This window comes from Dysgonomonas sp. (assembly GCF_035323175.1).
Classification (GTDB): Bacteria; Bacteroidota; Bacteroidia; order Bacteroidales; family Dysgonomonadaceae; genus Dysgonomonas.
Genome location: NZ_DAOKYH010000003.1, coordinates 128,711 through 186,381, shown reverse-complemented (window position 1 = coordinate 186,381; position 57,671 = coordinate 128,711). Strand labels below are relative to the sequence as shown.

General features: G+C 38.4%; 43 protein-coding genes and 1 tRNA gene (2 of these 44 running past the window's edge). 16 read left to right on the top strand and 28 right to left on the bottom strand.

Features of this window, described 5'->3' with window-relative positions; genetic code table 11:
• The 4 genes from PKC55_RS06480 to PKC55_RS06465 all read left to right on the top strand — a co-directional run.
• Positions 1-112 carry the 3' end of a Crp/Fnr family transcriptional regulator gene (locus tag PKC55_RS06480; RefSeq protein ID WP_291127785.1) on the top strand. It extends 371 nt beyond the left edge of the window, so the window shows 112 of its 483 coding nt (coding positions 372-483); the start codon falls outside the window, past its left edge; its stop codon occupies positions 110-112.
• Between the two features lie 65 nt (positions 113-177).
• On the top strand, positions 178-1,197 hold the full coding sequence (locus PKC55_RS06475) for an NAD-dependent epimerase/dehydratase family protein (protein WP_291127787.1): 1,020 nt from the start codon (positions 178-180) through the stop codon (positions 1,195-1,197).
• A 72-nt stretch (positions 1,198-1,269) separates the two neighbouring features.
• Positions 1,270-1,749, top strand: coding sequence for a glutathione peroxidase (locus tag PKC55_RS06470; protein ID WP_291127790.1), 480 nt, complete (start codon positions 1,270-1,272; stop codon positions 1,747-1,749).
• Positions 1,750-1,752: 3 nt separating this feature from the next.
• Positions 1,753-2,184 (top strand): pyrimidine dimer DNA glycosylase/endonuclease V, encoded by a 432-nt coding sequence (locus tag PKC55_RS06465; RefSeq protein WP_291127792.1) that lies wholly within the window; start codon positions 1,753-1,755, stop codon positions 2,182-2,184.
• A 119-nt stretch (positions 2,185-2,303) separates the two neighbouring features.
• Here the strand turns inward: PKC55_RS06465 and rsgA are convergent, their stop codons facing one another.
• From rsgA to PKC55_RS06430, 7 genes are all read right to left on the bottom strand, one after another.
• Positions 2,304-3,359, bottom strand: a complete 1,056-nt coding sequence (gene rsgA / locus PKC55_RS06460) for a ribosome small subunit-dependent GTPase A (protein ID WP_291127794.1) — start codon at positions 3,357-3,359, stop codon at positions 2,304-2,306.
• Positions 3,356-4,135: a class I SAM-dependent methyltransferase gene (locus PKC55_RS06455; protein ID WP_291030100.1), complete on the bottom strand. Its 780-nt coding sequence runs from the start codon at positions 4,133-4,135 to the stop codon at positions 3,356-3,358. Before PKC55_RS06455 ends, rsgA begins: the two co-directional genes overlap by 4 nt.
• A gap of 311 nt (positions 4,136-4,446) precedes the next feature.
• Positions 4,447-5,022: a polymer-forming cytoskeletal protein gene (locus tag PKC55_RS06450; protein WP_291127797.1), complete on the bottom strand. Its 576-nt coding sequence runs from the start codon at positions 5,020-5,022 to the stop codon at positions 4,447-4,449.
• Positions 5,023-5,042: 20 nt separating this feature from the next.
• A complete protein-coding gene (locus tag PKC55_RS06445) occupies positions 5,043-6,059 on the bottom strand; it encodes a ParM/StbA family protein (RefSeq protein WP_291030096.1) in 1,017 nt (338 codons plus the stop codon).
• 69 nt (positions 6,060-6,128) lie between these two features.
• Positions 6,129-6,503, bottom strand: coding sequence for a bactofilin family protein (locus PKC55_RS06440; RefSeq protein WP_291127799.1), 375 nt, complete (start codon positions 6,501-6,503; stop codon positions 6,129-6,131).
• 316 nt (positions 6,504-6,819) lie between these two features.
• Positions 6,820-8,799, bottom strand: a complete 1,980-nt coding sequence (locus PKC55_RS06435) for a tetratricopeptide repeat protein (RefSeq protein ID WP_324372343.1) — start codon at positions 8,797-8,799, stop codon at positions 6,820-6,822.
• A gap of 568 nt (positions 8,800-9,367) precedes the next feature.
• Positions 9,368-11,698, bottom strand: a complete 2,331-nt coding sequence (locus tag PKC55_RS06430) for a TonB-dependent receptor (RefSeq protein ID WP_324372341.1) — start codon at positions 11,696-11,698, stop codon at positions 9,368-9,370.
• A gap of 81 nt (positions 11,699-11,779) precedes the next feature.
• Here PKC55_RS06430 and PKC55_RS06425 point away from each other — a divergent pair, with 81 nt between their 5' ends.
• Complete coding sequence (locus tag PKC55_RS06425) at positions 11,780-12,517, top strand: response regulator transcription factor (protein ID WP_283686655.1); 738 nt, start codon at positions 11,780-11,782, stop codon at positions 12,515-12,517.
• Between the two features lie 68 nt (positions 12,518-12,585).
• Positions 12,586-13,281 (top strand): class I SAM-dependent methyltransferase, encoded by a 696-nt coding sequence (locus PKC55_RS06420; protein WP_291129645.1) that lies wholly within the window; start codon positions 12,586-12,588, stop codon positions 13,279-13,281.
• Positions 13,282-13,523: 242 nt separating this feature from the next.
• On the opposite strand, the gene PKC55_RS06410 is transcribed toward PKC55_RS06420, so the two are convergent.
• The 3 genes from PKC55_RS06410 to PKC55_RS06400 form a co-directional block, all read right to left on the bottom strand.
• Positions 13,524-13,601 (bottom strand) — tRNA-Val (locus PKC55_RS06410).
• A gap of 172 nt (positions 13,602-13,773) precedes the next feature.
• A complete protein-coding gene (locus tag PKC55_RS06405) occupies positions 13,774-14,961 on the bottom strand; it encodes a DUF5009 domain-containing protein (protein ID WP_291129642.1) in 1,188 nt (395 codons plus the stop codon).
• Between the two features lie 115 nt (positions 14,962-15,076).
• The gene (locus PKC55_RS06400) at positions 15,077-17,359 is read right to left on the bottom strand and encodes a GH92 family glycosyl hydrolase (protein ID WP_291129639.1); all 2,283 of its coding nucleotides are present in this window, start codon (positions 17,357-17,359) and stop codon (positions 15,077-15,079) included.
• 487 nt (positions 17,360-17,846) lie between these two features.
• Between PKC55_RS06400 and PKC55_RS06395 the strand changes: the two genes are divergently transcribed.
• From PKC55_RS06395 to PKC55_RS06385, 3 genes are read left to right on the top strand one after another with little or no spacing between them, the layout of a single operon-like run.
• Positions 17,847-20,165, top strand: a complete 2,319-nt coding sequence (locus tag PKC55_RS06395; protein WP_291129636.1) for a TonB-dependent receptor — start codon at positions 17,847-17,849, stop codon at positions 20,163-20,165.
• A 5-nt stretch (positions 20,166-20,170) separates the two neighbouring features.
• Complete coding sequence (locus tag PKC55_RS06390; RefSeq protein WP_291129633.1) at positions 20,171-20,980, top strand: DUF4249 domain-containing protein; 810 nt, start codon at positions 20,171-20,173, stop codon at positions 20,978-20,980.
• 47 nt (positions 20,981-21,027) lie between these two features.
• Complete coding sequence (locus PKC55_RS06385) at positions 21,028-21,258, top strand: DUF4834 family protein (RefSeq protein WP_252638408.1); 231 nt, start codon at positions 21,028-21,030, stop codon at positions 21,256-21,258.
• A gap of 8 nt (positions 21,259-21,266) precedes the next feature.
• Here the strand turns inward: PKC55_RS06385 and PKC55_RS06380 are convergent, their stop codons facing one another.
• Both PKC55_RS06380 and PKC55_RS06375 read right to left on the bottom strand, forming a co-directional pair.
• Positions 21,267-22,208 (bottom strand): glycosyltransferase family 2 protein, encoded by a 942-nt coding sequence (locus tag PKC55_RS06380; protein ID WP_135104561.1) that lies wholly within the window; start codon positions 22,206-22,208, stop codon positions 21,267-21,269.
• A gap of 7 nt (positions 22,209-22,215) precedes the next feature.
• A complete protein-coding gene (locus tag PKC55_RS06375) occupies positions 22,216-23,568 on the bottom strand; it encodes a DUF4026 domain-containing protein (protein WP_291129630.1) in 1,353 nt (450 codons plus the stop codon).
• Between the two features lie 177 nt (positions 23,569-23,745).
• Between PKC55_RS06375 and PKC55_RS06370 the strand changes: the two genes are divergently transcribed.
• Complete coding sequence (locus tag PKC55_RS06370) at positions 23,746-24,684, top strand: DUF6794 domain-containing protein (RefSeq protein ID WP_283686690.1); 939 nt, start codon at positions 23,746-23,748, stop codon at positions 24,682-24,684.
• 63 nt (positions 24,685-24,747) lie between these two features.
• Here the strand turns inward: PKC55_RS06370 and trpS are convergent, their stop codons facing one another.
• Positions 24,748-25,737 (bottom strand): tryptophan--tRNA ligase, encoded by a 990-nt coding sequence (gene trpS / locus PKC55_RS06365; protein WP_135104563.1) that lies wholly within the window; start codon positions 25,735-25,737, stop codon positions 24,748-24,750.
• Between the two features lie 276 nt (positions 25,738-26,013).
• Here trpS and PKC55_RS06360 point away from each other — a divergent pair, with 276 nt between their 5' ends.
• The 5 genes from PKC55_RS06360 (at position 26,014) to PKC55_RS06340 (ending at position 31,137) form a co-directional block, all read left to right on the top strand.
• The gene (locus tag PKC55_RS06360) at positions 26,014-26,898 is read left to right on the top strand and encodes an alpha/beta hydrolase (protein ID WP_324372333.1); all 885 of its coding nucleotides are present in this window, start codon (positions 26,014-26,016) and stop codon (positions 26,896-26,898) included.
• A 29-nt stretch (positions 26,899-26,927) separates the two neighbouring features.
• Positions 26,928-28,154: an isocitrate dehydrogenase (NADP(+)) gene (locus PKC55_RS06355; RefSeq protein ID WP_291129622.1), complete on the top strand. Its 1,227-nt coding sequence runs from the start codon at positions 26,928-26,930 to the stop codon at positions 28,152-28,154.
• A gap of 149 nt (positions 28,155-28,303) precedes the next feature.
• Positions 28,304-28,825: a hypothetical protein gene (locus PKC55_RS06350; RefSeq protein ID WP_291129618.1), complete on the top strand. Its 522-nt coding sequence runs from the start codon at positions 28,304-28,306 to the stop codon at positions 28,823-28,825.
• A 324-nt stretch (positions 28,826-29,149) separates the two neighbouring features.
• A complete protein-coding gene (dnaN, locus tag PKC55_RS06345) occupies positions 29,150-30,274 on the top strand; it encodes a DNA polymerase III subunit beta (RefSeq protein ID WP_135104566.1) in 1,125 nt (374 codons plus the stop codon).
• Between the two features lie 92 nt (positions 30,275-30,366).
• The gene (locus PKC55_RS06340) at positions 30,367-31,137 is read left to right on the top strand and encodes a 3'-5' exonuclease (RefSeq protein ID WP_135104567.1); all 771 of its coding nucleotides are present in this window, start codon (positions 30,367-30,369) and stop codon (positions 31,135-31,137) included.
• Between the two features lie 146 nt (positions 31,138-31,283).
• Here PKC55_RS06340 and PKC55_RS06335 read toward each other — a convergent pair whose 3' ends face one another.
• From PKC55_RS06335 to PKC55_RS06300, 8 genes are all read right to left on the bottom strand, one after another.
• Entirely contained in the window at positions 31,284-33,227 is a 1,944-nt protein-coding gene (locus PKC55_RS06335) for a glycoside hydrolase family 97 protein (RefSeq protein ID WP_291127807.1), read from the bottom strand.
• An 80-nt stretch (positions 33,228-33,307) separates the two neighbouring features.
• Positions 33,308-35,956: an alpha-L-rhamnosidase gene (locus PKC55_RS06330; protein ID WP_283686693.1), complete on the bottom strand. Its 2,649-nt coding sequence runs from the start codon at positions 35,954-35,956 to the stop codon at positions 33,308-33,310.
• 7 nt (positions 35,957-35,963) lie between these two features.
• Positions 35,964-37,442, bottom strand: a complete 1,479-nt coding sequence (locus PKC55_RS06325) for a glycoside hydrolase family 125 protein (protein WP_283686694.1) — start codon at positions 37,440-37,442, stop codon at positions 35,964-35,966.
• 21 nt (positions 37,443-37,463) lie between these two features.
• On the bottom strand, positions 37,464-38,651 hold the full coding sequence (locus PKC55_RS06320; RefSeq protein WP_324372326.1) for a glycoside hydrolase family 76 protein: 1,188 nt from the start codon (positions 38,649-38,651) through the stop codon (positions 37,464-37,466).
• A gap of 6 nt (positions 38,652-38,657) precedes the next feature.
• The gene (locus tag PKC55_RS06315; protein WP_291128839.1) at positions 38,658-39,809 is read right to left on the bottom strand and encodes a glycoside hydrolase family 76 protein; all 1,152 of its coding nucleotides are present in this window, start codon (positions 39,807-39,809) and stop codon (positions 38,658-38,660) included.
• 86 nt (positions 39,810-39,895) lie between these two features.
• Positions 39,896-41,023, bottom strand: coding sequence for a SusE domain-containing protein (locus tag PKC55_RS06310; protein WP_291128841.1), 1,128 nt, complete (start codon positions 41,021-41,023; stop codon positions 39,896-39,898).
• 41 nt (positions 41,024-41,064) lie between these two features.
• Complete coding sequence (locus PKC55_RS06305) at positions 41,065-42,693, bottom strand: RagB/SusD family nutrient uptake outer membrane protein (RefSeq protein WP_291128842.1); 1,629 nt, start codon at positions 42,691-42,693, stop codon at positions 41,065-41,067.
• Between the two features lie 19 nt (positions 42,694-42,712).
• Complete coding sequence (locus PKC55_RS06300; RefSeq protein ID WP_291128845.1) at positions 42,713-45,838, bottom strand: SusC/RagA family TonB-linked outer membrane protein; 3,126 nt, start codon at positions 45,836-45,838, stop codon at positions 42,713-42,715.
• A 373-nt stretch (positions 45,839-46,211) separates the two neighbouring features.
• On the opposite strand from PKC55_RS06300, the gene PKC55_RS06295 reads away from it, so the two are divergent.
• The gene (locus tag PKC55_RS06295) at positions 46,212-50,258 is read left to right on the top strand and encodes a two-component regulator propeller domain-containing protein (protein WP_291128847.1); all 4,047 of its coding nucleotides are present in this window, start codon (positions 46,212-46,214) and stop codon (positions 50,256-50,258) included.
• Between the two features lie 84 nt (positions 50,259-50,342).
• Here the strand turns inward: PKC55_RS06295 and PKC55_RS06290 are convergent, their stop codons facing one another.
• The 7 genes from PKC55_RS06290 to ribD all read right to left on the bottom strand — a co-directional run.
• Complete coding sequence (locus PKC55_RS06290) at positions 50,343-50,846, bottom strand: OmpH/Skp family outer membrane protein (protein ID WP_006843850.1); 504 nt, start codon at positions 50,844-50,846, stop codon at positions 50,343-50,345.
• Positions 50,847-50,901: 55 nt separating this feature from the next.
• Positions 50,902-51,417 (bottom strand): OmpH/Skp family outer membrane protein, encoded by a 516-nt coding sequence (locus PKC55_RS06285; protein WP_006843849.1) that lies wholly within the window; start codon positions 51,415-51,417, stop codon positions 50,902-50,904.
• 89 nt (positions 51,418-51,506) lie between these two features.
• Positions 51,507-54,182, bottom strand: a complete 2,676-nt coding sequence (locus PKC55_RS06280) for a BamA/OMP85 family outer membrane protein (protein ID WP_135104578.1) — start codon at positions 54,180-54,182, stop codon at positions 51,507-51,509.
• A gap of 67 nt (positions 54,183-54,249) precedes the next feature.
• A complete protein-coding gene (gene uppS / locus PKC55_RS06275) occupies positions 54,250-54,999 on the bottom strand; it encodes an undecaprenyl pyrophosphate synthase (protein ID WP_252638393.1) in 750 nt (249 codons plus the stop codon).
• 17 nt (positions 55,000-55,016) lie between these two features.
• Positions 55,017-55,721: a type IX secretion system protein PorG gene (gene porG, locus PKC55_RS06270; protein WP_006843846.1), complete on the bottom strand. Its 705-nt coding sequence runs from the start codon at positions 55,719-55,721 to the stop codon at positions 55,017-55,019.
• 88 nt (positions 55,722-55,809) lie between these two features.
• Positions 55,810-57,192 (bottom strand): beta-barrel-assembly machine lipoprotein BamI, encoded by a 1,383-nt coding sequence (gene bamI / locus PKC55_RS06265; RefSeq protein ID WP_291128856.1) that lies wholly within the window; start codon positions 57,190-57,192, stop codon positions 55,810-55,812.
• 93 nt (positions 57,193-57,285) lie between these two features.
• Positions 57,286-57,671, bottom strand: partial view of a bifunctional diaminohydroxyphosphoribosylaminopyrimidine deaminase/5-amino-6-(5-phosphoribosylamino)uracil reductase RibD gene (gene ribD, locus PKC55_RS06260; RefSeq protein ID WP_291128859.1) — the 3' end only. The gene runs 661 nt beyond the window's last position; only the last 386 of its 1,047 coding nucleotides appear in the window; the start codon falls outside the window, past its right edge — the gene reads right to left on this strand; it ends in the stop codon at positions 57,286-57,288.

Genomic DNA, 57,671 nt, shown 5'->3' with positions numbered 1-57,671 from the left:
AATGAAATCTTATCCGAACATTATTCAGAATGTTCCATTGCAATATATCGCCTCCTTCCTTGGTATAAAACCGGAAAGTCTTAGCCGTATAAGACGAAATCTGATTAACTAACAAAAGTCAAGTGTAATTGATTTTACGATTCTGAATTTTGTGTCATAATTATTAAATATAAAACAATGACACAGAAGAATATCGTTTTAGTTACCGGAGCAAACGGACATTTAGGAAATAACTTAGTAAGACTTTTAATCGCCAAAGGATATCAAGTAAGAGCATCTGTCCGCAATATCAAGAATACAAAACCATTTGAGGGGCTTGATTGCGAAGTGTTACAGGCAGATATAACCGATAAGAACTCAATGCTTCAGGCTTTGCGTGGTGTTGATACTTTTTATGCGGTAGGAGCCGTCTTTAAGCTGTGGGCAAAAGATCCGCAAAAAGAGATTTACGATGTGAATATGAATGGCTGCAAAGTCATGATAGAAGCAGCAGTCCAAGCCGGAGTAAAGCGGATTGTGTATGTCAGTTCCATTGCCGCATTGCATTATACAAAAGGAATACCAATCAATGAAGAATCAGGCTACAATCCCGACCGTAGGGATATGTATTATAACTCAAAAAATGATGCGGAAAAACTCGCTTTCGAATTAGCAAAGAAGCATGATATAGAATTAGTTGCCGTATTACCTTCAGCCATGATAGGGGGCGTGATAGCAGACCGCTTGAGTAATTCGAATGAAATATTAAAGGCGATATTGAACAATAAATTGCCTATCGAAACCAAGATAACCCTCAACTGGATAGATGTAAATGACGTGGCAGAAGGTTGTGTTTTGGCTGCAACGAAGGGGCAGTCGGGAGAACGATATATCTTGGCTAATGAAAAATGTATGACTATTACTGAGTCAATCAAATTGGCTGATGAATTGTTTCCGCAACTGAGGCTTAAAAAGCCGATACCTGTTCCTCGGTTTGTCCTTTATTTATTCGGTGCTCTGTTAGGATTTGGTGCTAAAATATCTGGGAAAGCTCCTGCCATGACTACCAAAGAAGTGAATATGTTTTATGGGTTGGTACAGGATTTTGATATATCTAAATCCCGAAGAGAGCTCGGTTTTAGTCCGAAGTCTTCTAAGCAAGCTTTGAAATCGGCTTTGTTGTATATGTGGGAAGAAAGAGAAAGACTATTAAAGTAATTATATAATAAAACTTGTTATAATTTAATCTAAAATCGGTCGAGATTGTTGTATATGGTAAAAGCAATAAATATGAGTATATACAATTTTACCGTAAAGGATAGTAAAGGTAATGATGTTCCTTTATCCAACTATAAAGAGAAGGTGCTGCTAATAGTTAATACTGCAACAGCATGTGGTTTCACCCCACAGTATAAAGATTTGCAGGACTTATACCTTAAGTATAAAGATCAGGGGTTCGAAATATTGGACTTTCCCTGCAATCAGTTCGGGAAACAGGCTCCGGGAACAAATGAAGAGATTACCTCGTTTTGTGAGATGAAGTATAAAACGACATTTACCACTTTTGGAAAGATTGACGTAAATGGAGAGAATACCGATCCTCTGTATAAATATCTGAAAGAAAATAGTAAAGGATTTTTAGGCGATTCTATAAAATGGAATTTTACTAAATTCCTGATTGATAGGGAAGGGAATATCGTTGATCGTTATGCTCCAATAACCAATCCATCAAAAATCTCAGGCACGATCGAAAAACTATTAGAAAAATAATATATGCGACTATGGTCTTTACATCCGATGTATCTTGATTCGGCAGGGCTTAATGCCTCTTGGCGTGAAGGGCTATTAGCTAAGAATGTGCTTTTAGGGAATACTAAAGGTTATACGAATCATCCTCAGTTAATTCGTTTTAAGAATAGCCCCGATCCCAATCTTTATATCGACGCCTTTCTTACTGAAATATATAAAGAGGCTGTAAGACGAAACTATAATTACAGTAAGGAAAAGATCCGTCTCATTGAAAATATACTACCAATCTTTGTAACAAAAGGGCAGTTGGAATATGAGTTTGAACATCTGAGAAGAAAACTTCAAAAACGAAGTCCTGAGCTATTCGATAAATTACCCACATTGGCTAACTTAAATCCACATCCTTTGTTTAAAACGATAGATGGAGACGTTGAGGAATGGGAGGTTATAATGTAATATGAGTATAGTGTAACAATTCCATTGTTTGATTTATACGATATAGAGTCTTGCAATGGTTCAATAAATCATAAAATAATGCAGGTATTGTAAAATGCCTGCATTTTTTAAATTGAATATTAGAAATTTTCTTTATGCTTCTTAACTTCGTCTACTAGTTTCGAAAAAGATTTATCCCTTTTACGTCTTTCATATTCCGAAGTAGAAAAATGCCAAGCCTCTCTCCTTAGTTTCAGATAGCTTTCATAAACTTTACGGTCTAATGTCCCATTATTTACTGCTTCTAAAACTGCACAGCCGGGTTCGTTTGTATGCTCACAGTCTTTAAAACGACACAGCCCTTCATAGTCAGATATTTCAAGCATTCCCGAAAGTGAGTCCGGATTTTCAATAGCCAATCCAAATTCTCGAACACCCGGAGTGTCAATTAGTACTCCTGATCCTTTCATCAATATCATTTCCCGACGTGTTGATGTGTGCCTTCCTTTTCCTGTGGACGAACTTATATCGGATGTTAGCAATATTGATTCTTCGCAAAGTGCATTCACCAGAGAACTTTTACCCACACCGGAAGAGCCAACGAATACAACCGTTTCTCCGGGTGCTATGACCTCACGTAGCTGAATAATTGTTTGAGGTTGGTGGATACTTGTAAACAATACAGGCATCTGATCGGCAATGTGCTTGATTACGTTGCTTATATTCTCTTTCTCAAACTCCAAATCAGATTTGTTGAGTACCAATACCGGGCTAATGTTTCCTTCCAATATCTGAGCCATAAAACGTTCAGCCCGACGGACATTGAAATTATCATCCAAACTTTGTACAATAAAAGCTTTGTCAATGTACGACGCAATGGCTTGTTTGTCAGATACTGTTCCACTTTTCTTTCGAAACAAAGTACGTTCACGTGGTAGCATATCAACTATAATCCCTTTCTGGTCATCGAATGGTTGAAAAATTACCCAATCGCCCACGCAAGGCAAATCGAAAGTTGATTTACCGAACATCATATTCCCGGTCAGTTCACATTGGAACATTCCATTTTCACAGATAATCTCATAGCATGTCCTGTGGACTATAGATACCCGTCCGTGAGGCAACGCTTTATGGACTGATTCTTGTTTTAGTTGGCTTAATTTATCGCTCCAGCCATAAATATTTAGATCAATCATAGCTTTGTCTTTTTTGCGATGAAAAATGTATAGCCATAGAATTCTTTATACTTGTTGTATAATTCCGCTTCGTAGCGTTGAGATGCAACCAGGTCTTCAGCAGCTTTATTTCCTGCATATTTATTCAGGAAAACTTCTTCAGCAGTAGCTTTAGGAGCAAAGTAATACTTTGTCCAACACGTTTCGGGTAAAATAAATGTAGCCACAGGGAGATATCCTGCCCGGTGTATTTTGGCTACCTGATTGGGTATCGTATCTATTTCAGCATATGAATTCATCCAGAAATCATTTATTTCTGCCGGACGTTCGTCTGTAAACCATGAACTCTCGGAGATAGCCAAATATCCACCTGTTTTCAAATATTTACGCCATTCGTTCAACCCTCGTTCAAAGCCAATATTATAAATGGCTCCTTCTGACCAAATCAGGTCTAACTCCTCATTCTGAAAAGGAAGATTATCCATTGAGCCTACAATTCCTTTCACTCTGTCTTGCATGCCTAGCTGCTTTGCATTACGATTCAGAATATTGATAAAGTCGGGAAATAAATCCAGTGCAGTAATCTTTCCCTCAATATGCTTGGCAAGTGTCATTGTCTGCCCTCCTGTACCGCAGCCAATGTCGGCAATAAGGGATTTGTCGGTTAGGTTATCAACAAAGCGAAGGGCAGTGAGCGTTGCATCGGTACTACCGGGTCCCTGTCGTTCCATGCTAGAGAAAAATTCGCAGATTAAATTAAAATCGAAATCGTGAATTGTTTTATTTTCGTTATTCATTTCGTTATTTGTATTAGCGCACATATGCAAGCATGACAATGCTATAGCACTATTGTACGCAGATTAAAATTAAATTATAATAATATGAATATTCCTCTCAAAAAGGTTTATTTGAGAGTAAACGAAAGGACAATCTGTTTTGAAAGTACAGATTGTTTACAATACCAAATCCGATTTATGTAAAATCTTAGTCATCCGGCAAAGATATATAAATATTTAATTATAAATAAAAAAACTGTTCCGGAAGTGATGATTTGATATAAAATCACTTCGGAACAAAGTTTTTCGTCTAATGTTTACTAAAAATTCACTTACCACCAATTATTACCGTTATCTACGGATTGAGCTATTGCTGATTCAGGTTTTTGTGCATTTATTTTTTTCTGTTCTTTGCCTACTGTCTTTGCTTCAGGTATAGGAGAGCTTTTTTGGGGTATATTCGTCTCTTCAGTAAGAAGCTCTCGGGTTTTAGAAATCTTTTTGTTTCCTATAATTTTTTCAGCTTCTATAAGCTTTATAGCTAACATTGAAACTTCTACTTTTGGAGTGAATGATACCGACCCATTAATTCTGCATCCTGTTTCCATAATAGCCTTTTTTGCCATAATTGAGCCTTCTATAACAGCCGAACTACTAATTTGTATGGTGTTCGTGCAAAACACATTCCCTTTAACTAAACCCCCAATTGTACAATCGGTAGCAGTTATGCTTCCATCAATAGTTGCAGTAGGATCTACTATGGCCCTATCTTTTACAAAAAAGTTTCCTTTTTGCATTCCTGTAAAGCAAAATCCACCTAAAACAACTTTGTCCTGATTTGATACAGCTATTTCTTCTACTGTTTCTTTTTCTATAGGTTTGGCTTTTTTTCGTTTGATGAAAAACATTCTTTTATTCTCTATTTATACTATTCACCTGCGAAATTTGTCACTACAGTTGTTGCATTGCCTATATCAATACCAAGTGCCGATTTTGGTCTGCCGCTTACACGTAAAGAGTTAAGAGCATATCCTTTGCTTGCGAGTGTTTCCGGATTATCCAATACCGTTATCTCTGTGAAATGTCCAAATTCTGCAATAAAACAGTCTACTAGCTCCTGATAATACATTGCGCCTCCACATAAGTATATCCGATTTGTTTTCACAAGGTTGGAGTCATTGATAATGCTCCGTAGATTGGGCGATATCACTTCCTGATAGTAGGTCTGGATAACATTTTTACGGATCTCTCTTAAATCAACATTCTGACGATTTAAGAAGATATATCCTCGCTGAAAAGCATCGTCCAGCTGATTTACATTTCTCAATTCGAGATAATATTTACTCTTCAGTTCGTTAATCATTAGATTTACAGCATAGCGGATTCCGTGTGTACTTACCATTGCCTGTTCTACGATTCCCGAATCGGTGCTTAAGATAGACTCGAAAGTGCCAAAGCCGCAACTAAATACAAAAAAACTACCCGAAACATTGGGCTCTCCTTTTCGTATTGCAATTGTGCATCCGACAATTTCGGGAATGACTTCAACTTTTTGCACATCCAGCACTACTTTCTTTTTGTTTCCTGCATTATGGGTTGATGCATCATAGTCGAGTAGGTGCGTTTTTTTGAAGAATTCAACGGCTTTATCTCTATAAATATAATAGGTTGAGTAGGGGAAGCCTGTTGTAATTGTTAGCGGTTGTTCTATCTTATCCTGTGCCAGCAGGATTGATGCTTTGGCAAGAAGCTGATAATCGATATCATCAGGAGAGGAGTTTATCAGTTTATGAGGTAACTGTCCTTCGTTCAAGGCTAGATCACCACAGATATACCATTTGTCATTGTGCTGAATCTTCAGACCATGAAGCAAATCTTTAGAGGTTTGGGACAAAACTGTGTTGTTGATCTCAATTAAACTCGGAAAGGATTGAATTTCATACATAGGTTTTTTTCAAAAAAGTGTTTAACAATTAAAAATTAGAATAATAGCATTATATGTTTTATATATTTCTTATAGTGAGGATGGCTTCATTATTATTTCGCCTTCATATATACCCCCCTCGTCCATACTCAGATTTTCTGTATTGAGCCTCCCTGTTATTTGTCCCGAACACTTTATTAGTACAGATTCGGAAGCTGATATGTCTCCTTCGATATGCCCAAAGACAATGAGTTTTTTTGTATTCACATTCCCTCTTATTGTCCCTGTCATTCCTATCACCACCGTTTCAGCTTGCTCAATGTTTCCTATTATAGTACCTTCGAAACGAATCGCTCGGGTTTGCTTGATATTACCTCGAAGAGTAAAGCTTTCACAAATTACTGTCGGCATTAAAGAGGCTAGATCATCCGGTTGATCGTCTCTTTGAGTTTGTTTTTTTATCATGATATACTATTCACTTATCTTCGTATATATAAAGAATAGGGATGTTCCCCGGACAAAGAATTGCTAGCACTAAATTAGAGTATAATCATGTAGTGGATCTAAAAAAGGGAGTGGGACAAAAAGGGGACAATTAAAAATATTATTGTATAATCGCTGTATGTGTCTGATTAATATATGTATATGAAAAGAGGTGAAGAGAGGCGGATGAATAAGGATGCTCTATCTAATAATACGTTTTTAATAAAAGAACAGGGTTGCCCAATGTTTGGATAACCCCGCTCTTTCGTTTTTTTATTCTATTCTTCGTCCAGTTAATCTATATATTTTGAATAAATGATACTAGGTTCGTATCTCGTTCAATCTCGAGTTTCTTTCGTAAACGTTGCCGTGCTTTTTTGAGAGCTTCCTCCGATTGGAATGTTATTTGTGCTATTTGTTTGTTCGTCATATTCAGTTTGAGAAATACGCATAGCTTACGTTCGTTCTGAGTCAGCATTGGAAAATGGTCATTAAGATTTTTATAAAATGAAGGATGCACCTTTTGAAATAAAATCTCAAACTCTTCCCAGTTGGAGTTATATGTCTGTGACCTATAATCGAAAATCAAAGATTTTATATCGTCTCTTACTTCAGGGGGCGTGTTCTTCTCAATATTCTCTAGCATCTTTATGCTGCGCACGTCACGCTCGGCAGTTTGTACAAGTTTAAGGGTTGCTGAGGTCATTTCCTTTTGATTTTTCTCCAGTTCGGCATTGATCTCTTCCAACTCTAACCGAAGAAGCTGCTTTTTCAGCCTATACGAACGGGTAGTCATTATAACGAGTAACAATAAAAGAACGAAGGCTACAATCAAGAAGAGAATCACAGCCCGTTGGCTTTTTATTTTTAATCCTTTATTCTGCGCTTCTATTTCGTAGACTTGTTTTGCCTTATCGTATTTATAAGCACTCTCTAGGTCTGCAAGTTTCTTTATATTATTTTCGTTGAATATACTGTCGTTGTATAATTTATATAGCATATGATTCTGATATGCTGCCTGATAATTATTTGTTGCGGCATAAATCTCCGATAGCTGTCCATAAATCTCTTTTTGAAGATTCAGTAATTTCAACTCATTGGCTATCTTCAGCCCTTTTTGGGAATAGTCTAATGCTTCGGCATAACGTTTTTCTTGAATATAGATCAATCCCATTTTTACCCATATCTCAGCTTTTGCTCGCTTTAAATTTATTTTTTCGGCAAGATGAAATGCTTCATTGAGATGATCAAGTGCTTTAGTAAATTCTTTCTCCCGGGTATATATAGTACCCATGTTGACTAAAATGTTAATAATCAAGCTTAGCTTACTATTACCTCCAATTTTTAAAGCTTTTTCGTAGTATTCCAGCGCGCGAGGATCGTTCATATTCATATATATATGACCTATGTTGGCCAAACATGAGGATATCTTAAAATTATCTTTTATTTCTTCGGAAATCTTTAATGCTTTTTGAAGATAATTGAGGGCGTCTTTATATTCTCTTTGGTCTGATTGGATTCCGGCAATATTAACAAAATTGGCTACCATTGCTGATTTATCACGGAGCTGCTCGTTGATCTTCAGAGCCTTCAAATGACATTCGAGTGCTACCGCATAGTTACTTTGAGTGCCATAGATCCATGCTAAATTGTTTAATGCTTTTGACAGAACGGGATAATCCTTTAGTTCTTCGGCCAAAAGGATGGCTCTTTCGAGTATTTCGATAGCTTTTATATATTCTCCTTTTGTACTATGGCTTCGTGCTGCATTTACGAGGCATTTCAGTAAAAGGCTCTTATCATTTATTTCATTCGCTATTTTAAGAGCACGTTCGTATGATTCATCACTTTTGGGGATGTCACCAAGTTCTTTGTATACGTTTCCTATTGCAATCAGACAATTGCATATTACCGTTTGTTCTTTGATGACTTCTGCCATCACAAGGCTTTGTCGAAAATAATTGAGAGAGGATTGTTTGTCGCTTTTAATATAAGCCAATCCGGTTATCCACAGGCTGACGGCCTTCCCCTTAGTGTAATTCAAACGATCTGATAGCCGGGCTGATTCAGAGGCGTATTTCATCGCTTTTTGGGTATCTTTCGAATATATAATGTAACCTATTTCATTCATTATATCTACCTTCTCCCGATTATTTGAAGAGTACTGTCTCAATACATTCTCAAGGCTATCCACCTTTTGCATTTGAGCAGAAAGAGTTTGAAAAAAGGTTAATACAAAGAATAGAAATAGAGAGGGAAAACTCAATCTGTTTCTCATATGGCTAAACAAGGTTAGAATTTAAATTATACATCAACGATACGATAATTGATACTGATAAAACCGACTCCTGATATATTTTTAAGAGTGTAAATACACAACAGGCTTTTCTGATTTTTTCCGATAGATAATTCATAATGTGAATGCAGAGTGAAGCACATTTATAGAACTGTTGTTGTGAATTTGTTGTAAAGTTAAGCTTTTGTATAATTTTAGACAATGTTTCTCATTGAAATAGGTATATGTAAAAACAAAAAAGCTTACGGTTTTATTTTCCTTCTTTCACTTGATTTTGAAAGTCAATTTTAGAGGACTAATTAATCAGGGCTTATCACTTCGGCACATACAGTCAAAGGATTAGGCTTTGACGAAGTAATTGCCCCTGTTGTAAACAAATCGAAATAGATCGCAGCACGTTTTATGTTGCTCTTACACGAACTATGCACCGGTTAAGGCTGATATGTGAGGAAGATATGTCGGGGTTTTCTCGTATAATTTACATAGTTTGTTTTATTTAACAATTCTACATCGCTCAATAAAACAAACTATGCTCAATGAAAGGAATAGCCTAAAATTCAATCTTATAACTAATGTTTGGGATAATAACAGCCTCTCTTTCGGGATCTACCAAATGCGTCTTAAAGTTATAGCGATGACCTTGATAGTCTTTGTAACTAGTTGCATTTAGCACTTTAATAGCAAACTCATGAGATAAACTCTTCTTGTTAATTTTGTAGCTTACATTAAAGTGTAACAGAAATGCCGGGGATAATTGTTTCGAGAAAGCTTTGCTCTCATCATAAATAGCATCTTCCTCCTTCTGAGATGCATCCAGATTAATAGGCGAGTATCTGTCTCCTCCTTGATAAGATAATCGAATATTAGCATTGAACATATTTTGTTTACTGCGTCCTACCATCCACTCTTTTCCTGCTAATGCGTTGAATACAAGGTTCCTATTGTATCTTGTGTTTCTCCATTTATTATCTCCTGCTTTGTAACGAGAATCGAAGAGAGATCCCGTGAACATATAGTAATAACCATCTGACATATACCGTTCAAAGGTTATATCAATACCATAATTGACTCCTTTTCCCTTATTCGTAAGCTTATTGGTTATGAACCAATCATTTTGAAGGTTTATAAACGAAAATTTACTATCACTTATAATAGGAACACTATATAGTTGTTGAAAATAAGGTTCGATTTTTAGATGATAATCATTTCCAATATTAAGATCATAAGACAGGACTATATGATGAGCTTCTGTAAAATCCATGTTTTTGTTAATAAGTTCACCCTCTTTCGATCTGGTAAAGTAATAATTCAACATTTCGAGCCTGCTATGTAGCCCATATGAAAGAGCTAAAGATTGATTTGGTCTAAATTTCCATGATAATGCTGCTCTGGGCTCTATCGTATAGTTATTATTGAGTGTGAATAATTGCGTATTGATACCAAGATTAAGCGTCCATTGATCCGAAAATTGTAAGGACGAGTTCGTATATGCAGATAATAGAGAGCTGAAACCGGACTCATCGGTTATGGTGTTTATCGGTTGTTGATGTGTCGCTTCTTTTAAGAGTAGATTATATTTAAGCCCTGTAACCCTTATTCCCGTTTTATTGGTATGTATCTTACTATATTTCTTATTTAGCGATGAAGCGAATACAAAGTTCCAATTGGTAGACTTGATTAAGTTTTGTGGAATAGGTTTTACATTCGCATCCATTCTTTCAGTATGCATATCAAGCCCACTCACTGTAGTAGCCAAAGATGTTTTAAGGGTTGCATTGTTCCACACTCTTAGTTTGTGATTCAGACCAAAAGCACCCATATATTGTTTTACATCCTGATCTTCTTTATCCTGCATATATTCCCATTTACTAGGATCGGTTTCTGCCTTTTGCCCCGAGCGATCAATCAAGCCTACTCCCCAGATGGAAAATACACCGGTACTTTTGGTTGGGAAGTTAAGCTTGAAAGATAAGTCCTGATATTTTGTGTTCTCTGCATCTTCGGGTAGCATAGAAGAAAGCAGTCCGAGTGTTGAATACCGGTAATTGAATATATAAGAAGAATTGCTTCCCTTCTTGAATGGGCCTTCGGAAGCAACATCTATTCCTACTAAACCGAGTTGTACTGTATTTTCTCGTTTCTGGTTGTTTCCTGTACGTAAATTCATATCCAATACCCCTGATAAAGCATTTGAGTATTCGGCAGGGAATGCACCTGTCATAAAATCAGAATTACCTAGCACAAAACTGCTTAATGCCGATAGCCCTCCACCTCCGAATGTCGTTACTTCTGCAAAGTGGTTCGGATTGGGGATTTCAACATCTTCCATTCTCCATTGTAGAAATTTAGGTGCATTTCCTCTGACAACAATACCATTATTCCCTACACTGCTTGTTACACCTGCAAAAGATGTTGCTAATCTTGCAGGGTCATCAAACCCTCCTGCATACCGGCTTGCTTCTTCTACACTCAACATACGGGCACTGCCTAATGCCATATTATTTAAGGGTTGTGACTTATTTATCTGAGGAGTGACAACAATCTCATCAAGTTGTTTCGAGTTTTCGACCATTGCAATTTCCAGATACAATTCTTTGGACGAAGACAGTAGTTGCTCTTTTATTATAATAGGATTATAGCCTATTAATGTCACTTGAATATCATAGCGTCCTATCGGAACATTTTGTATTTTAAATTGTCCTAAGCTATCTGTACTTACACCTAAAGGGATTTTGCTATTTAGTACAGCTACAGTTGCATATTGAATAGGGTTATTCGATTCTTTGTCATATACCACACCTCGTATATTCTGAGATGATTGTGCATATAATATACCTAACGAAAGGACGTTTAATAAAAGAAATAGTAACGTTTTGTTCATGATTTTACCTACTTTTGTTTTGTACAAAGTAAGAAACTGTCCCTTAGGAGATCAATACTGATTTATCATTATATTGCCCGTATGGAAGATTTACAGAAGGAACATGCACGGCTTTTATCATTGCAGAGTTTTAATGAAGCTGATCTTGACTACTCTCTACTCGAATATCATAAGCAAATGCTCTCTCATTTGGCTAAAGTGTCGAATAGCGGGATAACGGTTTTTGATATGTATAAGAGGAAGCATGTATATACATCGTTCAATTTTGGAGGAATATTTGGCGATTGTAAAGAAGGTATAGATGAGCGTGTGCATCCTGACGATTTACGTTCTTTAATTAGAAACGGTATTGCAGCTCTCAAATTTTTACATGCGAATAAAGAAAACTTACAGGATTATAAAATGATATCGGAGTTTCGTATTTGCAACGCTATCGGTCAATATGTGAGAGTGGTGGAACAATACACCTTATTGGAAAAAGATAAATCGGGAAATGCATGGTTATCGTTAAGTGTTTTGGATTTATCTCCAGACCAGAGCGCATTTAAAACGGTAAGAGGACATATCTTAAATGTAAAAGAAAATACGTTTTTCCCTATTGAAAACCTATTGTCTCCAAAAGCATCGGATCTTACCACAAGAGAGATCGCTGTTCTACAGCTAATAAAAGAAGGCTTACTTAGCAAGGAAATTTCAGAACAGCTATTTATTAGCGTCCACACCGTTAATACACATAGACAAAGGATATTGGAAAAGTTAGATGTAAATAATTCTATGGAAGCTGTTAAATATGCTTCAGCATTGGGATTGATCAGCTAAGAAAATTGTAGTGTAGCCTTTTGATATTGAACCTGCACTTATCATGAAAAATAAAGTATAAAGAGATAATGAAGAAAGATAAAGTAAAAGAGATTTTCGATACTACAGCTGATTCTTACGATAAAACATGGGAGAAGCTTAGCGCCATTAGTAACTCTCTACATCTGTTGATGGGGGCGATACTTTCTGAGTTGCCTGAAAAAGCGAAAATACTTTGTGTCGGAGCAGGTACGGGAGCTGAAATAATCTATCTGGCTAAAAGGTTTTCAACTTGGAACTTTATTGCTGTTGATCCCTCTTCTGCTATGCTTGATGTTTGCCGTACACGTTTATCTGAGTTAGGAATGGAAGATCGATGTGAATTTTATGCCGATTATTTAGAGAATCTATCATTACCCGATACTTATGATGCAGCAACCTCTATTCTTGTTTCACAATTTATAGATGAAAAAGATTCTCGTATTGACTTTTTTAGAAATATTCAAAGACATCTTAAAAGTAAAGGAATTCTCATAAATGCCGACCTGTCGAATGAAATAGGTTCTTATGAATATGAGCATATATTGGATGTCTGGTCAAAAATGATGTCGGAGGGAGGTGTTCCGCAAAGCATTGAAAAAATTCGCCAAAGTCATAAGGAAGGAGTTTCATTATTGGCTCAGGAAGAAGTTGCAAAAATTATACAATCAGCAGGCTTTGAAAGACCTGTACAGTTTTATCAGATGGCATTTATACATGGTTGGTTTTGCCAGAAAAGGGATTGATGTTAGAAATTAGGCTTTTTCCCTTTTTAAGAATATTCCTTTCCTTGCTTGCAAATACGTAACATAATAGGATATTCACCATTTTTTAATGTCTTAGACTTGTAACAAACTCCATTAACAGCAGTATTCATAATGTTTTTTCGGTTTAAGTCTTGGTTTAAGTCTGACTTTAAAAACCATCGAGGAATAGAGACGAATAAAAACAAAAAAGACTTACAATTTCTCGTAAGTCTTTTTTGTTTTGGTGGGCGTTGACGGATTCGAACCGCCGACCCTCTGCTTGTAAGGCAGATGCTCTGAACCAGCTGAGCTAAACGCCCTTGTTGGGGTTACATTTTCTCTCAAATGCGTGGCAAAGGTATGCAATTTTTTTATTCTACAAAACAATTTCCATACATTTTTTAGAAAAAGTATCTAAATTTTGATGCGCTATTCAGAGGCTGCTTTTTATTGCTCTATTTTCCAATTATTTACTAGAAATACAACGAATGACTATATTTTTAATTTTATATGTATTTTCCCCAATAGAGCTGTAATCCCGATAGTCAAAAATGAAAAAATGATACATTTTACTAATCCGATAGGAGAGGTTGTCAGCGATTCGGGAAGAGAAAATGACGTTAATACGAAAATAGCATATAAAAAATAAGGGATCAGATAACAGGTAAGCGTGGCTGTCCCTGCCGGTTTTATAATGCCAAACCAAGATGCTTTGTTCTGAATGTCGGTCAACCAATACATCAATACGTATAAAAGGATGGAAATTCCTGTGCACAAGAATAGCCATGTAGGTGTCGCTTGTATTTTGGAGATAAGCCAAAAGTTGTGAGCTGCAAATCCGCCTAGAATGAATATAATACCTATAAAGGTCGATGTTAGCATTTTTTTCTTTATGCCGATACCCAGTTCAGATTCATTGAAAAGCAGAGATATGAGCATCCCACTCATCGTAAAAGCATGAAAGCATCCATTGCCTGGGATAATTCCATCAAAGATACCTAGCCAATGATTCGACCCGCCAATGCATAGTAGTATAAAAGCAAAGAGGGCAACAATGAGGTAACCTTTATTTTTGTTTAGGAATAGATACAAAATAGCACACAGCAGGTATGTCCATCCGATAAGTCCCAGTATGCCCCACCAACGAGGTTGAAAAACTCCTCCTTCTGCATCTCTAAACATAAAAGCTAATATAGCCAGAATGACTATACCTATAATTTTCAATCCGGAATATAAATTCTGCCTTGTTTTATTCTCTGTTTTGGGGTATACATTCCAGATAAGGAAAAAAGCCAGAAGCATGATCAATGTAAATATAGGTTTGCTCATGCCTATGCTCGCCGCTACGCCCGATTCAAGGTTTACGGTAAACAAACCCATCACCAAAAGAGCGATAGAACGAATTATGATGTGCTTCAAAATTCCACTGTTCGAATCACCTTTCTTCTTCCTTATCTCAATAGCCAAAGGAATAGACATCCCTAGAATAAAGAGAAACGAAGGAAAAACAATGTCCGAAAAGCCGAGCATGTCTTCATTCGCTGCCGCATGTTCGAGCCAATGGGGTACATTGCTTACACTCCATAGGTCGTTCACAAAAATCATAAAAAACATTGTCAAAGCTCTGTATACATCTATCGATGCTATACGTTTGGGTTTTTCTGTGAGCGCAGAAGTCATAAAGTGGTCAGATTAGATTATTAAGATTCTATTTTGCTAAAAAACAAAGATATAAAAAAAGAAAAGCGAAAGTTTATACTTTCGCTTTTCTGATATAAATAATTATTGTATTTGCTTATTTCGCACTTGCTTGTATAACATCTACGGTTGTACCCCAAGTTTCGGAAGGTTTGTCACCCATTGTAAACTCTAGTGTACCGCCATTGATAATATCATTGAAGTTGATATAATATTTGTCGTAAGGCTGTCCGTTAAGAGTTACGCTCTGGATGTACTTGTTTGCAGCACTGTTGTTTTTTGCGACAATGTTCAATACCTTGCCATCTTTAACCTTCACAGTTGCTTTGTCTACAATCGGACTACCGAAGATATATTTTCCTCCGGCAGGCTCAACCTGATAGAATCCAAGAGCAGACAATACATACCATGCCGACATTTGTCCTACGTCTTCATTTCCTGAAAGACCTGCAGGCTGATCATGATACATTACAGACATCACTTCACGAGCTCTTTCTGCTGTTTTCCATGGTTGACCTACGTATGGATACATATAGATTACGTGGTGGCTCGGTTCGTTTCCGTGAGCGTATTGACCGATCAATCCACTGATGTCAGGGGAAGCATCTTTCCCTAACGATCCTTCTACTATGAATAAAGAATCCAGTTTTTGTACAAATTTTTCCTTGCTTCCAAACAGGTCTACAAGTCCTTGTACATCATGAGGGACTAGCCATGTATATTGCCAAGCATTTCCTTCTGTATAGTCGTTTTCGCGATGAACAGATTCGAACGGATTGAATGGTGTTCTGAATTTTCCATCAGAAGAAAGACCTCTCATAAAGCCTGTTGACTTGTCAAAAAAGTGAGTGTATGCTTTACTGCGTTTCAAGAAATATTCATAATCTTCAGTTTTTCCCATTTTTTGAGCTACCTGAGCAATAGTCCAGTCTGCAATAGCATATTCCATTGTTTTAGCAACACTTTCGTTTCCTTTATCGTAAGGGATATAGCCGTACTGTTTTAGATAGTTCAAGCCTCTTTCGTCTAGCATAGCCGACTTTTTCATAGCTTCATACGCCAGGTCTTTATCAAACCCGTCATAACCTTTCAAGATCGCATCTGCCACAACAGATATACCCGGGTTACCAACCATACAGTCTGTTTCGCAACCCATCAGGTGCCATACAGGAAGCTTGCCTTGTTGCTGATATATTGTAAGCATTGTATTGATGATATCGCTCATCTTTTCAGGATGGATAATAGTCATCAATGGGTGAGCAGCTCTGTAAGTATCCCACAAAGAGAATGTAGTGTAATTTTTGAAAGTTCCCTTCTGGTGCATTTGCCCGTCAGAACCTCTATAATCGTTATTTACATCGCAAAATTCGGATGGAGCAATCATTGTGTGATAAAGAGCTGTATAGAACACACGTTTAGCGGCAGCATCGTTTGTTTCTATCTGTATCTTGCTCAATTCTTCGTTCCATGCTTTGTCTGCATCTGCAATTGTTTGCTCAAAGTTCCATCCCGGTAGTTCGGCTTGCATGTTTAATTTTGCATTTTCGATGCTTACCGGAGAAATAGCTACCTTAACATATACATTTTCTTTATCCTTTGTCTCGAACAATACCTGTCCGTATGCTTTTCTCGCATTGATGCTATTTCCTGCTTTCACCTCTGTAGAATCTGATACTATAAATTGCTTCATTGGTTTAGAGAATACAGCTGTGAAGAATATGCGTTGGTCTACAGCCCATCCTTTCGAATAGCGGTATCCTGATATTACAGAGTCGTTTTCTTGAACAAGGTATCCTTCCATTGGGCTGTCCCAACCGATACCATGTTGTAGGTCGATGATTACCTTTGCTGAGTCTGATTGAGGGAATGTATATTTGTGGAACCCAACTCTTTTGGTTGCGGTTAATTCCACATCAACATTAAATCTGTCGAGATGAACAGCATAGTATCCAGCTTTTACCTTTTCGGTCTCACGTCTGAATAAAGAATATATTCCTGATTTAGGGTCTTTAAGATCTCCTCTTTTTAGAACTACGTTACCTGTTGCAGGCATAAATGAAATATCGCCCAAGTCGCCGATACCGGTTCCACTAAGGTGCATATGTCCAAAACCGATAATGGTAGAATCTGAAATATGATATCCCGAGCACCAATCCCATCCTTGCGAATAGTTTGTTGGTCCTAACTGAACCAATCCGAAAGGTACATTCGCTCCTACAAATACGTGTCCATGGTCGCCGGTTCCGATATATGGATCGACAAATTGAGTAAGATTAGGTGTCGCATCCAATTGTTTCGTCCCCTCGCAAGAACTTAAAAATCCACACAAAATAAGCCATATTGAGATGGCCTTCGTCATTCTGATTAAATTAAATGTCATTGTTCTATTAGATTACTATATTAAATTATTTAATTATTAACATATTGTTTGCCTGTAAATACAGACAGAATCATTAGGCAATTTATTTGAGATTGTAAAGTTATTTATTTTAATTAAAAAATATTCGAATAATCGATTTATTGCTTTTTTTTAACCAGTTCTTAGGCTTATTGAGCCGAATTAACTATTTGAAATAAATCAGAATTGTATTTAGAACATGTTATTTTCGATCTTCGATTGCTTATGAAGTAAAGATGAAAAGTATTTCATTTTTGATACATATTTCTTAAATGTTAAAAAGGGGCAAGGGGTGAGAGAAAATTTTGATAATTTTAGAAAAAATAAAAGTTTGTTCGAAATGAAATAAACAGGTTCTTAATAATTTAATTTTATCTTTGTGTTATTCCGGCCTCAAAATATGTCATTGGAAAATAAGACAGTTTCTGTTCCGTTTGATATATAAATTCCACGGATGAAGTAAGCTAATATGAAGCATCTCTTTACTGTCATTATATTGTTTACTAGCATTGCCGCTTTTTCTCAGAAAAAATATGTGTTTAGTGGCAAAATATATAGTGAAGGAGATAATATTCCGCTCGCCGGAGTTGCCATCGCTGCAAAAGAGCATACTCAATCTGCTGGTTTTAGTGATGCTGCCGGCAGCTTCTCTCTGCAATTGCCTTCGGGCGAATACAGTATTATATTCAAGCTATTGGGTTATGATACCAAACACCTTAAGATCAGAATAGATAAGGATCTCTCTCAGGATATTGTTTTGACAAAAGACATTGTTTCCCTCAAGGAAATAGAGGTACTGGCTGTAAAATCGGACGATAACGTGAAGCGGGTGCAGTCAGGGGTCGAAAAATTGGAAATAGAATCGATGAATAAAATTCCTGTGTTATTTGGCGAAAGAGATATCTTGAAAACAATTCAGTTGTTGCCCGGCGTACAAACTGCGGGAGAGGGTAATATCGGATTTTATGTGCGGGGAGGGAGCAGCGACCAAAATCTGATACTGCTCGATAATGCAACAGTGTATAACCCTTCTCACCTTTTTGGGTTTTTCTCAACATTCAATTCCGATGCTGTAGATAATATGACTATCTATAAAGGTTCTATGCCTGCCCAATACGGAGGACGGCTGTCTTCGACACTTGATGTGAGCATGCGTGATGGTGATTTGAAAAACTATCACATGAATGGAGGCATTGGGTTAATCTCCTCCCGGCTTACATTAGAAGGCCCCATACAGAAGGAAAAATCATCTTTTATTGTTTCTGCCAGACGTACTTATGCTGATGCCTTGGCTCGTACGGTGGGCGTAGAGCAGGTAAAAGGGTCGACATTATACTTTTACGACCTGAATGCAAAGCTTACTTACGCTTTGTCGAATAAAGACAAACTGACACTGACAGCTTATCATGGAAAGGACAAGCTAGGTCTTGATCAGATAGCAACAATGGATTGGGGGAATACAATCGCCGCTCTGAAATGGAACCATATCTTTGATTCGAAAAAAGTTTCGACCACCACTCTTTCGTATACCGACTATAAATACAATGTAAGTGTAGATCTCACGACAGGGCTTAATGTTATGTCGCGGATAAGGGATATCAATTTCAATCAGGATTTTGTGTTCTATCCCAACGAAAAGAATTTGATACGCTTCGGCTTCAACTCTATCTATCACCAGATTGTACCTGGAGAATTGGTAAGCAAAGACCCTTCTCAACTAAAGGTGTCGCCGTACGCCCATCGTTATTCGTGGGAGAATACACTGTATGCCTCTAACGATATGAAGCTTAGCGATAAACTGGAATTTAGTTATGGTGCTAGACTTTCTTCTTTCAGCGTGCTGGGCGGAAGCGATTATTATACTTTCAATGAAGAAGACCAGTCTATAAAGGATACAATTGCCACTAAAAGGGGAGAGTTCCTTAAAACATATTGGAGTATAGAGCCACGACTTTCGCTGGCATATCAGCTAAACGAGTCGTCGTCTATTAAGGCTGCTTATGCGCTTACAAGGCAGAACCTGCATCTGCTCACTACATCGAATATGTCTAGTCCGATTGATCGCTGGATATCGAATACCGATTATATAAAACCCGAAGTGGCGAATCAAGTTTCGTTGGGTTATTTTCGCAACTTCCAGAATAATATTTTTGAGTTTAGTGCAGAGGTGTATTACAAAGACCTGAAAAATCAGATAGATTATAAAGATGGGGCAGATGTAAGGGCTAAAGAAGTTATAGAAACCGAACTCTTGTTTGGTAAAGGGAGAGCCTATGGATTGGAGCTTTTCCTGAAAAAGAAATACGGTCGTTTTAATGGTTGGGTAGGTTATACCCTGTCTCGCAGCGAACGCAAAATAGATAAGATAAATGACGGTAAATGGTATGCAGCCAATCAGGATAGGACGCACGATATTTCTGCTGTCGGTATTTATGAACTGAGCAAAAAGTGGACATTGTCGGCTACGTGGGTTTTTGCTACAGGCAGCCCCATGACATTTCCTTCGGGGAAGTATGTTATTGATGGGCATGCTATATATTATTACGAAGGCAGGAATCATTATAGAGCCCCTTCTTATCATCGGCTCGATTTGGGGGCTATGTGTGTCTTGAAGAAGACAAAGAAATATACATCCGAGCTTTCGTTCGGCTTGTATAATGCATACGCCCGTAAAAATCCTTATATGTTTGGCTTTAGACAAAACGAAGATGACAGGTCAGCGTCAGAGTCTTATATGATTTATTTATTTAGTGTTGTACCCTCAATTTCGTGGAACTTTAAGTTCTGAAAATTATGGTTATTGTAAATAAATGTCTTTATATAATTTTTCTTCTCACATTGCTCACGGCATGTGAAGAGGTTGTTCAGCTAGACCTTGCTCAGGCTCCGCCCAGAGATGTAATTGATGCTTCTATAAAAGAAGGGGCACCGTGTTTTGTGCTGTTGACTCAAACAAAAGGTTTTTATGATAAAGAATCTTACAATCGTTTGTCGGGGGCTAAGGTTGAATTGACAGACGATAAAGATAATGCTGATATACTAATAGAAAGCCAGCAGGAAGCGGGTTTTTATGTTTCTTCAATTGTAGGCAGGGTAGGACGTACATATAAATTGAAGGTTACCATAGGAGATAATATTTATACATCAGAGGCTAAAATTCCCAATATCGTACCCATCGATAGTGTTTATATTTATAAGGTTACGGTAGCCAACGAGGCTATTTATTCGCCATGTGTGGTTTTTTATGATCCTGTAGATGTAGAGAATTATTACTATACAACACTCTATGTAAACGAAAAGGCGATGAAATCCTTATACTTAGATAGCGATAAATACCGCAATGGGCTGAAAGTCGAAAATATTCTACTGTTTGATAAGGAAGATAATAATGACGAAGCTCTCAAGGCAGGAGATAAGTTAAGAATTGAGATGCAAACATTGGATAAGGGAATGTATACTTTCTACAGATCATTGAGCAGTGTTGCCGCCGGAGGGGGGACCAATCCTCTTACCAATATTGTTGGCGGTGCATTGGGTTGCTTTAAGGCTTACAATTCCGTTTTTGTTAATTATACAGTTACCGAAGACGATATGAATAAATAATAATTTCCGTATCTTTGTTCTCATAGTCTATAAATATTGGTAACTATATGTTTAAATTTCTTGGATTCTTATTACTTATCGGACTTTTCGGTTTCCTTATTTTAGGAATATTTTTGGGCAGGGTTATTCGCTTCTTTGGTCCATCTTCGGATAGGGCTAAGAGTAATCGTCGTCAGACCAATAACAATTCACGGTCGACAGCTGAGGATACCACTCAAAAGAAATTCTCTAAAAATGAAGGCGAATATGTCAATTACGAAGAAATAAAAGAAGAATAACCAATCGGTTATTCTTCAAAGTTTATTTTTTCATCTATAATATACTCCGGTCTGCTTTTTACTTCATCAAAGAGTACCCCGATATACTGTCCCAGCACTCCGATTGTTATTAGTTGTACACCACCAAAGAATATAATTATAATTATCGTAGAAGTCCATCCTGTAATCACATTCGTGAAGCCCAAAAGATGCCCGAGCCACACCCACAATCCATAAATAATTCCGATAAAGAAAGCGATGGAACCCAGACTGATGGATAACATCAAAGGCTTTTTGGAAAAATAAAGAAGAGCTTTTTTTGCGAAAGAGAGCATTTTCTTGAGCGGATATTTTGTTTCTCCGGCAAAGCGTGCGTCTCTGTTGTAATAGAATGGAACTTGCTTGAACCCTATCCAGCTGATAAGTCCACGAATATACTTTCCTTTCTCTTTTAGTCCGTTGAAGGCATTTATTGCCTTTCTGTCTACGAGTCGGAAATCGCCTGTGTCTTCGGGGAATTCTACTTCCGATAGATTATTCATTGTTCTGTAAAAGAGTTTGGCTGTCGCTTTCTTAAAAGCAGTTTCACCCTCTCGTTTTTTCCTTACACAGTAAACAACGCTGGCTTCTTCCTTACGTTGCGTTTCAATGAGATCAGGAATCAATTCGGGAGGGTCTTGCAAATCCGCATCAATAATTACTGCCAAGTCGGTCTTACAGAGATTCATTCCGGCTGTTACAGCGGGTTGATGCCCAAAGTTGCGAGAGAAATGAATAACTCTTGCTTTATCATCTTGCGATGCTATATGATCGAGTATATATCTCGTATTATCTTTGCTACCGTCATTTATAAAAATTATATATCCCACTACATCGTCGAGTGAGTTTAGAACCTCTTTTGTTCTCCTGTAAAACTCCTGTATAACTGCCTCTTCGTTATAACAGGGGACAATAACGGATAGTGTTTGCATCTTTTATCTAATCTATTAATAAATATATTGAATCTGGGGTATATGTATTATCCGGAGAATAGATAACCCAATCGGTGAGAAGATCCAATGGGTATGTTTTTATGTCGCCTTCTTTCAGGGCTGCAATCCAATAAGGCTGATTCAGTAGCTTTCCTTCTATCTGATTACCTGCTATAGATATGACTTCGTACCACAGATGCTCTTTATCCGTTTCCGAGTCTGAATTATCTACAATGAGTCCCAGCTTAACAAGGAATGTCCAACCCGCTTCATCCTCTTCTTTTTTCGAGTTGAACAGGCTCTTTAAGAATGATTTCTTTTCAGGCTGCTTATGTTCTTTACTGAACACGTTGGCAAATACTCCGAAACGCTCTTTAGCCAAAGCGCTCATCCTGTTTGTTTCTTCTGTGGTTATATAGTAAATTGGATTCTCGGCAAGAGTAGAGGTATATATCTCGGGTGAAATCATATTGCCGTCTTCTACTGCAAACAGTATGCCCGAAGGTTCAGCATGTACATTGTCCACCTCATCGCGGTCGCCCGCACCTCCAAGTATATTTTGAGGAAGATCTTTCAATGCCTCTTCCCATCTTAGCCAGCAGAGGTTTATGCCCATGCCGTCGTAGCCAATGGTAAATCTCTCTTTTTCTTTTGCCGGGTCGGTCAGGAATTTCTTTACCGTCATATTTATCAGCGTATTCATTTGCTCAGCACCCTGACTGAAGTTGAGCATTTCCAACTCTACCGACCCACAACGGTGCAGGCCATGTGTATGGAACCAATAACGTCTGTTTCCGTTTTCGCCGTCTTCGTCATACACACAGTGCAGCGTGTATAGATAGTCGGGTGAAGGGGGAATGGATGATTTTGCTGTCATGCTTAACCATTTAGCCGATAATAATCTGTAAGACATGAAGTCAAGAACCAGACTGGCATCAGGAACAATGGCATTCATTATTTTTAATTGCAGATGAAACGAATCCAGTGGGTTTAGTTCGAAGTATAGAGAAGTCTCCAAGAAGTATTCCTGCTCCATTGCGACCTGTAGTGATTCTTCGTCTATTGCATTGGCGAAACCGTAATCGTTTAGATTTATATTTTTTGTGTCGCTGATATATAGATCGACATTAAAAATAGCTTCTTTGTATTCTATTTCGGCATGAAAACTCATTATTGAGTATTCAATATCTACTTCTACCTTGTTGAAAGATTTTAAATTGAAATCTGAGTTTTGTGCTAAGGATTTTTCTATCTGCGCAGCATCGAACTTGAAGTCTTTGCTTCTGGGGTATATACCCATTGCCGAGGCTAACCCCGTTTCGCCTTCTGCCAGCAGATTATATTTTTCACTATTATCCATGTTAGTAAGTTCTGTTGAGTATTCTTTTCGTATTCTATTTATATAATATACAAACTTAATGAAAAAAATAGTAGGTATTTGAAAGAAGGCTATTATATATTGTGGAAATAGTAACAGAAAATATTTAATAAAGAATAGTTTTTAGTAATTTTATATGGTTATCTCTTAACTTATAATATGAAGAAACTGATCCTCTTGTTTTCCATTTTGTACATCTCATCTGTGTGCTCTTCTCAATCCGAAGAAATGTTATTTCATGATGAGAACTATTGTATTGGTATTTTGAATGATAGCTTGTCTGGGCAGGGCTTCTATATTCCTGCTAATATAGATGAATGTAATAGAGAATTGGATAAAGTTCTGAAGAAACAGCCCAAACGTATACTAATTGATGCGAAAGATGTTGAATTGAAGAGGATAAATGGAATGTTTATTTTTAGAGAGTGGACAGAACAAGAGTCGACTCGTTTGTATTGTTATTTCAGAAAAAAAGGAATAGAGCATTTGGAAGATATTTACTATCTGATTCTACTATCCTATAAAAGGTATCTCAATAAGCAACCGTTTGATATAGATACTGAATGCAATAGACTAGTTCAGGAGTACGACTCTATTGCAAAAGAACAAAAAGCAGAATATGAAAGGAACATTATTGCTAGTTCAATAGACGGAGTGTATATTCCCGAGAATTTAGATGATTGCCTGTTGGCTCTTGATAAACTGCTCGATGATACCGTGAAAAATGAAATAAAAACTACAGATATAGCCGACTTACATTTTGGTCTGGGAAGATGGATGCGTAATAGTTGGAAGCTTTGGAAAGACTCACGTTTACAATTATGGTTCACTCAGCATGGTATTCATGAGGCTGATGATATGTCGGGACTTATTTTGTTTGTTTATCAAGAACACCTTCAAAAAGGAGTGGTTGATACATCGCTTAGATTGGAGCAAAAGAAAAACGAATATGAAGAGTTTGCTCGAATGTTTGAAGAGCAAAAAAACTCTGTTGTTCCATTCGCTGAACCAGAAGAAGATGGGGAAAAATACTATACTGATGAGTACAAAGAATTTCTCAGGAAAAGATGTATTGAAGGTATCTTTATTGTTAGATAAAAAAAGAGATTGCACCGTTTTTTTTCAGGCAATCTCCTTTCATTTTTTTATTTCGCAGAAATCTTAGAATTTCTTAAATCCCATTATTTCACGGACTTCTCTAACTGTTTTGCGTGCGCTTTCACGTGCTTTTTCCGCCCCTTCGGTTACTACTTTGTGCAGATAGGCATCATCATTTTGAATATCCTGTATGCGCTCACGTATCGGTGTTGTTACCTTGATAATATCTTCGGCTAATTGTTTCTTAAGATCACCGTAACGAATTTCGCATGTATTCCATTTGTCTTCGAAATGTTGCACTACTTCGTCAGTAGAAACCACCTTTAGTATGGTGAACAGGTTTTCTATATAGTCCGGTTTTACCGAGTTCGGTTCTTTTGGTCCCTCGTCGGTAAGTGCACGCTTCACCTTTTTCTCGATGCTTTTAGCGTCTTCGTCCAGATAGATGCAATTTCCTTCCGATTTTCCCATCTTGCCGCTACCGTCCAGTCCCGGTATTTTTATCAGCTCTTCACCAAAGTTGTAAGCTACAGGCTCTTTGAAGTACTCTACACCATACATGTTGTTGAAGCGACGGGCAAATTTGCGTGTCATTTCCAAGTGTTGTTCCTGATCTTTTCCTACAGGTACTTTGTCTGCATTGTGCATCAGGATATCGGCAGCCATCAAGGTCGGGTATGTCAATAGTCCGGCGTTTACATTATCGGGATGTTTGCGGGCTTTTTCTTTAAACGAAACGGTCTTCGAAAGTTCGCCCATATAGGCGTGCATGTTCAGTAGCAAATATAGTTCGCATACTTCGGTCACATCGCTTTGTACGTATATCGTCGATACTTCGGGGTCGATACCTGCCGCAAGATATTCTGTCAATACGTTCTTTACGTTTCCGTGTAATATTTTCGGATCGGGATGAGTTGTCAGCGAATGATAGTCGGCTATGAAGAAGAAGCATTTGTTTTCATGTTGCATTCTTGTGAAATTCCTCAAAGCACCGAAGTAGTTTCCTAGATGCAGTTTTCCGGTAGAACGGATACCGCTTAGTACTGTTTCCATGTTTTAAATATTTTTTTAAGGCACAAATATAGTCAAAATCTATAAATGGGTTGGTATATATTCATAACTTGTGTAATACAAATGGATGAAATATTCCACGGTGAAATTTTCGTTCTTCTTACCTCGGAATGGCAAAAGAGCGCTGAAAGGAGAAGTTTTGGAAAGAATTCTCAAAAATTCCTTCCGTAAAAAATCTAAACAGGCAGTCATGTGTATTTGATTTAAAACCTAATTTCTTTATCTTTGAACAATGTCATGTCATTAATCAAAAGATATATGTTGAAGAGCAAGAGAATATTCGTGTTTGGGGGCATCCTGTCTCTGTTTTTATCTGTGTCTGTGAGTGCACAAAAAGTAGTGAAATTATGGGAAGGGAATCCGCCAACAGTTAACGGTATCACCGAACCTGAGAAGTATGACAAAGGTAGTGGGTGGCTTACCAATGTTTCTGTTCCCGAGCTTCATATCTACTTGCCTGATGGTGCGAATAAGACAGGTGCTGCAGTCGTTATCTGCCCCGGAGGAGGATATGCAGGGCTGGCTTTCGATCACGAAGGGGTACAATTTGCTCAATGGCTCAATAAACAGGGTATTGCAGGTATCATACTCAAGTATCGGATGCCGAACAAGCATAAAGAAATTCCCTTAGATGATGCATGGCAAGCTATGCGCTACGTAAGATCGCATGCTGCTGAATTGGGAATAAAATCAGATAAAATCGGTATTGCGGGTTTCTCGGCCGGAGGACATCTTGCGGCAACGGCTTCTACCCATTTTGCCACATCGGGAGTAAGTACACGCCCCGACTTTTCGATTCTTTTTTATCCCGTTATTACCATGCAGGTAGCTACACATGGCGGATCTAAATATAATCTATTGGGAGAGAATACTTCACAAGCAGATACTTATACTTTTTCGAATGAGAAGCAAGTGAATGTAAATACGCCTCCTGCAATATTGTTGCTTAGCGACGATGACGATAGTGTGCAACCCGCCAATAGCATCGGCTATTACGATGCTCTGAAAATGAATAATATTGCGGCCACAATGTACATATTTCCCGAAGGAGGACATGGCTGGGGAATGAGAGAGAATTTTAAATATCATACACAGATGCTCACCTTACTGCAAATGTGGCTGAAAGATATACAAGCAAAATAAATAATAATATCACTTAAATAAATATCAATATGCAAAAGATAAAAGTGACGAATCCCGTTGTGGAGATGGATGGGGACGAAATGACCCGTATTATATGGAAATACATAAAAGATAAGTTGATACTCCCGTATGTGGATGTAGATCTCAAATATTTTGACCTGGGTATAGAAAACCGTGATGCTACAAACGATCAGGTGACAATAGACAGTGCTGAGGCAACTAAGAAATATAATGTAGCTATCAAGTGTGCTACAATCACTCCGGATGAGGCTCGTGTAGAGGAGTTCGGTTTGAAAAAAATGTGGAAGTCTCCGAACGGAACAATCCGTAATATCTTGGGCGGAACAGTATTTCGTGAACCTATTATTATGAGTAACATTCCTCGTTTGGTAAATACATGGGATAAGCCCATCATTATAGGGCGTCATGCGCATGCCGATCAGTATAAAGCGACTGACTTTGTTACAAAAGGAAAAGGTAAGCTTACTATTACTTACACACCCGAAGGGGGAGAGCCTCAAACCCATACCGTGTACGATTATAATGGGGATGGTGTAGCCTTGGCAATGTACAACACCGATGAGTCTATCTATGGGTTTGCTCATTCGTGTTTCAAACTCGCGTTGCAAAAGAAATATCCATTGTACCTGTCTACCAAAAATACAATACTGAAAGCTTACGACGGACGCTTCAAAGATATTTTTCAGGAAGTATACGAAAAAGACTATAAGGAAGCATACCAAAAAGCAGGTATTACCTACGAGCATCGTCTGATAGACGATATGGTTGCTGCTGCCTTGAAGTGGAATGGCGGTTTTGTTTGGGCATGTAAGAATTACGACGGAGATGTTCAGTCCGATACCGTAGCGCAGGGCTTTGGGTCGTTAGGCTTAATGACTTCCGTATTGCTTACCCCTGACGGCAAGACAATGGAGGCTGAGGCTGCTCACGGAACGGTGACACGTCACTATCGCCAACATCAACAAGGGAAAGAAACATCAACAAACCCTATAGCCTCAATCTTTGCTTGGACAAGGGGATTGTCTCACAGAGGAAAACTGGATGAAAATTGGGCGCTCGTTGATTTTACCAGAAAGCTGGAAGAGGTCTGTATAGAAACGGTAGAGAAAGGGAAGATGACCAAAGACCTTGCTTTGCTAGTATATGGTGATACCATGCACAGAGGCGATTATCTGAATACAGAAGATTTCTTGGATGCAATAGCCGAAGGCTTGAAAGCAAAGTTGGGGGTGTAATCCTATTAATAAATAGGAAGTAAATTATCTTAATGTAGATTAAGTGGTATAAAATGTTTACACTCGTCCCTGTGAATTTGCAATCCGAAGGGCAATTGAAAATAAAGTGTATAGGGATTGCAAATCCTCTAAGACGAGGATCTTAGTATATGAAAAAATATCTACTGTGTCTTGTTTATTTACTGTTTGTTTCCTCTTCTTTTTCTTTTGAAATAAAACAAAAAGAAGATGTCTCTATTTTTATGGATATTGATTATAAAGGAAGCAAGCTTTTGTATGATGAGCCGGGTGGGCATGTGGTGAAAAAATTAAAGCATGATTTTGTCAATGAAGATTTCATCGTTTTTAATATAATAAATAAGAATGATTCAATGTTTCAGGTTGAAGCTTATTATAGTATTAAAGGCTATATTGGTAAGGGCTGGATAAAAAAAGATAAACATTTGGGTATTTATTCTCGGGCGTATGGAAGTCAACCTTTACGGCTATATAGTAAGCCTTCAATGAAAAGTAGAGTTGTATACACTGAAGGAGTTAGTACTAGTATGTATGTTGTTACTGATTATCACGGACAATGGCTAAAAGTAAAAATATCTGTAGGAGGAAAAATACATGAGGGTTGGATGCCATGGGAGATGCAATGTTCAAATGTTTATTCCACTTGCTGTTAACACTCGTCCCTTTGGATTTGCAATCCGAAGGTTAATGATAAATAAATAATGGGGATTGCAAATCCCCTATGACGATGAAAAAACACGACAACTATTTTATTTATAACTTAGTTGTACTAAATAAAATAAAAGTGACAGTAGAAAATATATAAAATACCTGTCACTTTTGTCACCTTTTGATAAAGGAAGGAAAATAGGCCGGTAGTTTTATAAGTTCATTTTTATGGTGATTATAACAAAATAAAGGTGACAGAAGTAATAAAAAATAACTATATTTGCTCTATTAATATTATTTGAAAATAAAACTTTAAACATACTGAAAATATGAGATTTGTTGTTTCCAGTACAGCATTATTAAGTCACTTGCAGGCAATAAGCAAGGTGATCAATTCAAAGAATACATTACCTATTTTAGATTGTTTCTTGCTCGAGCTCGAAGGTTCGACCCTTTCTCTTACAGCAGCAGACTCTGAAACACGTTTGGTTACTTCTCTTGAAGTGAACGAGGCTGATGGTAATGGAAAGTTCGCAGTGAATGCAAAGAATCTGTTGGATCCATTGAAGGAGTTGCCTGACCAACCGCTTACATTTGAGATCAATAGCGACAATCTGGAGACATTTATTTTCTTTCATAACGGTAAATATAACTTTATCGGACAAAACGGTGAAGACTATCCTCAACCTAAACAGTTGAAGGAAACAGCCGTTAGCCTGACTATCGAGCCTCAGGTTTTATTTTCGGGTATCAACCGCACACTGTTTGCCAGTGCAGACGACGAACTTCGTCCGGTGATGAACGGAGTTTACTTCGATATCAGCACTGAAGACCTTACTTTCGTGGCATCTGACGGACACAAGTTGGTACGTTGCAAAACATTGTCGGCAAAGGGAGCGGAACGCGCTTCGTTTATTCTGCCAAAGAAGCCGGCAAACTTACTTCGTGCTATTCTGCCAAAAGAATCTGAAACAGTAGAAATCAAATTCGATGAGAATAATGCCTATATAAAAATGTCGAGCTATACAATGACTTGCCGTTTTATAGAAGGTCGTTATCCAAATTATAATTCGGTAATTCCACAAAATAACCCGAACAAAGTGATTCTAGATCGTTTGTCATTCCTCAATGCATTGAAACGTGTTTCGGTATTCTCTAATCAGGCAAGTAACCTCATCAGATTGCAACTGTCTGACAAGAATATTATTGTTTCGGCTCAGGATATAGATTTCTCTACAGCCGCCGAAGAAACTATTCCATGCGATTATACAGGAACTCCGATGAGCATAGGTTTCAAATCAAGTTTCCTTATCGATATTCTGAACAATATCCCATCGTCTGATATCTCACTCGAACTGTCAGACCCTTCACGTGCAGGGCTTATTATTCCTGCCGAAAATGAAGAGAACGAAGATTTGTTGATGCTGCTTATGCCAATGATGCTCAACGATTAAGGAAAGTAATAGATAACTAAAATAGATATATGACAACTTTATCATTCTTCTGTAAAAGAGAGGGATGATAAAGTTTTTTAATAAAAAAGCTTATGGAACTAAATCTGAGGAATCCGCTCATATTCTTTGACTTGGAAACTACCGGAACAGATACGGTGAAAGACCGTATTGTAGAACTATCCTACCTGAAGGTATATCCCAATGGGAAAGAAGAGATGAAGACCAGACGTATCAACCCGGAAATGCCAATTCCGGCAGGAGCAACTGCTATACATGGTATATCCGACGAAGATGTGAAAGACTGCCCGACGTTCAAGCAGATTGCCAGATCTTTGGCCGATCAGATGGAAGGTTGTGATTTGGCAGGGTTCAACTCCAGCCGTTTCGATATTCCTCTCCTTGCGGAAGAATTTCTTCGTGCTGATGTGGATATCGACTTCTCAAAACGTAAAATGATAGATGTGCAGATCATTTTCCATAAGAAAGAACAACGTACGCTCGAAGCCGCATATAAGTTCTATTGCGACAAGAATTTGGATAATGCTCACTCGGCTGAAGCAGACACTCTTGCTACTTACGAAGTATTGAAAGCTCAGCTCGACAAATATCCTGATCTGGAAAACGATATGGAAAAGCTGGCTGCGGAATTCTCTTTCTTCAACAACAATGTAGACCTTGCGGGGCGTATTATCAGAGATGAAAATGGTATAGAGGTGTTCAATTTTGGCAAACATAAAGGAAAGCCCGTGGCAGAAGTACTCAAAAGAGAGCCAAGTTTCTATGCATGGATGATGGATGCCGATTTTCCATTGAATACCAAACAGGTATTAACGAAGATCAAGTTGAGGGAAATACAAAAGTAATCGCCTCATTCGATGATATTAAAAAGGCTGTCTCTTCTAACAGGGACAGCCTTTTTGATCGTTTAAGCATGGAGCTATCCTTTTCAGACAGCTCCTTAAATAACCAATATCGCTCTTTATTTACAAAGAGTTACCTAAATAACTCACTATTCTATTACGGCGGCAAAACCTCCGTTTCTAGCCATCTTTATCTGTATCTTATCACCCGATTTTACGTGAGATTCTTTTCTGCGATAGTCCATAGCCTGACGTCCGGCATTGATTCCGTCTTCGAACGAAGTCATATTATATGATGTTCCGGCATTGAGGAAGTCAAGGCTTATCTCAAGTTGTCTTTCTGTGTTATTTGTCATACCGCCTATATACCACTTATTGCCTTTGCGTTTTGCTACAAGCGCATATTCTCCCGCTTTGGCTTCCAGTGCACGAGTTTCGTCCCATGTAACAGGTACATCGGTGATAAATTTGGTGCAATCCTCATTTCTGTAATACAAGGTAGGGTTGTCTGCCAACATTTGAAGTCCGCTTTCGAAAATAACGAACAGTGCCAACTGGTAAGCTCTGGTTCCGATGCTTGCCGAGTTCGGGCGATGACCACAGTATCTTTCGGGTTGCATGCTGATCATTGCTCCCGGTGTGTAATCCATAGGGCCTACCGCATTGCGCATGAATGGGAAATAGACACTGTTTTCAGGGGTACAGCCTTCCATTTGCTCCATGCCTCTTACTCCTTCGTAAGAAAGGATATTCGGATACTTGTATTCGATTCCCGCAGGCTTGAACGAACCATGATAATCAACCAGAATATTGTATTTTGCAGCTTCTTTGGCTATGCGTTCGTAGTAGTTTACCATCCATTGGTCGCTTCTATCCATAAAGTCGATCTTAACACCCTTTACTCCCCATTCGCTGAATGTTTTGAATATATCGGGGTTGTTTTCTACCACTAACCATGTTAGCCATAGTATGATGCCTACATTCTTTTCTTTTCCGTAGCGGATAAGTTCATGTACATCTACTTTCGGATTTGGAGTATAAGGATCGCGTGTGCTTTTTGCCCAACCTTCGTCCATAATAATATACTCGATACCGTATTTGGACGCAAAATCGATGTAATATTTATATGTATCGAGATTGAATCCGGCTACGAAATTCACATCCGGGCCATAAGGCGAGGCTTCGTTCCACCATTCCCAACTAACTTGTCCCGGCTTGATCCACGATACGTCTTGCAGTTGACTCTTGGTAGCCAGTCTGTATGTCATTGTGTTTTCTATAAGCTGCTTATCATCTTTTGTAATGACGCAGTAGCGCCACGGAAAATTTCTTTTGCCTGTTGTTTTGGCTATATAATCGGCTTCCTTTACTATCTTCAAGCTACGATCGCCATCTTCTCCAAATTCGAGCGGGGCTTTTGGAAATGTAGATTGTACTCCGTTTGCTCCATTGCCTTTAAGGAACATGCAAGGATAATCCGATAGGTCTGATTCAGATATCAGTATCTTGTATTGTTTCTTTGTATCTATCAATATCGGCAATACAGACATGCGGTCTGTTGCTTTCCACTCATTGCTCTCAACGTGTGTATAGGGTTCTTCGTAAGCAGTTTTAAATCCACCGGGCTGCTGTAAATGAAGTAAATAATTTGCAGGAAAATTGATTGCAAAATCTTCTCCTAAAACTTCTACATCTCCTTTTTTATTGGTTATGAAACGATAAGCAATACCATCGTCAAAGGCTCTGAATTCGACTGAATAATCTCCTTTGAATGTAAGCAGGAGCGAATTGTATTGATTTTTTACAGATGAGTATTTTAAAGGAACAACAGGAGTAAGAACCTCGTTTACTTTGTTTGCTTTTTGCCCCGATAGTTTGGGATTGAGTCCAAGCGTTTCATTTCCCAGGTTCAAACTCAAATGATTCTTTTCTAATAGCACATCATTGTTATAAGATATTGTGTAATATATCTTATCTGAAATACTAAGAGATACTTTTATCTCTCCGTTAGGCGATTGTAATTCAGCTTTTTTCTGAGCGCTTATACCGAATGCAATGCTCAGAAATAGTAATAACAATAGGTTGTGTTTCATGTTTATTATCGATTAATGTTTAGTTTGTTTTATTTGTCCCAATAAGGGATTCTAACGGGCATTTATCTCCTGCTTATATCTTATTTATTTTCTTTTATTACATATTGGTGAACGCCAGAACCTACTGTGTATTCTTTGTCTGCGTATATCGTTGCAGTAGATCCGGCAGGAATGGTTACCGAAAGATTTATCTTATCTCCTTCTCTCTTCCACTCCGATTTTATCAAACCTCTCACAGAATTATATTCGCCCTTAACCCATTGCAGATCTTTCACAAAATGAGGCCTGATGATTACGTTCTGAAATCCGGGTTGGTCTTTGTCGAGATTGATCCCCGCCAATGTGTTGTACATCCATGCACTGATATCCCCCATAAATACGTGGTTGATAGATGCATCGCGAAACTCAGGGCTAAGTGTCCATGTTTCGGCAAGAGTGCTGTATCCTTGTGTTTCTACCCAGTAGCCCCACGACGGAGCTTTGGTCTTAGTCGCCATTTTGTATGCGTCTTCTACATATCCGTATTTGGTAAGCATAGCCGGAACGGTTTTGCTGCCCAAGAGTCCAAAGTCGAGAAAATAATTATTTTCCGAGACGGTTTTGTGTAAATTGTCGGCAACGAGCTGTTCTTTTCCTTCGGGAACTATTCCCATATACAGGGCTACTGCCTGAGCTGTTTGAGTACCATTGGCATAAACGCCTGTTTCGGCATTGAAGAACTTGTTGTTTATCAGTTTTTTCAACTGCTCTGCTTTTTGTTGATATGGAGTGGCGTCTTTCCCTAAGAGTTTGGCAAAGCGTGCCATCAATACATAGTCGTGGTAATAGTAGAGCGTTGATGTATAATCATTCGGTGTTTGAGCTTTGTAAAATACCCAATCTCCCAATCCAAAATTCAGGTATCCTCCGTCTACTTCTTTTGTTTTCAGATAATCCAGATATTTTACCATAGTAGGGTAGAGGTGTTCTATACTTCGGGTCTCGCCATAGTAGTCGTACAGCGCATTGGGGATAATAAACATTGCAGCATCCCAAACAGGTCCCGGCCAGTCGCCGAATCCCCATCCAGAAGATGGAATGATGCCTGCAATCACACCGTCTTCCCGTTGGTTGTCGATGAAGTCGTTCATCCATTTTTCGTATAAGGTGATTCCATCAAAGTTGAGTAATGCCAAGTCTATGGCAACATGTGCGTCTGCTGTCCATCCGTTCTTCTCACGCTGAGGACAATCGGTAGGAATACTGTGTAAGTTGCCTTGATAACTTTGATTTGTTGCTGCCCATATTTTGTTCAACAGATTGTTTGAACTGCTAAAATTACCCACCTGAGGTATATCTGTATGTAGGAACAATCCTGTCAGGTTATCCACCGTAAGTGTTACAGGGCGATCACTTTCCACTTCTATATACTGGAAACCATGATAGCTGAACTGAGGTGTAAATTCTTCTTCTTTTCCTGTTCCTTTCAGGATGAAAACATCTTCTTGAAATACTTCTCCTTTTTTCTCAGGGTGATAATAAACATTGATGTTGCCTTGCTCGAGACGTCCGTCTGCTTTTAGGAGTTCTCCGTGGCGTAGTTTGAATGTTGTGCCTGCCTCTCCTTTTACCGAGAAACGGCAAACCCCTGCAATGTTTTCTCCCAGATCGAAGAGGTATATCTTATCTCCGAATGATTTTACCGATTTTGGCTTGATCTCTTTTACGGCACGGATCCCCGGCATTTGCTGAGCAACCAGTATCGGAGCCGGTTCTTTTGACGGTTGTACTTTGTTCCACTTAGAGTCGTCAAATCCGGCAGTGTTCCATCCTGCTTCTTCGAGGCGGGCATCGTATCTGTCGCCACTGTATATGTTGTTATATGTGTAAGGTCCTGTGTTGGTTTTCCACGTTTCGTCTGTGGATATGATATCGGTAGAACCGTCATCGTATACAAGCCTTAGTTCGCTCAACAAACTAGGACGTTCACGCCAGCGGGCTCTTTCGAAGTCCCATACGGCTTTGCTCTGGCAGTTGTAAAAACCATTTCCGAGAACTGCCGCAATGGCGTTGTCTCCTTCGGTGATAAGTGATGTTACATCGTGTGTAACATATAATATACGTTTGTCGAAATGTGTGTAACCCGGATCAAGGAAGTTTTCACCTACTCTTTTTCCGTTTATAAACATCTCGTAATATCCTGTGCCGCTTACATAGACACGGGCTGATATTAATTTCTTTGTAGTCTTAAATTCTTTTCTGAATAATGGCGCAGGTTCAAATTCTTTGTCGTGCGAATCTGTGATCCATTTTGCCTGCCAATCCGCTTTCGACATTTTAGCCATTTCGAAATAGCTGACAGGTGATGTGTGGGTTTTTCCTTTCTTGTCCCATACTGTCACAGTCCAATAGTAACGGGTATGTGAAGATAGTTTTGTACCTCCGTTGTATATGGTACGGGGAGTTGTGCTTTCTATTTTGTTGGAAGTCCATATATCCGCTTTGCCCGAAGCAAGTAGTTCTTCGCTGCTGGCTATCTGTATCTGGTAAGCTTCTTGCCTGAAATTTTCAGTATCACTACCGAACACCCATGTGAAGCGCGGATGTTCGGCATCGATACCTATAGGGGAATCTAAATACTCGCATTGAGTTTTTACGATCTTTGTACTTTTTGAAAAACTGCCACAAGCACTTGCTAAAAAGGCTAAAATAACGGAAACTGCAATCAGGAGCTTTAGATTCTTTTTCATTAAAGGTTTATTTTATTGCGTTTAACATATCAATTCTGCCTTCGTTTACCTGCTTTAAGATCAATTCACCAAAAAGTGTATTTTGCCATGCAAACCATGCGCGGGTAAACTTCTCAGGGTTGTCTTTATTGAACGATTCGTGCATAAATCCTGTTCCGGCATCGGTATCCATAAGCATTTTTATACATGTCTGAATTTCTTTTTCGTCACGGCTAGTGAATGCTTTCATCATGATACTCATAGGCCATATCATATCATATCCGATATGGGGACCACCAATACCTTCCCCTGCTGTTCCTTTGAAGAAATATGGATTATCTTTACTCCACACATATTTTCGTGTGTTCTGATAGATAGGGTCATTAGCATCCATATCTCCTAAATAGGGCATTGCCAATAAACTGGGCACATTGGCATCATCCATAAAATACTGGTTTCCAAATCCATCTACTTCGAAGGCATAGATCTGACCGTATTTAGGATGGTTAAAGATAGCATATTTTTTTAAGGCTGTCTCAACTTCCTGTGCCAAATTTCTACATTTTTCTGCTAACTCAGGTTTCTTGTTTACTGTTGCCAATATCTCGGCTGCTTTTCTTAACGAAGTAACAGCAAAAAAGTTAGATGGAACTAAAAACTGAAATGTTGTGGCGTCATCCGACGGGCGGAAAGCCGATGCAATAAGTCCTACCGGATTGACAGGGTTGCCCCATCCGTCGTTATTCATGGTATCGAGTTGACGCTCTGTTTTGCGTTGGAATTTGTACGGGCCATTACCATTTTTACGTTGTTGTTCGTGGAACGTTTGTAATACCAGTTGGATCGCTTGCAGCCATTCTTCATCAAAAATGCTTGCATCTCCTGTTGTTTTCCAGTAATGGTATGCCAGACGAATTGGGTAGCAAAGCGAGTCGATCTCCCATTTGCGCTCGTGTAACTCCAGCCTCATGTCCGTCATGTCGCTCATCCATTGGTGATCGGGATTCGGGTCGTGCGGATCAAGAAAAGCATTGGCGTATGGGTCGATAATGATACATTTAAATTGTCGGCGGATAACTCCGGCAAGCATTGCCTTCAGTTCGGGATCACTGTTTGCCAATTGCACATAAGGCCACACCTGAGCGCCTGAGTCGCGAAGCCACATGGCGTGTATATCTCCGGTGTAGACTACAGTATCGTCTTTACCGTTGGTTTTGCGATAGCGGACAGTGGTGTCCAGCGTGTTTGGAAAACAGTTTTCGAACATCCATGCCAGTTTCGGATTTTCAATCATTTTCTTAATCCGTACTATCTCACTTTCTACAGCCTTCGATTTGAATAATCTTTGATCAACGGGTGGACGGTTGCTTTTAAAGTCGGTAGGAACGTTATAGCTTACCACGGTATTATCCTTTCGGATAGTCATGTCATGAGCCGTTGCTTTTCCTCCCATTAATAATGTTGCAGCCGCTACGGCGCATAATCCAATGTTTTTCTTTCTTTTCATATCTTCTTTATGTTGATTTTTTCATTTATTGATAGATGCAAGCTTGCCATACATTTCTACCATTGCGGCTTGTGTAAGCAACCACTTTTTCTCATCTTTTTGCTTTCCGCTCCAGTCTGTATTGAACAGTCCGTTGCCTTCACGCATGTTGTTCCATGCATAATCCATATTTTTTTGGAAAGCATCTATATATGTTTTGTCATTATCCAAATGATATAATTCAACAAATCCTCTCAGCATAACAGCAATAAACCATACATCACTTTTCTTCAACAGCTTGAATTGTTGCCCGTCAGAAGTCGTAAAATCTGTAAAGAAATAATTATATGCAGATTTTGCTATGTTCTGGGCATCGGTAAGATAAGCTTTGTCTTTTGTAAGCTTGTATAACAAAGATGCAGATTGTAGCATCTGCCCGCTATTGTATGGAAATTTAGCTTCACCTATTTTTCCGTCCAGCCTTATGTTGTCGAAGTACAAATAGTCGGAAGGGTCTTGCAGGTGTTTTTTTGTCCATTCATACAGGCTTCTACCTTGTTGAAAGTAAGTGCTGTCTTTGGTAGCTTCAAATAATTTGAGAGCAAAAACTGCTCCGGGTGCATTCGAACATGTGTTTTTTGATTCTCTTTTTTGTTCGCACCAATAGATTCCGCCACCCAAATTGTCATCTATTCCACTGGCTACGAATTTCCATATCATTTTAGCTTTTTGCAGATATTTGTCTTCTTTAGTTAGCATGTAAGTATCAGTAAAGTCGATCCCCAACCATACATTATCATCATAAAACCGGTCGGACTGAGGTGCAGTGTTTATGTATGATGCATACGCCGACGGATTCCGCTTTTGGTCGAAATATTCTTCCAGTCCGGGCAGCACTTTCGAATCAAGGATTTCCTGATATTTCTTATCCTTGGTTGTTTCAAACAAGGCGTTTACAGCAGAGAATGTTCCTGAGTAAGGCCATAGGTACGAATATTGGTTTGGAATATTCGCTTGCTCTTGCGATGCCAGATACGTAGCCGTATACTTGTCATCGAAGGGATAGTTTTCACGCAGCAACTTGGTATCGGGTGCCGAATAATTTTGATACAGAGAGTCCAGCGTTAGCCGGGCTCTCTGTAGGTTAGAACTTGTATTGCCTTTATCTTTTGGGCTACAGCCTATTGTGGCAACACTAATTGCAAATAAAAAAATGTACGTAAGTTTCATTATCTTTTACTTTTTCAAATTCTCGTATGCAGCTTTTGCCTCTATCAGCATACAGCCACTGGCATGTGATGTAAGTTGGGTAAAGCTTACCGGAGAAGAATCCCACGAAGAACCAAACAGAAGGTTGTCTTCATATTCTCCTTTTTTGTATACACCGGTAGTCCAAAGTACATAGGCATTGTTGTTTAAGAAAGTGACAAATTTATGACGGTATGCTTCATCCAAGTCGTTCACTTTGATAAGCTCGAGGAAGTAGCGGATGAATATTCCTTTAAACAGACCGTTGTCTCCTGTTCCTTCGTCTCTCAATACATTACTGCTTGAGTTTGTAAGGGTAGAGATGGTATAATTGGCTGCTCTTTTTGCATCATTCAAATATACTACATCTTTGGTAATATTATATAATTCTACTCCTGCTCCCACATAGGTACCTTCATTGTATGTAAGAGCCGAGCCTTTTACTTCTCCCGATTCTACAATGATATTGTCTTTCACCTCACCTGTCGAAGATACTACCAGCGTTTGTTTTTGCCAGTCGTATATTTTCTTCGCCCATTCAAGGTCTTCTTCGTTCTGAGTTATTTGATACAGACGTGCTCCGATGATAGCTGCGGGAGCATTTGAACAGGCATTCTTTGTAAATTCTACCCACGATCCGGTACACCATCTGATACCACCGCCTACATCTTCAGACCAGGCATCTTTGATCCAGCCCCACAACTGCTGAGCAGCATCTAAGTATTTTTGATCTTTTGTGATATTGTATAGGCGGATCATAGTCAATGCATTCCACTCCATATCGTCAACATAGGCATTCTCATAAGTATTTCCGTTTTTTATTTTAACGCCTGCAAACCATTTATCGAAATAAGCACTGTATTTGCTATCGTTTGTGCGCAGATAAGCATCTATCACTACATCCATAGCATGAGCATTGGGCCAATAGTGGAATGTAAGTTCCTTGTCGTCGTTTCCGTAGTTGAAATAGTTGCCTGTTTCGTTCCAGAATTTATTTATCAAAGCATTCGATGCGCTATCGGCTGCGGCATTCCAATCGTATTCTATCAAAGTTCCGTACGAATACTCATCCTTGGGATCGCTGCAAGATGATAGGGCTAGCAAAACAAATGCTATAAATCCGAAATATATATTTTTCATAAGCTTCATATTCTTTATATCTAAGGAGATTGACCCTACGGTTTTCTTTCGGGTCAATCTTCCCGATTAATATCAGATTTTATTTATCAGAGAGAAACCTCATGTGTATAAGTATCTCCTGTCATTTTTACAGTGAGATTGACGGTTTTACCATTAAAGTCATTTGCAAACTTCCATTTTGGATCAAATTGTTCAGTTGAATTGTATACAGCCAGATTATAATATTTTGCTGTTCCTGATGGTTTGCCATCTTCTCCGTAGTTAGCAGGTCCCCAATCTTCTTGCGATTCTTTTCCTTTAGAATCTTTTACTGTTACTCTAAATTTGTAACGTTCATCAAGTCCCCAACCTTCTTGTTTAAAATTAACAGGTCCTGCTCCTTTCCAAACTCCTTTTCCTTGATAAGTTAACTTCCATTCTATTTTGTTGTTAGGGCAGAACCAGAAGCCAACTTCTGTTATTTCCACAGGAGTTGATGCCGAAGCTGTACCAAAATCAAGTTTTATGCGGTAGACACCATCCAGAGTATTCGCAGTACCTTCAGAGCCTTCTTGTAATTTACCATCAGCAATATAATATTCAGCAGGAGTACCAGACTTAGAGTCAACAAATTTGTATATTCCACCCGCAACAAGTTTAACATAAGCTTCGTATTCCCCATCTCCTGATCGATGCAAAGCTATGGCATTAGATAAGTTATTTCCTGCTTCAGAACCATTTCCTGTTATATAAACCTGTCCCGGATCTTCCAATCCTTGGATTCTTGTAACTGTTATTTTGTTACTTTCTTTACACATTTTCTGATTAATACCTCTAGATGAAACTACTGTCCAGACCAAGCTAATAGTTTCTCCCGGCTCCGCTCCAGCTAATTTTGCTATTTTATTTAGAATTTTGTGAGAAATATCTGCTCCGCTGGAATATCCGTTAAGATCTGATGGAAGTACGTAAAGAGGACTTGAAAAATCTCCTCCTTCTTTATCAAAATATACTTCGTACAAAGGTGCACCGCCATCTTGGGCAATGGCAGGTTTCCAAGAAAAATAAAGAGAACCACTTGATGTTAGGTTAATTGCTTTTTCCAAAACTGGTTCATATAGCTTTGTGACTTCGGTAACATCTGCGTTTTTAAATTCCATATCGTCTGTTCCGCAGGCAGTCATTAGCATAATAAATGAAAGCAATACGAATATGTTGTAAAATATCTTTTTCATAATAGTATGTTTTTTTCTATTTTAATTAATCTTTAGGTTATTTATTCGGAGTAACCGGGATTGTTTGGTTTTAGATTAGGGTTCTTAACTATTTCTTCGATAGGCACCGACCATAGATAGTCTTTTCCTTCATTGAACTTTCTTGAATCCAATGTTATATACGAAGAATTGTTATTGGCGAATTTAGCTCCGTTCACTACTCCATTCAGATATTTTGTTCCTTCTTTCCATCTTACGATGTCGTAGTAGCGCAGTCCTTCGAATACTAGTTCTATACGGCGTTCACGGTGAATTAATTCACGCATTTCGTCTGTAGACAATGTTGAAGGGTAGTTTAGAGCACTCGCTGCTGTGAATCCTGCTCTTGAGCGTATTTTCTTAATGGTAGCATCCCATACCGATTGGTTCATCTTGTTTTGCTCAAGCATTGCTTCTGCGTACATTAATAAAACGTCGGCATAACGGAACATGATAATATTGTTCTCTTGTGCATAGTCTTTTAATGTCTTTCTTGATTGCGGATCAAAATACTTACGAGTATAATAACCTGTTACCGATTTGTTAGAGCTCACACTTTCCCAAGAGTCTTTGGTTCCTGTTCCGTAGGCAGTACGTATCGTTGATACGTTTCCATTCTCATCTACCCATTTGAATCCATCGTAAACAACACTTGCTGTCAGGCGGGGATCTCTGTTGGTATATGGAGAATTTGGATTATAAGCAGGGTCTTTGCTGATTGTATAGCCATTGATTGTCCAGTAGTCATCTACAAGTGCTTGTATCGGCGCACACGAGTTTAAGAAAGCACCCAGAGTCATTGGCACGCGTGCATACATCTCAGTCCATGTGCGGTTTGTAGTTGCATAGCCATAGTCGAGAATAACCTCGTTGTTGTACTTGTTTTGAGTTTGAAACAAGCTTTCGTAATCGCCAAACAGTTCATAAATGCCATACTTGCCTTGCTGGTTGATAAGCATATCGGTATATTTTTCGACCATTGGCCAATTGTTTTCATACAGATAAGCTCGTGCCTGAAAAGCAACAGCTGCAGCATTCGTTATACGTCCTTTGTTGGTTATTGCACCTTTTGAAGGCAATATGTCAATGATTTCATCGAGCTCGTCATGCACAAATTGCAAAACAACAGACTTTTGTGTGCGTGATATGGTCTTTGCCTGAGCCAGCGTAATATCTTCTGTGAAGAAAGGAACGTCACCGTAGAAATAAGCCAAGCGGAAGAATAGAAATGCCCTAATGAAGCGAATCTCTGCTTTTCTTGTTGCTTTAAGGTTTTCTTCCATGCCTGGTACACGGTCTACATTTTCTAAGTATTTATGACATGTTTTTATTCCCTCATAAGCCCATTTCCATTCGCTGGCAAATAGCCCGAGAGAAGGTGTTGCCAAGCCGTTACGAATTTTGCGAGGGTCATTGTCATCTCTGGCCTGAATAACATTGTCACTCAAGGCTTCGTCTGTCCACATTTTCCCGGCACCATACATTTGGTTGTATGCCATATTGACCAATAGTTCTGAATTTTCAACTGATTGCCAGTATGTTTCATCTGTATGCTTGTCGTAAGGCATTTGGTCGAGGTTGTTACATCCTGTGAATATAAACGCTCCCATTGACAATAAGAACAGATATTTTATTATATGTCTTTTTTTCATTTTTGTATCGTTTCTTTTGTTAGAATTCAATGTCTAATCCAAAACCAAAATACTTGAGGGTAGGATAGTTACGTGCACTGTTGGCACTTCCTCCCATGTTTGAATCAAATTCGGTAGATTCGGGATCTATCCAAGAGTTTTTACTTAATGTAAACAGATTCTGAGCATTAACGTATGCACGAACTCTTTGAAGCATTAGTTTATTTGTCAGGCTCTTAGGAATGGTATATCCTAGTTGTATATTTTTAAGCCTTAGATATTTTCCGTCAAATCGATTGATTTCCGACCCCATGCCATAGTTGTTAGAGTTGGAAACCGAGCCTATTCCTGCCAAACGAGGATATCTGGCATCGGTATTTGTTGGAGACCAGAAGTCTAGCTGATGCTTGTAGATAGCATACGAATAGTTGGAGTGGAATGGTTCTACCAACTCGCCACGTACCATCATATCACGTTTTCCTACACCTTGGATGAAGAAACCAAAGTCAAAGCCTTTCCACTCAAGGTTGTAAGTGAATCCGAATGTGTAACGAGGGAATCCATTTCCTAAAACAAAACGGTCTTTTTCATCAATCACTCCGTCGTTGTTGCGGTCTACATATTTTACATCGCCCGGGCGAAGGTCTGAAGATGAGATACCTGCCGGTAAGGCTGATGTTTGGATTTCTTCCATTGTTTTAAAGTAGCCGTCGGTTTTATATCCGTAGTATGAACGGAACGGTAATCCTACTTCTTTCATGATGAAGTATTCGTCAACCTTCGAAATTTCTCTACCTCCTACAAGTTTTGTAACTTTATTTTGAGAATCTCCTATATTTCCTGAAAAATCATGAGAGAATTCTCCTGTTTTCAGGCGATAGTTTAGTGTAAGTTCCCAACCGTGATTTTTCATTTCTCCAATATTTTCGGAGCTAAGAGATGTTCCGAATACAGTAGGTACTTGCGGAGCTAACAAGATATCTGATGTTGTTTTGTGGAAATAATCGAATGTTCCGGATAAAGCTCCTCTTAAGAATGAGAAGTCTGCTCCGATGTTGAATGTTTTTGATTTTTCCCATTTCAGGTTCTCATTACCAAATTTATATCCTGCTCCACCTACAACGTCATTGTCAAATGCGTATGTGTTTGAGTATAAACTGTAGGTAACAAGTGTTTGATATGGATCGATATTTTGGTTTCCTAAGATACCGTATGATCCACGAATTTTAAGATCTCCCAGTTTGTCTTTATAGAAGCCCATAAATGATTCGTCGGATATTCTCCATCCCAAAGATAAAGAAGGGAAGAAGCCCCAACGATTGGCTTTCGCAAACTTTGAAGAACCGTCTTCACGAAAACTGAATTCAGCGTAATATCTCTCCAAATAATTGTAAGAAGCACGTCCGAGTATTGAAGTAATACTTTCTTTTCTTCGATTTTGTAGTGAAGAACTTCCAGATTCAGGAGTTTCTGTCGGAACACCTAAAATAGGATCTGTATTAATGAATTTTACTTCATTGTTTTTGAATGTATATGACTCGTTAGTTGCTCCGAATAACAGGGATAGATTGTGAGAATTGTTGAATGTCTTTTGATAATCCGCCAAAAGCTGATAGTTCATCAATCGTTTATTCTCATTGTAATCTTCTGTATTCCTCTTAGCGTTCATTTTCATGTCGGGGATTGTATTATTCTCGTTGTTATACAAATCCACCTCTTTTCTTCTAATGAAACGATGATAAGCGTATATATCAGCTCCCACAACTCCACGCAATTTCAATCCGTCAATGATTTTTACTTCAAGATTAATGTTTGCATTAATGTAGTCGGTATTTCCTTTCTCGTATCCCGATTCTTTTAATCCCGCCAACGGGTTCTGGTCTGTAAGCAAGCTGTTTACAAGATATTTTCCATTGTCGGCTTGCATTTTAGTCCAGTAGTATGAAGGTATACGCGATGAGTTGATAATTGCATTTCCATCAACCGATTTTTTTCCGTCGTCGCGGGTATATGATAAGATTGAAGAAAGCTTGAAGCGTCCTACTTCTGTCGAAAGATTTGAACGCAGATTGTAACGTTGTTTTCCATAGTTAGGCCCAACAAAGTTACTCTTCTGATCAAAGTACGCTCCGGAGAACAAGTAAGTCGTATTCTCGTTACCACCCGAAACGCTCATATTGTACGACTGTTGCATTGCCGATTGTATAATCTTGTCAAAGTTCCAGTACTCTTCGCTTCGGTGATCGTATAGGTCACGTACTTCTGCAGGTGAATACATTGCGCTTTGCCCTACATTTGTCAATGACAGGTTCTTCAATATCGCATTTTGGTATCCTTCTACGGGTCTGTACAGAATGGTAGGGTCTTGTGTCCCAAGCTGCATTCCGAGACGAACGGTAGGGCGTTGATTTTTCTTTCCGCTCTTGGTTGTAACCAGTATGACCCCATTCGCTGAGCGTGATCCATAGATGGCAGCTGTTCCCGCATCTTTCAGTACCGAAACATTATCAATATCGCCGGGGCTTAGTTTGTTCAGACTGGCGTTATCGGTTACTAATCCATCGATAACGATCAAAGGAGAATTGTTATTCATTGTAGATAGTCCTCGAATGTTGATATTCAGATTGTTGTCATTCGGGTCCATGCTGCGTTGTTGGATTGTCAAACTAGGTGAAGCTCCTTGTAAGGCTTGAGTAACATTCGCCACAGGGCGTTCTTCTATCGTTTTTGCCTTTACCTGATCAACGGCTCCCACTGCGCTTTTGCGAGTGGTGGTACCATAACCGATCACAATAACTTCATCCAGAACCTTTTGGTCTTCCTTCAGTTTTATCTGAAAGTTGGAGTTGTTTCCTACTGTAATATCTTGTGTCAAAAATCCGACATAGGATATTTGTAATACATCATTTTTGTTACACGAAATAGAAAAATTACCATCCAGGTCGGTCATCGTTCCATTTGTTGTTCCTTTTATTACTACACTAACACCAACAAGAGGCTCTCCTGTTTCATCTTTCACAGTTCCTTTTACTGTGTTTTTTGCAGAAGGTGATTGTTGATGCTCATTAATATTGCCAGTCTGGGCATTTAAGATGCATGGTGTCCCGATGAATAACAGGGACAAGACTAAACTGACAAAGTTTTTTTTGTACTTTCTCTTAATCATACCATAGTTAGATTTAAATAAAAGATTGTTTTTGATTAATTCGCTTTAGGTCTAAATTTGAAATAGACATTCTGAGCATTTTGATTAAATTAGATTCGGATTAGGTTGATCACTCTTTAGGTTATATTTTTCATTTTTACAGGTTTTAGAGGTTAGTGGTATTAGTCATCTTTTCCGAAAGCAAATATATCTTCTTCTTAAAACCTGCAACAATAGTACAAAAGTAATTCTGTGGGCATGTCTTAAATATATACTACATTGTCTCAAATCTATATATGTGGCTTCTGTTAATGCGGATTTGTTTCTCGTTTACTATCTGTAAGATATTTATCTTTGTCATAATCTTATATCAGAATTAGGACAAAATACATCCATGAAAAAAATCGTATTAAACGCTTCATTTTTTCTGATCGGTCTTATATTGTGTCAGAATATAAATGCATATAATCTCCGCCAGATATCCAATCATGATGGATTGTCAAACAGTGCGATACTCTCTATTTGTCAGGATAAAGACGGCTTCTTGTGGTTTGGCTCTTGTGATGGGCTCAATATGTTTAACGGTCTTAGCATTCGGGTATACAAACCAACGGATGAGAAGAACAACTTGTCGGGTAATCTTATCGAAAATGTATTGGAAACAGAGGATGGTATCCTTTGGGTGTACACAAACTATGGACTCAATAGGTTGGATAAACGCACTAAAAAGATTGATTCATTCAATCAGTTCAAAGGGCGCTATTTGATACAAAAAGATAAGAACAACCATATCTTTATTATAAAAGAGGATGATTGTATTTATTATTATAAAAAGGAGACCAAAACCTTTGAGAAGATAATATTAAGAGGGTTGAAATACAATGATATTCTCAATTTTGTGATCACTTCCGATAACAAGCTTCAGGTGTTTACAAAAGATCAGTCTAATCCCGCATACACTATAAAAGAGAGTAGGGAAGGAGATCTAAAGCTGGAAAAAGAAAAGCTGTTTTCTCATAATGAAAATCTCTTGTATTGTTTCTACGAAAGAGGCGTTTCGGATGTCGTGTACTTTATAGACAATACTTATACCTTGTATGAATATCATTTCGCCGATAAGAAAAAATACTATGTCAGGAATCTTAAAGAGATTATACAGAAGAATGGCGAGATATCTTCGGTAATAAAACATCACAACGATTACTTTATCGGATTCAAGACCAACGGGCTGCTGAGATTGAAATATGTATCCGATAAGCTGGATAATTACCAGCCTGAAGATATTGGAATCAAATCGGGTATTTTTTGTTTAATAAACGACCGCTATCAAGATTTGGTTTGGATAGGTACCGATGGACAAGGGGTGTATATGTATTCGAATGATATGTATTCGATCAGGTCTGCGGTGTTCAATACATTTACGGCGAATATAGAAAAGCCGGTGAGAGCTTTGTTTTTGGATAAAGAAAAAACACTGTGGATAGGAACAAAGGGGGATGGGATTGTGAAAATAAAGAATTATGATTTCAATCAGGCTCCTTCTAAATTCTCACTCGAATATAGTAATACAGGAAATTCTGCACTGACCGATAATTCTGTATATGCCTTTGCGAAGAGTAAGAAAAATATACTGTGGATTGGTTGCGAAGAAGGACTGAGTTACTATTCGTACAGCGACAGATCGATAAAGCGAGTGCCGCTGATAGCGAACGGAGAACCCGTAAAATATATACATTCTATCTGTGAACTTAACGACTCTACGCTATGGCTTGCGACAGTGGGTACGGGGATTGTAAAAGTGTCAGTCGCAGGCACTCAAAATGCTCCTGTATTCAAAAATGCAAGCCGTGTTACGATAAGGGACGGCAGGGACTCTCAGAATTATTTTTTTACAATCTATCAGGAAAACGATTCTATTTTATGGTTCGGAAACCGTGGATATGGTGCATATAGCTTAAATACAAATCAACATAAACTGGATACGCTTGTGCCCGATAAGGGGATAAATCAAACGTTGAATGATATATTCTCTATTATTAAGGATTCGAACAATGCATTTTGGTTTGGTACCAGTTTTGGTTTGGTTAAGCACGTTTCGGGTAGGAGTGACAAGATATTTAATGAAAGAAACGGCTTTCCTAATAATACGATTCATGGTATATTGGCCGATGAGAGAAATAATCTTTGGCTGAGTACCAATAGAGGAATTATCAAATTTAATATAGAGCAAGATAATTTTCAAACATATTCAAATCTCAATGGCTTGCAGATTATAGAGTATAGCGATGGAGCTTATTTCAAGGATGAGGAATCCGATATCTTATTCTTTGGTGGTATCAATGGTTTTGTGGCTATCTCGGAGACGGGTATGGCTCAGCCTGAGTATTTTCCTCGCATTCAGTTTGACAATCTGATGATTTTCGGTCAGGAGAAAAACATATTCGACTTTTTACAATCGAATGGAGAAAATGAGACGCTTGAACTTAATTACAATCAGAACTTCTTCTCTATATCTTTTACTGCACTCGACTACGTAAACGGGAATAATTACACCTATTATTACAAACTGGATGACCTGAGTAAGCAGTGGATTGATAATGGAACGTCCAATAATATTTCCTTTACAAGTTTATCGCCCGGAGAATATACATTGTTTATAAAATATATGAACCGCCTTACCGGAAAGGAAAGTCCTGTATATTCGATAACAATAAAGATAACACCTCCGTGGTATCTTTCGCCATTGGCGTATGTGTTGTATGCAACAATGGTGATATCTGTTATATATTTGCTTATACGGGCAGCTATTATAAAAGACAAGAAGAAAAAATATAAGGCGATGATGAAAATAAAGCAACGTCATCAGGAGGAAGTACACGAGTCTAAGCTGCGTTTCTTTACCAATATCGCCCATGAATTTTGTACTCCGCTGACGTTAATATATGGGCCTTGTAACCGTATCTTGTCGCATGCCGGTTCCGATAGTTTTGTGAGGAAATATACACAGCTTATACAACGGAATGCCGAGCGTCTGAATGACCTGATTCAAGAACTTATCGAGTTTAGGCGGATCGAAACCGGTAATAAATCTCCTCAGATAGAGCCGCTCTCTATAACAGATATAGCACATGATATAAGCGACTCGTTCAACGACTTGGCCGAGTCCAAAAACATACAATTCAGCAAGGATATTGAAGACTCTTTGGTTTGGAATTCAGACCGGGGATTTATATATACGATCTTGTCTAATCTAGTGTCGAATGCATTCAAATATACGGCTATCAATGGATTTATAGAGGTTGAAGTATATCAGGAGAACGATGAGCTGTTGATGATTATATCCAACACGGGGAAAGGGATTAAAGCAGAAAATATAACAAGGATCTTCGACCGATATAGTATCCTCGACGATTTTGAAAATCGAGAAGGGAAGAGAGAATTCTCCCGCAATGGTTTGGGATTGGCCATCTCTTATAGTATGGTCAAGTTGCTGGATGGTACAATTGAAGTAAACAGCATACTTGATGAGCGTACCGACTTTATTGTGAAACTACCGCAAAAGGAAGTCTCCGATGTATTGATTGATAAGAATCAGGCTTTACCCGAAATCACGATAAGAAAAGATTATGAGCCAATGATGGAGCTCCCCAAATATGCCTTTGATAAGTTGAAGCCAACCATTTTTATTATTGATGATGATGTGGAAATTTTATGGTTTATCAGTGAGATATTTGCCGATGAGTATAATGTTATTCCTATAGATAAGCCATTGCTCGTGGATGAGATGCTGACACAGATACATCCCAATATTATCATTTGTGATGTTATGATGCCCGGCAGGGATGGAATCTCTCTTACGAAGGAAATAAAATCGGATAAAAAGACAGCACACATTCCGATGATATTGGTTTCGGCAAAACATACAATTGAGGAACAAATAGAGGGATTATCGTCGGGCGCAGAGATGTACCTTGCCAAGCCTTTTAATGCAGACTATTTGCGCACATCTGTAAAACATCTTATTTCGCGCAAAGAAACACTGAAGGACTATTTCAGTTCACCGTTGAGTGCATTCGACCTATCCGAAGGTAAGATGACTCATAAGGAGAATACAAAGTTTATTCAGGATATCTACAATATCATCGAAAAGAATATAATGAATAGCAAACTCTCGGCTCAGTTTATTGCCGCAGAACTGAATATGAGCCCACGTCATTTATATCGCAGGTTGAGTGAAGTAGAAAGCGATAGCCCGGCAGATATGATCAGGGAGAGCCGTTTGTACATAGCCCGAAACTTACTGTTAAATACCAAAATGACAATTGATGAGATAATTTATAAATCGGGATTCTCCAACAGAGCCACCTTCTTCAGGCAGTTTGCTCAAAAGTATGGTTGTACACCTAAGGAATATAGAGATAGGGAAATGTATGATGTGTAGTGTGAAAATATAAAGTAAAGTCACAATAAAAAAGCTCTGATAAAACTATCAGAGCTTTTTTGTATGATTTATAACTAACGAAGATTAGTTAGTAATGCCTAATTTAGCTTTTACTTTAGGTGAAGCATCTACAGCAGTTGTAGGGCTTGTATAAAGAGTTGCCGCAAAATTAAAGATATAAGTATAGCCATTTTCGTCGCCAACATCTTTGATCGCTTTTCTCAATTTTTCTTGCAATGGAGTGATCAATGCTTGTTGTTCTTTTTCGTATTCTTGTTGGCTTGTTTGCAAGAATGTTTGATATCTGTTTTGCAGATCTTCCAACTGTTTTTGTCTGTCAAGTACGATTGATTCGGTAAGTCCGGTTGTGTCTCCCTTGAAAGCCTCAACTTTATCGTTGTACTCTTTTTCTAAAGCTGTCAGATTTTTTCTTATCGTCTCGCTTTTTGTTGCAAGTTTAGATTCAACTTCTTTTAGTTCCGGCATTTTAGAGAACACCTCTTCTGCATTTATAAATGCCAATTTATCTTGTGCAAATATTGAAACCGGAGCAACAATCAGCAGCAATAAAAATAGTTTTTTTAACATAGTGTATAAGTCTATTTGATTAGTTATTCTTTATTTAGGTGACAAATATAAATAATTATTTTGAATATCCGAGCTTTGCTAAAACTTCATTACTTATATCTATTCGGGGGGAAGCAAAAATAACACTTTCGGCTGATGATCTGTCCATCACTAGCTGATATCCTTTGGCTTCCGATATCTCTTTTATTGCGTTGTAAATGTCGTCCTGTATGGGTTTTACAAGGGCTTCTCTTTTCTTGAAAAGTTCGCCTTCGGGCCCGAAATATTTACGATTCAATTCTTGTAAACTCTTTTCTTTTTCTACAATTTCGTTTTCTCTTTTAGTCTTTTGCTCTCCCGATAGAAAAACAAGGTCAGACTGATACGACTTGTACATGTTTTTTACTTCCTGCTGCACCTTGTCAACTTCTCCCTGCCATTTTTTAGACATTACGTTTAGTTGTTCCTGAGCAGTTTCGTACGTGCTTATATTTTTTAATATATATTCCATATCTATCAATGCAAACTTCTGAGCATAGCTTCCGGCTGCAATTCCGATAAATAGAGCAAATAGTAATAATAATCTTTTCATAACTGTCAAATTTAATGTATTATATCTATTAGACGCACAGTTAATCTTTTAGTTTAGTAACTTGCTTATAAATAATGTTAAAAGGCTTTTTAGAACTCTTGTCCAATGATAAAGTGGAATTGGCTTCCGCTGTTATCACGAGATCCATTGATCGGGTCGAATCCGTATGCCCAGTCTATACCCATTAGTCCAATCATCGGTAGCATGATACGTGCTCCAAATCCTGCCGAACGTTTAAGATCGAATGGATTGAATTTATTCAGATCGCTCCAAGCGTTACCTGCTTCAACAAAACCCAGTAGATAGATCGTAGACGATGGTTCGAGGATAAGCGGATATCTCAACTCAAGAGCCAGACGAGAATATGCACTGGCCTGTGTGCCCAACGATCCGTTTTCATATCCACGAAGTCCGATTGTTTCTGTTGCGTATGTGCTCGAATATCCCGACATACCATCACCCCCCATATAGAATGTTTCGAATGGAGATTTCTTATTCTTGTTGAAATAACCCACAAATCCATACTCGGCACGAGTCATCAATACAGGAGTTTTCACCACATCAGATAATGATGTATATGTTCTTGCTTTAAATTTCCATTTGTGATATTCTATCCATGTGAATTTTTCGCTTGGCTCATAATAACCATCGATTTTCTTCATCGACGCATAGTCTTTGCCATCCCACAACGAGAATGGAGGTGTTACCTGTAAGCTAAGAGATAGATCTGTTCCGCGACGTGTGTATATAGGATTGTCGGTAGATCTTCTGCTCAATGTAAGATTCAAGCTTAGGTTGTTTGCAATACCATCTTTAACGATGAAGTATGCCCAATCTTTCATGCTATATCTTTGATAAGACAACTCTGTTTGGAATGTAAAATAGTCATCAGGCCATGTCAAACGTTTTCCGTAGCCTACCGATAGTCCGATCATTGTTATCGATTTGTTCGGGTCGGCTGCAAAGCTGTAATCTCCATAACCACTACCATAGCTACTACCATAGCCACCATAATAGCTGCTTAGAGCAGAATAACCATAACTGTTGTTTATGTAGCGGCTGTTTATATCTGTTTGACGAGAATAGTAAGCACCTACAGATAAAGAGTTCGGACGTTTTCCTCCAAACCAAGGATCGAAGAATGAAACGGAATATGATTGATAATACTTAGCATTTGTTTGAGCACTAAGAGTCAATGTTTGTCCTTCACCCTGAGGGATAATTCCTTTGTATGTACCCGGGTTGAATAAGTTTTTCAAAGAGAAGTTTGTAAACTTCAAACTTAATTTACCTATAATACCCGTTTGTCCCCATCCCGCAGAAAACTCTACCTGGTCGTTTGCTTTAGATACCAAAGGTAAGCCTACATCAACTGTTCCTGAATCTTGATCCGGTTCTATTTTCGGATTATTTAATTGCTCAGGGTCGAAGTGTCCCATTTGAGCTATTTCACGTATCGAACGGATAATGTCGTCACGACTGTATAGAGCTCCCGGTTTTATTCTTAATTCGCGGCGTACGATATCTTCATATACTCTATCGTTACCCGATATTGTTACCTTACGGATTTTAGCTACAGGGCCTTCTGTAATACGTATCTCCAGGTCGATAGAGTCATTTTCTATGTTCACCTCTACAGGATCGGCATTAGAGAATAAGTAACCATGATTTTGATAGAATACATTCATCACAGCTCCTTCGTCTACCGAAAGACGCTCGGTTAGTTTCTTCTGATTGTAAACATCACCCGGTTTCATGTTCAACTGAGTTTGCAATTGCCATGTTTGATACACGGTATTACCTACCCATTTGATATCTTTAATGAAGTATTGTTTACCTTCATCAACTTTTATGTCGATGTTTACCTTATCAGGTTTACCTTCTGCATCAGCCGTATATACTGTATCCCAAAGGATTGTAGCATCACGGTAACCCAACTCGTTATATTTGGCTATCAAGTTGTTCTTGTCTTCTTCAAAGCTTTCAGGCACATATTTTGTAGAACGGAGGAAGTTGGCAAGCCAAGACTTAAAATTGCTTTTATGTCTGGTCTTTTTCATCGCTTTCTCCAGCGTTCTGGTGGCTACCTCTTCATTGCCTTCTATGGTGATTCTGTTCACTTTGGTCTTGTTTTTCTTAACTACATCTATGTTAAGAATAACATGATTTTCTTTCGACAAATCAGGTGTCTCAGTCAGAGATATCTCTGCTTTGTTGAATCCTTTTTCGTCAAAGTATTTTTTTATGATTGTTTTGGCTCTGTCCATTTGGTATGGGGTGATTTGCAGATTTTTTACCATACCTACCTTCGCAGCGATATCCTGACGTTCCGACTTCTTCATTCCTGTATACACGATATCAGAAATACGAGGCCTTTCTTTCAGGTTGATTTCGAGCCATATTTTATTACCTTCTATTTTTGTAGCGGCAATTTTCACATCCGAGAATAATCCTTGTCTCCAAAAGCGGCGAACTGCATTTGTTACTTCAGGGCCGGGTACCTCTATTATATCTCCGACTTGTAGCTGAGCAAAACCAAACAATGTGTAATCTTCATACATCGGATTCACTAAACCGGTGAGTTTAAGGTCAGCTATTTCATACTTCTTACTGGAGTTGTATGTAATTAGCGGTAAATCCTGAACATTTGCTTCAAGAGCCTTATTCACATTTTTGATTTCGGTGCTGTCTACCCCTTGTGCTTGTATTCCTGTGGATACAAGGCATAGAATAACAGTCAGAAAGAATAAACCTTTATTTAACATATTTGGTCTAAGAATTATTATCGAATAATATTTTTATTAGTATTAATGCTACTCTTGTTTTGTGAACTTATGGTTTTGTTGATACCTGTTCACTGGTTTTACCAAAACGGCGTTCCCGGTTTTGGAAGTCTACAACGGCCTTGAATAACGATTCTTCGTTAAAGTCGGGCCAAAGCTCATCTGTGAAATAAAGTTCGGAATAGGCTATTTGCCAAAGAAGGAAATTGCTGATGCGCAGCTCGCCTCCGGTTCTTACTAATATATCAGGATCGGGAATTCCTTTCGTAGACAAATACTGTGGAATTAGAGATTCTTCGATGTCTTCCAATTTTATTTTTCCGGCTTTCACATCACTCGCTATTGTCTTCATGGCCTTTGTCAATTCCCACTTCGAAGAATAACTCAGAGCCAGCACAACTGTAGTGCCTGTACATACCGATGTTTCATTCAAGCAGAAATCCAGCGCTTTCTGTGTGTCGGCGGGCAAACGGTCTATATCACCTATCACCTTTACCCGTATATTGTTTTTTATCAGATCAGGGGTTTCGTTGGCTACAGCCTGTATCATCAATGCCATCAGTGCCTTAACCTCTTCTTCGGGTCTCTTCCAGTTTTCGGTAGAGAATGTGTAAAGGGTTATATAGGCTATCTCGGCTTTGGCCGCTGCCTCAATTGTTCTGCGTACAGCAACAATGCCTTCTTTGTGCCCAAAAGAGCGATCCAGATTTTGACTTTTCGCCCAACGCCCGTTGCCATCCATGATTATGGCTACATGTTTGGGTATTCTAGTTTTATCTATTTGGTCAAAATATGACATTTATATTTTATTTTAAATTAATCAGAATTTAAGCAAGGACACACTCTACGTCCGAAATCCCATGTTATAGTAAACATTGTAAGGGAATACCAATCGTTGTTCTTGAATATGCTACCTTTTATCCCATAAGGGCTATCGAGGTCAAATTTACTGTTTTTCTCGGTCACGTCAAATGAGTCGCTGAATAATTTCCTGAAAGAGAATTCAAATCCTATATTCAAGCGATCTTTCATTTTGTATTTCAGCCCGATGCCTATAGGTATATTTGCATCTAAGAATTTCTTCTCTCCCGAAGCAAAAGTTATTCCTACACCTGTAAACACGTATGGTGTTATCCGTTTGGTGCCAAGGTAACTGAACTTATCACTATAATTAAATAAATTGAACTCAATCTGGCTTCCTAATTCGTAAAACATCCTGCTGAAGGATGCTTGCTGATCATGCGGAAATTTATTTCCCATGTTTTTGGTGTCGCCCGATACTTTGCCTATTACAAAGTTGTTTTTTACAGACCATCTTAAGTCTTTATTATATCTGAAAATAACGCCGGCCGATAATCCCGGGTTCTGATATAATTTTGTCTTATTGGCATCTCCCATATAGAAAGATGTGCCTGCCATTCCGCCAATCTCATATTTGTAGTCGTCTTGTGCGTAGAGTGTGATAGACGAGAAGAGAGAGGCTGAAATAAGTATAAAAATTAAAAGTATCTCTTTTCTCATTATAAATTTATTATTCAATATCTATCTTTATCTAACGCAAAAGTAAGACAATAAGTATATCGACTGCCAGTTTTTAATCTGGGGGAACTTACGGATTAAGACGATTTAAGCGACCTCTCCAAATCTCTTTGACTGGTGTAGATCCTGTTTTTGGTATTCCGCCGAATATCCAAACATAGTTCTCACTATCTACTATTACCGATTGCCCCGAGGCTTTAGGTATACTTGTACTTAAACTTTCTTTGGATGGAGCTAAAATCCATTTAACGCCCATGCTGTCACTTTTATATAGTATATTTCCGGTTAGCGCAAACAAGTAGGTGTCGTATGAGAAACAACTGATACCGTCATTCGCACCGAATAGTAAGTTAACTTGATTTGAACCTAGTTCCAGAAGATTGTCATCTCCCGCACGTAAAGACCATGTGAGGTTCGATTGCTGATTGTTGAACCCTCTACCTCCTGTGATTGTCAGTACATTGCTGCTCAGATTTGCCCTGTTGATAAAAGTAACCGGAGAGAAATCTGAAACCGGAAAGCTTTGGCTTATTTCGTTCGAGAATGGATTGCTGCTTAAGTTCTTCACAACAACTAACGTTTGCATGTCTGCTGTTTTAGCGAAGTAGTATTTACCGCCTTGTTCCGTAGCTACTAAGAGTGAATCTTTTGCTGCAGTGGCTCCCGGTAATACGCCATAAATAGCTTTTACTTCGTTATTCTTGGCTGTCCAATTGATACCGTCGTTAGAACTGTATGATTGATTGTTCTTGTCTACAACATAGAACGTATTGTTGAATAGTGTTATACTTTCTATTACAATATTTGCAGCCGAAGGCCCTGTTGTTATTGGATTTTTAGACCATGCAAGAGCTCCTTTTGATGCTTTATATACAGCTAGATTACCGTCTGCAATAGTAAATGTATAGAAATCGTTATCTTTCAATACTGTTTTTTGTTGTATTCCAACTGCATCTGGTAGTGTGGCTACCTTGTGCCATATAATTGTATCAGGGTCTATCTTGTGTATTCGTATATCGATTGTATATTCTCTGCTGTCGAGGCCATTTGCTGCATATACCTTGATTTTAGGATTTAATGCATAGTTGATAGAATCTGTACCGTTCCATTCTGCAATAGAATCGGGATATACAAGCTGAAGCTTACCGATACCGTAAGACGAATATGTGAGCGTTGTGGCAAATTTCTTTATTTTTGTTTTGTATGGCAATGAGTCTATGTTGTAAATGAGATTTCGACTCTGATCGATTGAAAATTTGGTGCTTGCCATTATAGGATAGTTGACAGAGTCGATAGAAGATACCGCTATGGCTGACAACTTGAACGAATAAATCTGAGCATCGGCAGAACCGCCTTCAGTTGTAGTAGTCGTATTATTATCATTACAAGAACTTAATGCAATGAGTGAAAAAGTTACGAAAAGTAGTAGGTAAGAAAATTTCTTCAACTTCATTATTTTAATCAGTTTTATTCAATATCAATGTGCAAAAATAGAAAGAATTTCGGCTTATGCGTCAACAAATCTAATATTTATATAATTTTATGGTTAGGCTAAACGTATATGAATGTGTTTAGAAGCCCCCCAATTTATTTCATTTAAGATATGCCCCGCAATGATGGGAGCTCGTACTCCATTGTTGAATGTAATGCCCGAAATTTCTATGAAGGCTTCATCCCACAATCGTTTATCTATAATACTTTGAAGCAATTCTTGCCCTCCCTCAACGAGTACCGAAATGATTTTCTGCTTTTTGAGTGTCGTGAATATATTCTCCAACAGGTTTTCGTCGAATGGAATTTGGATGAAAGTAACCTTCTCCAGCTTCGGAAAAGACTCCTTTTCGGTGAATACAATCGTTTCTACTTTCCCATCAAAAATCGTATAATTGAGCGGTATGCGTCCTTGCCTGTCGAGTATAACACGTACGGGGT

Excerpts from the sequence above, each read along its gene's own strand:
- PKC55_RS06420 (WP_291129645.1), top strand. The coding sequence starts at position 12,586 with ATGAAGAAAGATAAAGTAAAAGAGATTTTCGATACTACAGCTGATTCT.
- dnaN (WP_135104566.1), top strand. The coding sequence starts at position 29,150 with ATGAGATTTGTTGTTTCCAGTACAGCATTATTAAGTCACTTGCAGGCA.
- PKC55_RS06445 (WP_291030096.1), bottom strand. The coding sequence starts at position 6,059 with ATGTATGAAATTCAATCCTTTCCGAGTTTAATTGAGATCAACAACACA.
- PKC55_RS06300 (WP_291128845.1), bottom strand. The coding sequence starts at position 45,838 with ATGATTAAGAGAAAGTACAAAAAAAACTTTGTCAGTTTAGTCTTGTCC.
- PKC55_RS06310 (WP_291128841.1), bottom strand. The coding sequence starts at position 41,023 with ATGAAAAAGATATTTTACAACATATTCGTATTGCTTTCATTTATTATG.
- PKC55_RS06425 (WP_283686655.1), top strand. The coding sequence starts at position 11,780 with ATGGAAGATTTACAGAAGGAACATGCACGGCTTTTATCATTGCAGAGT.
- PKC55_RS06385 (WP_252638408.1), top strand. The coding sequence starts at position 21,028 with ATGTTTAAATTTCTTGGATTCTTATTACTTATCGGACTTTTCGGTTTC.
- PKC55_RS06380 (WP_135104561.1), bottom strand. The coding sequence starts at position 22,208 with ATGCAAACACTATCCGTTATTGTCCCCTGTTATAACGAAGAGGCAGTT.
- PKC55_RS06290 (WP_006843850.1), bottom strand. The coding sequence starts at position 50,846 with ATGTTAAAAAAACTATTTTTATTGCTGCTGATTGTTGCTCCGGTTTCA.
- rsgA (WP_291127794.1), bottom strand. The coding sequence starts at position 3,359 with ATGATTGATCTAAATATTTATGGCTGGAGCGATAAATTAAGCCAACTA.
- PKC55_RS06325 (WP_283686694.1), bottom strand. The coding sequence starts at position 37,442 with ATGAAAAGAAAGAAAAACATTGGATTATGCGCCGTAGCGGCTGCAACA.
- PKC55_RS06350 (WP_291129618.1), top strand. The coding sequence starts at position 28,304 with ATGAAAAAATATCTACTGTGTCTTGTTTATTTACTGTTTGTTTCCTCT.
- porG (WP_006843846.1), bottom strand. The coding sequence starts at position 55,721 with ATGAGAAAAGAGATACTTTTAATTTTTATACTTATTTCAGCCTCTCTC.
- PKC55_RS06335 (WP_291127807.1), bottom strand. The coding sequence starts at position 33,227 with ATGAAACACAACCTATTGTTATTACTATTTCTGAGCATTGCATTCGGT.
- PKC55_RS06360 (WP_324372333.1), top strand. The coding sequence starts at position 26,014 with ATGTTGAAGAGCAAGAGAATATTCGTGTTTGGGGGCATCCTGTCTCTG.
- PKC55_RS06390 (WP_291129633.1), top strand. The coding sequence starts at position 20,171 with ATGGTTATTGTAAATAAATGTCTTTATATAATTTTTCTTCTCACATTG.
- PKC55_RS06355 (WP_291129622.1), top strand. The coding sequence starts at position 26,928 with ATGCAAAAGATAAAAGTGACGAATCCCGTTGTGGAGATGGATGGGGAC.
- PKC55_RS06430 (WP_324372341.1), bottom strand. The coding sequence starts at position 11,698 with ATGAACAAAACGTTACTATTTCTTTTATTAAACGTCCTTTCGTTAGGT.
- PKC55_RS06320 (WP_324372326.1), bottom strand. The coding sequence starts at position 38,651 with ATGAAACTTACGTACATTTTTTTATTTGCAATTAGTGTTGCCACAATA.
- PKC55_RS06315 (WP_291128839.1), bottom strand. The coding sequence starts at position 39,809 with ATGAAAAATATATATTTCGGATTTATAGCATTTGTTTTGCTAGCCCTA.
- PKC55_RS06465 (WP_291127792.1), top strand. The coding sequence starts at position 1,753 with ATGCGACTATGGTCTTTACATCCGATGTATCTTGATTCGGCAGGGCTT.
- PKC55_RS06440 (WP_291127799.1), bottom strand. The coding sequence starts at position 6,503 with ATGATAAAAAAACAAACTCAAAGAGACGATCAACCGGATGATCTAGCC.
- PKC55_RS06475 (WP_291127787.1), top strand. The coding sequence starts at position 178 with ATGACACAGAAGAATATCGTTTTAGTTACCGGAGCAAACGGACATTTA.
- PKC55_RS06400 (WP_291129639.1), bottom strand. The coding sequence starts at position 17,359 with ATGACATTTAATTTAATCAGAATGACGAAGGCCATCTCAATATGGCTT.
- PKC55_RS06450 (WP_291127797.1), bottom strand. The coding sequence starts at position 5,022 with ATGTTTTTCATCAAACGAAAAAAAGCCAAACCTATAGAAAAAGAAACA.
- PKC55_RS06370 (WP_283686690.1), top strand. The coding sequence starts at position 23,746 with ATGAAGAAACTGATCCTCTTGTTTTCCATTTTGTACATCTCATCTGTG.
- PKC55_RS06305 (WP_291128842.1), bottom strand. The coding sequence starts at position 42,693 with ATGAAAAAAAGACATATAATAAAATATCTGTTCTTATTGTCAATGGGA.
- PKC55_RS06330 (WP_283686693.1), bottom strand. The coding sequence starts at position 35,956 with ATGAAAAAGAATCTAAAGCTCCTGATTGCAGTTTCCGTTATTTTAGCC.
- PKC55_RS06395 (WP_291129636.1), top strand. The coding sequence starts at position 17,847 with ATGAAGCATCTCTTTACTGTCATTATATTGTTTACTAGCATTGCCGCT.
- PKC55_RS06340 (WP_135104567.1), top strand. The coding sequence starts at position 30,367 with ATGGAACTAAATCTGAGGAATCCGCTCATATTCTTTGACTTGGAAACT.
- PKC55_RS06295 (WP_291128847.1), top strand. The coding sequence starts at position 46,212 with ATGAAAAAAATCGTATTAAACGCTTCATTTTTTCTGATCGGTCTTATA.
- PKC55_RS06455 (WP_291030100.1), bottom strand. The coding sequence starts at position 4,135 with ATGAATAACGAAAATAAAACAATTCACGATTTCGATTTTAATTTAATC.
- PKC55_RS06375 (WP_291129630.1), bottom strand. The coding sequence starts at position 23,568 with ATGGATAATAGTGAAAAATATAATCTGCTGGCAGAAGGCGAAACGGGG.
- PKC55_RS06435 (WP_324372343.1), bottom strand. The coding sequence starts at position 8,799 with ATGAGAAACAGATTGAGTTTTCCCTCTCTATTTCTATTCTTTGTATTA.
- PKC55_RS06285 (WP_006843849.1), bottom strand. The coding sequence starts at position 51,417 with ATGAAAAGATTATTATTACTATTTGCTCTATTTATCGGAATTGCAGCC.
- trpS (WP_135104563.1), bottom strand. The coding sequence starts at position 25,737 with ATGGAAACAGTACTAAGCGGTATCCGTTCTACCGGAAAACTGCATCTA.
- PKC55_RS06280 (WP_135104578.1), bottom strand. The coding sequence starts at position 54,182 with ATGTTAAATAAAGGTTTATTCTTTCTGACTGTTATTCTATGCCTTGTA.
- uppS (WP_252638393.1), bottom strand. The coding sequence starts at position 54,999 with ATGTCATATTTTGACCAAATAGATAAAACTAGAATACCCAAACATGTA.
- PKC55_RS06405 (WP_291129642.1), bottom strand. The coding sequence starts at position 14,961 with ATGACTTCTGCGCTCACAGAAAAACCCAAACGTATAGCATCGATAGAT.
- bamI (WP_291128856.1), bottom strand. The coding sequence starts at position 57,192 with ATGAAGTTGAAGAAATTTTCTTACCTACTACTTTTCGTAACTTTTTCA.
- PKC55_RS06470 (WP_291127790.1), top strand. The coding sequence starts at position 1,270 with ATGAGTATATACAATTTTACCGTAAAGGATAGTAAAGGTAATGATGTT.